Annotated in this window: 52 protein-coding genes (2 of these 52 cut by a window edge); 29 read left to right on the plus strand and 23 right to left on the minus strand. The window is 70.8% G+C overall.

The window, feature by feature from the left end:
- On the plus strand, positions 1–307 hold the final stretch of the coding sequence (locus RIC31_RS13865; RefSeq protein WP_350108387.1) for a class I SAM-dependent methyltransferase. The gene continues 998 nt to the left of window position 1, outside the view; 307 of the gene's 1,305 nt are visible here — the last part of the coding sequence; its start codon lies beyond the left edge, outside the window; it ends in the stop codon at positions 305–307.
- Positions 308–386: 79 nt separating this feature from the next.
- Here RIC31_RS13865 and hppD read toward each other — a convergent pair whose 3' ends face one another.
- A complete protein-coding gene (hppD, locus tag RIC31_RS13870; protein ID WP_350108390.1) occupies positions 387–1,478 on the minus strand; it encodes a 4-hydroxyphenylpyruvate dioxygenase in 1,092 nt (363 codons plus the stop codon).
- Between the two features lie 143 nt (positions 1,479–1,621).
- Between hppD and RIC31_RS13875 the strand changes: the two genes are divergently transcribed.
- The 3 genes from RIC31_RS13875 to RIC31_RS13885 all read left to right on the plus strand — a co-directional run bounded on the left by RIC31_RS13875 (position 1,622) and on the right by RIC31_RS13885 (position 5,051).
- On the plus strand, positions 1,622–2,137 hold the full coding sequence (locus tag RIC31_RS13875) for a MarR family winged helix-turn-helix transcriptional regulator (RefSeq protein WP_350108393.1): 516 nt from the start codon (positions 1,622–1,624) through the stop codon (positions 2,135–2,137).
- Between the two features lie 166 nt (positions 2,138–2,303).
- On the plus strand, positions 2,304–2,978 hold the full coding sequence (locus tag RIC31_RS13880; RefSeq protein WP_350108396.1) for a hypothetical protein: 675 nt from the start codon (positions 2,304–2,306) through the stop codon (positions 2,976–2,978).
- A 225-nt stretch (positions 2,979–3,203) separates the two neighbouring features.
- Positions 3,204–5,051 carry a diguanylate cyclase gene (locus RIC31_RS13885; RefSeq protein WP_350108399.1) on the plus strand — a complete coding sequence of 616 codons (1,848 nt, stop codon included), beginning with the start codon at positions 3,204–3,206 and terminating at the stop codon, positions 5,049–5,051.
- Between the two features lie 18 nt (positions 5,052–5,069).
- On the opposite strand, the gene RIC31_RS13890 is transcribed toward RIC31_RS13885, so the two are convergent.
- The 5 genes from RIC31_RS13890 to RIC31_RS13910 form a co-directional block, all read right to left on the minus strand.
- Positions 5,070–6,839 carry an ATP-binding protein gene (locus RIC31_RS13890; protein WP_350108402.1) on the minus strand — a complete coding sequence of 590 codons (1,770 nt, stop codon included), beginning with the start codon at positions 6,837–6,839 and terminating at the stop codon, positions 5,070–5,072.
- Positions 6,840–6,941: 102 nt separating this feature from the next.
- The gene (locus RIC31_RS13895) at positions 6,942–7,877 is read right to left on the minus strand and encodes a transglutaminase family protein (protein WP_350108405.1); all 936 of its coding nucleotides are present in this window, start codon (positions 7,875–7,877) and stop codon (positions 6,942–6,944) included.
- The gene (locus RIC31_RS13900) at positions 7,874–8,734 is read right to left on the minus strand and encodes a transglutaminase-like domain-containing protein (RefSeq protein ID WP_350108408.1); all 861 of its coding nucleotides are present in this window, start codon (positions 8,732–8,734) and stop codon (positions 7,874–7,876) included. The genes RIC31_RS13895 and RIC31_RS13900 overlap by 4 nt, the downstream gene beginning before the upstream one ends.
- A gap of 295 nt (positions 8,735–9,029) precedes the next feature.
- Complete coding sequence (locus RIC31_RS13905) at positions 9,030–9,410, minus strand: RidA family protein (protein WP_350108411.1); 381 nt, start codon at positions 9,408–9,410, stop codon at positions 9,030–9,032.
- Between the two features lie 23 nt (positions 9,411–9,433).
- On the minus strand, positions 9,434–10,069 hold the full coding sequence (locus tag RIC31_RS13910) for a VOC family protein (RefSeq protein WP_350108414.1): 636 nt from the start codon (positions 10,067–10,069) through the stop codon (positions 9,434–9,436).
- Positions 10,070–10,197: 128 nt separating this feature from the next.
- Between RIC31_RS13910 and RIC31_RS13915 the strand changes: the two genes are divergently transcribed.
- Positions 10,198–11,124 (plus strand): LysR family transcriptional regulator, encoded by a 927-nt coding sequence (locus tag RIC31_RS13915; RefSeq protein ID WP_350108417.1) that lies wholly within the window; start codon positions 10,198–10,200, stop codon positions 11,122–11,124.
- Between the two features lie 5 nt (positions 11,125–11,129).
- Positions 11,130–12,299: an AGE family epimerase/isomerase gene (locus tag RIC31_RS13920; protein ID WP_350108420.1), complete on the plus strand. Its 1,170-nt coding sequence runs from the start codon at positions 11,130–11,132 to the stop codon at positions 12,297–12,299.
- A gap of 4 nt (positions 12,300–12,303) precedes the next feature.
- Here RIC31_RS13920 and RIC31_RS13925 read toward each other — a convergent pair whose 3' ends face one another.
- The 3 genes from RIC31_RS13925 to RIC31_RS13935 all read right to left on the minus strand — a co-directional run bounded on the left by RIC31_RS13925 (position 12,304) and on the right by RIC31_RS13935 (position 17,046).
- The gene (locus RIC31_RS13925) at positions 12,304–12,723 is read right to left on the minus strand and encodes a response regulator (RefSeq protein WP_350108424.1); all 420 of its coding nucleotides are present in this window, start codon (positions 12,721–12,723) and stop codon (positions 12,304–12,306) included.
- A gap of 2 nt (positions 12,724–12,725) precedes the next feature.
- Positions 12,726–15,857 (minus strand): hybrid sensor histidine kinase/response regulator, encoded by a 3,132-nt coding sequence (locus RIC31_RS13930; protein WP_350108427.1) that lies wholly within the window; start codon positions 15,855–15,857, stop codon positions 12,726–12,728.
- 106 nt (positions 15,858–15,963) lie between these two features.
- Entirely contained in the window at positions 15,964–17,046 is a 1,083-nt protein-coding gene (locus RIC31_RS13935) for a methyl-accepting chemotaxis protein (RefSeq protein ID WP_350108430.1), read from the minus strand.
- Between the two features lie 333 nt (positions 17,047–17,379).
- On the opposite strand from RIC31_RS13935, the gene aroQ reads away from it, so the two are divergent.
- The 4 genes from aroQ to aat all read left to right on the plus strand — a co-directional run bounded on the left by aroQ (position 17,380) and on the right by aat (position 20,395).
- Complete coding sequence (gene aroQ, locus RIC31_RS13940) at positions 17,380–17,850, plus strand: type II 3-dehydroquinate dehydratase (protein WP_350108433.1); 471 nt, start codon at positions 17,380–17,382, stop codon at positions 17,848–17,850.
- Complete coding sequence (locus RIC31_RS13945; protein ID WP_350108436.1) at positions 17,847–18,287, plus strand: acetyl-CoA carboxylase biotin carboxyl carrier protein; 441 nt, start codon at positions 17,847–17,849, stop codon at positions 18,285–18,287. Before aroQ ends, RIC31_RS13945 begins: the two co-directional genes overlap by 4 nt.
- 45 nt (positions 18,288–18,332) lie before the next feature.
- Entirely contained in the window at positions 18,333–19,673 is a 1,341-nt protein-coding gene (gene accC / locus RIC31_RS13950; protein ID WP_350108438.1) for an acetyl-CoA carboxylase biotin carboxylase subunit, read from the plus strand.
- Between the two features lie 68 nt (positions 19,674–19,741).
- Entirely contained in the window at positions 19,742–20,395 is a 654-nt protein-coding gene (aat, locus tag RIC31_RS13955; RefSeq protein ID WP_350108441.1) for a leucyl/phenylalanyl-tRNA--protein transferase, read from the plus strand.
- Here aat and RIC31_RS13960 read toward each other — a convergent pair.
- The 3 genes from RIC31_RS13960 to RIC31_RS13970 all read right to left on the minus strand — a co-directional run bounded on the left by RIC31_RS13960 (position 20,323) and on the right by RIC31_RS13970 (position 21,696).
- The gene (locus tag RIC31_RS13960; protein WP_350108444.1) at positions 20,323–20,724 is read right to left on the minus strand and encodes a DUF2155 domain-containing protein; all 402 of its coding nucleotides are present in this window, start codon (positions 20,722–20,724) and stop codon (positions 20,323–20,325) included. The genes aat and RIC31_RS13960 overlap by 73 nt on opposite strands.
- A 128-nt stretch (positions 20,725–20,852) precedes the next feature.
- On the minus strand, positions 20,853–21,323 hold the full coding sequence (gene mlaD / locus RIC31_RS13965) for an outer membrane lipid asymmetry maintenance protein MlaD (protein WP_350108447.1): 471 nt from the start codon (positions 21,321–21,323) through the stop codon (positions 20,853–20,855).
- A gap of 16 nt (positions 21,324–21,339) precedes the next feature.
- Positions 21,340–21,696: an NADH:ubiquinone oxidoreductase subunit NDUFA12 gene (locus RIC31_RS13970; protein WP_350108450.1), complete on the minus strand. Its 357-nt coding sequence runs from the start codon at positions 21,694–21,696 to the stop codon at positions 21,340–21,342.
- Between the two features lie 127 nt (positions 21,697–21,823).
- Between RIC31_RS13970 and RIC31_RS13975 the strand changes: the two genes are divergently transcribed.
- From RIC31_RS13975 to RIC31_RS14000, 6 genes are all read left to right on the plus strand, one after another.
- Positions 21,824–22,756, plus strand: coding sequence for a DMT family transporter (locus RIC31_RS13975; RefSeq protein WP_350108453.1), 933 nt, complete (start codon positions 21,824–21,826; stop codon positions 22,754–22,756).
- Positions 22,757–23,235: 479 nt separating this feature from the next.
- Positions 23,236–26,988 (plus strand): vitamin B12-dependent ribonucleotide reductase, encoded by a 3,753-nt coding sequence (locus RIC31_RS13980; protein ID WP_350108456.1) that lies wholly within the window; start codon positions 23,236–23,238, stop codon positions 26,986–26,988.
- A 252-nt stretch (positions 26,989–27,240) separates the two neighbouring features.
- Positions 27,241–27,840 carry a hypothetical protein gene (locus tag RIC31_RS13985; protein WP_350108459.1) on the plus strand — a complete coding sequence of 200 codons (600 nt, stop codon included), beginning with the start codon at positions 27,241–27,243 and terminating at the stop codon, positions 27,838–27,840.
- A gap of 101 nt (positions 27,841–27,941) precedes the next feature.
- Complete coding sequence (gene hemF / locus RIC31_RS13990) at positions 27,942–28,790, plus strand: oxygen-dependent coproporphyrinogen oxidase (RefSeq protein ID WP_350108462.1); 849 nt, start codon at positions 27,942–27,944, stop codon at positions 28,788–28,790.
- A gap of 116 nt (positions 28,791–28,906) precedes the next feature.
- Positions 28,907–29,491: a protoglobin domain-containing protein gene (locus tag RIC31_RS13995; protein WP_350108467.1), complete on the plus strand. Its 585-nt coding sequence runs from the start codon at positions 28,907–28,909 to the stop codon at positions 29,489–29,491.
- A gap of 153 nt (positions 29,492–29,644) precedes the next feature.
- On the plus strand, positions 29,645–29,845 hold the full coding sequence (locus tag RIC31_RS14000) for a YjiS-like domain-containing protein (protein WP_350108471.1): 201 nt from the start codon (positions 29,645–29,647) through the stop codon (positions 29,843–29,845).
- 22 nt (positions 29,846–29,867) lie between these two features.
- Here the strand turns inward: RIC31_RS14000 and RIC31_RS14005 are convergent, their stop codons facing one another.
- Genes RIC31_RS14005 through RIC31_RS14020 form a run of 4 tightly spaced genes read right to left on the minus strand, consistent with a single transcriptional unit; the run spans position 29,868 to position 33,159 of the window.
- Positions 29,868–30,629, minus strand: a complete 762-nt coding sequence (locus tag RIC31_RS14005; RefSeq protein WP_350108474.1) for a fumarylacetoacetate hydrolase family protein — start codon at positions 30,627–30,629, stop codon at positions 29,868–29,870.
- Entirely contained in the window at positions 30,626–31,867 is a 1,242-nt protein-coding gene (locus RIC31_RS14010) for a CCA tRNA nucleotidyltransferase (RefSeq protein WP_350108476.1), read from the minus strand. Before RIC31_RS14010 ends, RIC31_RS14005 begins: the two co-directional genes overlap by 4 nt.
- A gap of 24 nt (positions 31,868–31,891) precedes the next feature.
- The gene (locus RIC31_RS14015) at positions 31,892–32,521 is read right to left on the minus strand and encodes a CoA pyrophosphatase (protein WP_350108480.1); all 630 of its coding nucleotides are present in this window, start codon (positions 32,519–32,521) and stop codon (positions 31,892–31,894) included.
- Positions 32,518–33,159, minus strand: a complete 642-nt coding sequence (locus RIC31_RS14020) for a DUF1285 domain-containing protein (protein WP_350108482.1) — start codon at positions 33,157–33,159, stop codon at positions 32,518–32,520. Before RIC31_RS14020 ends, RIC31_RS14015 begins: the two co-directional genes overlap by 4 nt.
- Positions 33,160–33,246: 87 nt before the next feature.
- Here RIC31_RS14020 and RIC31_RS14025 point away from each other — a divergent pair, with 87 nt between their 5' ends.
- The 4 genes from RIC31_RS14025 to RIC31_RS14040 are packed head-to-tail and all read left to right on the plus strand — an operon-like array spanning position 33,247 to position 39,984.
- Complete coding sequence (locus RIC31_RS14025; protein WP_350108485.1) at positions 33,247–34,257, plus strand: AAA family ATPase; 1,011 nt, start codon at positions 33,247–33,249, stop codon at positions 34,255–34,257.
- A gap of 15 nt (positions 34,258–34,272) precedes the next feature.
- Entirely contained in the window at positions 34,273–35,130 is an 858-nt protein-coding gene (locus tag RIC31_RS14030) for a DUF58 domain-containing protein (protein WP_350108488.1), read from the plus strand.
- Between the two features lie 10 nt (positions 35,131–35,140).
- Entirely contained in the window at positions 35,141–37,906 is a 2,766-nt protein-coding gene (locus RIC31_RS14035; RefSeq protein ID WP_350108491.1) for a DUF4159 domain-containing protein, read from the plus strand.
- Positions 37,903–39,984, plus strand: a complete 2,082-nt coding sequence (locus tag RIC31_RS14040) for a hypothetical protein (protein ID WP_350108494.1) — start codon at positions 37,903–37,905, stop codon at positions 39,982–39,984. The genes RIC31_RS14035 and RIC31_RS14040 overlap by 4 nt, the downstream gene beginning before the upstream one ends.
- A 4-nt stretch (positions 39,985–39,988) precedes the next feature.
- Here RIC31_RS14040 and RIC31_RS14045 read toward each other — a convergent pair whose 3' ends face one another.
- Entirely contained in the window at positions 39,989–40,918 is a 930-nt protein-coding gene (locus tag RIC31_RS14045; RefSeq protein WP_350108497.1) for a LysR family transcriptional regulator, read from the minus strand.
- A gap of 153 nt (positions 40,919–41,071) precedes the next feature.
- On the opposite strand from RIC31_RS14045, the gene wrbA reads away from it, so the two are divergent.
- Both wrbA and RIC31_RS14055 read left to right on the plus strand, forming a co-directional pair.
- Entirely contained in the window at positions 41,072–41,674 is a 603-nt protein-coding gene (gene wrbA, locus RIC31_RS14050; protein ID WP_350108500.1) for an NAD(P)H:quinone oxidoreductase, read from the plus strand.
- Positions 41,675–41,705: 31 nt separating this feature from the next.
- Positions 41,706–42,404, plus strand: coding sequence for a pirin family protein (locus RIC31_RS14055; RefSeq protein ID WP_350108503.1), 699 nt, complete (start codon positions 41,706–41,708; stop codon positions 42,402–42,404).
- 39 nt (positions 42,405–42,443) lie between these two features.
- On the opposite strand, the gene RIC31_RS14060 is transcribed toward RIC31_RS14055, so the two are convergent.
- Positions 42,444–42,806, minus strand: coding sequence for a PilZ domain-containing protein (locus tag RIC31_RS14060; RefSeq protein WP_350108506.1), 363 nt, complete (start codon positions 42,804–42,806; stop codon positions 42,444–42,446).
- Between the two features lie 155 nt (positions 42,807–42,961).
- Here RIC31_RS14060 and RIC31_RS14065 point away from each other — a divergent pair, with 155 nt between their 5' ends.
- A complete protein-coding gene (locus tag RIC31_RS14065; RefSeq protein ID WP_350108508.1) occupies positions 42,962–43,996 on the plus strand; it encodes a hypothetical protein in 1,035 nt (344 codons plus the stop codon).
- Between the two features lie 157 nt (positions 43,997–44,153).
- Here the strand turns inward: RIC31_RS14065 and hutH are convergent, their stop codons facing one another.
- From hutH to hutC, 3 genes are read right to left on the minus strand one after another with little or no spacing between them, the layout of a single operon-like run.
- Positions 44,154–45,683, minus strand: a complete 1,530-nt coding sequence (gene hutH / locus RIC31_RS14070) for a histidine ammonia-lyase (protein WP_502990126.1) — start codon at positions 45,681–45,683, stop codon at positions 44,154–44,156.
- Entirely contained in the window at positions 45,680–47,356 is a 1,677-nt protein-coding gene (hutU, locus tag RIC31_RS14075; RefSeq protein ID WP_350108514.1) for a urocanate hydratase, read from the minus strand. The genes hutH and hutU overlap by 4 nt, the downstream gene beginning before the upstream one ends.
- Complete coding sequence (hutC, locus tag RIC31_RS14080; RefSeq protein WP_350108517.1) at positions 47,353–48,087, minus strand: histidine utilization transcriptional repressor HutC; 735 nt, start codon at positions 48,085–48,087, stop codon at positions 47,353–47,355. Before hutC ends, hutU begins: the two co-directional genes overlap by 4 nt.
- 137 nt (positions 48,088–48,224) lie before the next feature.
- Here hutC and RIC31_RS14085 point away from each other — a divergent pair, with 137 nt between their 5' ends.
- Both RIC31_RS14085 and RIC31_RS14090 read left to right on the plus strand, forming a co-directional pair.
- A complete protein-coding gene (locus RIC31_RS14085) occupies positions 48,225–48,965 on the plus strand; it encodes an ABC transporter ATP-binding protein (RefSeq protein ID WP_350108520.1) in 741 nt (246 codons plus the stop codon).
- Between the two features lie 537 nt (positions 48,966–49,502).
- The gene (locus RIC31_RS14090; protein ID WP_350108522.1) at positions 49,503–50,417 is read left to right on the plus strand and encodes a DMT family transporter; all 915 of its coding nucleotides are present in this window, start codon (positions 49,503–49,505) and stop codon (positions 50,415–50,417) included.
- Here RIC31_RS14090 and RIC31_RS14095 read toward each other — a convergent pair.
- Together RIC31_RS14095 and RIC31_RS14100 are read right to left on the minus strand one after the other, a co-directional pair.
- Complete coding sequence (locus RIC31_RS14095) at positions 50,414–50,824, minus strand: hypothetical protein (protein WP_350108525.1); 411 nt, start codon at positions 50,822–50,824, stop codon at positions 50,414–50,416. The two genes, RIC31_RS14090 and RIC31_RS14095, sit on opposite strands and share 4 nt — an antisense overlap.
- Before the next feature lie 80 nt (positions 50,825–50,904).
- On the minus strand, positions 50,905–51,852 hold the full coding sequence (locus tag RIC31_RS14100; RefSeq protein WP_350108528.1) for a DMT family transporter: 948 nt from the start codon (positions 51,850–51,852) through the stop codon (positions 50,905–50,907).
- A 169-nt stretch (positions 51,853–52,021) separates the two neighbouring features.
- Between RIC31_RS14100 and pyk the strand changes: the two genes are divergently transcribed.
- The 4 genes from pyk to RIC31_RS14120 form a co-directional block, all read left to right on the plus strand.
- On the plus strand, positions 52,022–53,437 hold the full coding sequence (gene pyk / locus RIC31_RS14105; protein WP_350108531.1) for a pyruvate kinase: 1,416 nt from the start codon (positions 52,022–52,024) through the stop codon (positions 53,435–53,437).
- Between the two features lie 264 nt (positions 53,438–53,701).
- Entirely contained in the window at positions 53,702–54,532 is an 831-nt protein-coding gene (locus RIC31_RS14110) for an isocitrate lyase/PEP mutase family protein (protein ID WP_350108534.1), read from the plus strand.
- 108 nt (positions 54,533–54,640) lie between these two features.
- The gene (pncA, locus tag RIC31_RS14115; protein ID WP_350108537.1) at positions 54,641–55,264 is read left to right on the plus strand and encodes a bifunctional nicotinamidase/pyrazinamidase; all 624 of its coding nucleotides are present in this window, start codon (positions 54,641–54,643) and stop codon (positions 55,262–55,264) included.
- Positions 55,265–55,402: 138 nt separating this feature from the next.
- Positions 55,403–55,826: the 5' portion of a hypothetical protein gene (locus tag RIC31_RS14120; RefSeq protein ID WP_350108540.1), read on the plus strand. The gene runs 17 nt beyond the window's last position; only the first 424 of its 441 coding nucleotides appear in the window; its start codon is at positions 55,403–55,405; the stop codon falls past the right edge of the window.

The following is a 55,826-nucleotide window of genomic DNA, read 5'->3' on the forward strand; positions in this document are numbered from 1 at the left end:
GCGGGCCGACGAGCTGTTCGACAGGTTCTCGCGAGCCGTGAAGCCCGGCGGCCACCTGGTCGTCGCGGTGCCGTGCACGGCGGTCCGCGAGGGCGGCCGGGTGGGCGAGATGGGCGGCGACCACCTGATCGGCTACGACCGGACGATCCTCGCCGGGTTCTTCCGGCGGCACGGCTTCGAGGTGGTCGACTGCCAGGTCGACGACGGGGCCCTCCCGGCCGACCGGCTGGACCCCCTGCTGCATCTGCCGGACTGGTCGGGCCAACCCTTCGACGTGACCATCGTCGGGCGCCGGCACGCCGCCTGAGCGGCGCGGCCGCCGTCGGGACCGCCACCTTCGGGACCGCCACCCTCGGGACCGCCCCCGGACCGCCGAACCCGGCCGCTCAGCCCTTGAGCACGCCGCGCTTGATCTGGTCCTGCTCGATCGACTCGAACAGGGCGCGGAAGTTGCCCTCGCCGAAGCCCTCGTCGCCCTTGCGCTGGATCAGCTCGAAGAAGATCGGGCCGATCACGGTCTTGGTGAAGATCTGCAGCAGCCGGCCGCCGTCCGCGGTCGGCGCGCCGTCCATCAGGATGCCGCGCGCCTGCAGCGCCGCCACGTCCTCGCCATGGCCCGGCAGGCGGTCGTCCAGCATCTCGTAGTAGGTCGCCGGCGGCGGGTCCATGAAGCCCATGCCGAGGGCCTTCAGGCCGTCCACCGACGCCACGATGTCGGTGCTGCCGAGCGCGATGTGCTGGATGCCCTCGCCCTTGTACTGGTCCAGGTATTCCTGGATCTGGCTCTTGTCGTCGGAGGATTCGTTGATCGGGATGCGGATCTTGCCGCACGGGCTGGTCATCGCCTTCGACTTCAGGCCGGTCAGCTTGCCCTCGATGTCGAAGTAGCGGATCTCCTTGAAGTTGAAGAGCTTCTCGTAGAACTCCGCCCAGGTCTCCATGCGGCCGCGGTGCACGTTGTGGGTCAGGTGGTCGATATAGGTCAGGCCGACGCCCCGGGGCTGCGCCTCCTCGCCGTCGACCGGCACGAAGTCGACGTCGTAGATGGTGCGCTCGCCGTAGCGGTCGACCAGGTAGATCAGGCTGTCGCCGATGCCGTGGATCGCCGGGATGTTCAGTTCCATCGGCCCGACCTTGCCCTCGAACGGCCGGGCGCCCAGCGCGACCGCGCGCTTGAAGGCGGCAGCCGCGTCCCTGACCCGGAAGGCGATCGCGCAGCAGGACGGGCCGTGCACCCTGGCGAAGGCCTGGGCGAAGCTGTCGGGCTCGCCGTTGACCACGAAGTTCACGTCGCCCTGGCGGTAAAGGGTCACGTTCTTCGAACGGTGCCGGGCGACCGGCCGGAAGCCCATCGCGGTGAACAGCCGATCCAGATCGGCGATGTCCGGGGCGGTGTATTCCACGAACTCGAAGCCGTCGGTCGCCATCGGGTTCTCGGCCGTGCCCTGCGGCACCGGCGGGTAGGAGGCAAGAGCCATCGCATCACTCCCTGCGCGACGACGGCGACGCCGGCCGGAAAGCGCACCCAGAGGGCGCGGTCTCGCGCGGCCGGCGTCGCCGTGTTAGTTTCATCTGTAACGAATTTCGATAATAGTTTCATCTGAAACCATCTGCAAGGCCCATGGACGCCGCCACCCGACCCGATGCCCCGTCCCCGGAAGCCGCCGACGGCCTGGTGCTCGACCGCTTCCTGCCCTACCGGCTGGCGGTGCTGGCCAACACCGTGTCGCGGGCGATCGCCCGGCTGTATGCCGACCGCTTCGGCATCACCATCCCGGAATGGCGGGTGCTGGCGATCCTCGGCGATTCCGGGCCGGCGACCTCGACCGAGATCCGCGACCGCTCGGCGATGGACAAGGTCCAGGTCAGCCGGGCCATCCAACGGCTGCTCGCGGCCCGGCTGGTCAGCCGCCGCACCGACCCGGCGGACCGCCGGCGCGCCACCATCGCCATGAGCCCCGAGGGCGCGGCGGTCTACCGCGAGGTGGTGCCGCTGGCCCGGTCCCGCGAGGCGATCCTGCTGGACGGCTTCACCGCCGAGGAACGCCGGTTGCTCGACCGGCTGCTCGATCGCCTCGGCGAGCGAGCCGGGGCGCTGGCCGGCCCCGACGACGGGCGCGGCGGCGACGTGGACTGACGGCGGGCACCGGCCGCCACCCGCGTGAATTGACCTCGATCGATGCCCGAAACGTCGCGGTAGCAACCAATCGTCATCTGAGGCTACACTAATATGATCACTGAGTATTCGGTTCGCGCACGACCGTGTTGACAACGCCGCTGCGCCGATCGGCAAGGAGGGCACCATGAAGGCGATTCGGACCGGAGTTGCGGCACTGTTCGTCGCGTCGCTGCTGAGCACCACGATCGCGGCCGGCAATGCCTCGGCGCAGACGGCAACCCCCGCGCCCGCCGCGTCGAGCGGGCTGGACGGCTACTGGCTGCTGGCGGTCGGAACCGGCGTGGTCGCTGGCGTGATCGTCGCGACAGTCGTGACGGACGGCCTGATCCTGCCGGTCTACGCCTTGGCGACCGGCGCCGAGGGCGGCGGCATGGCCGCCGGCGGCATGTGGGCCGGTGAAGGCGCGGCCATGGCGGCCGGCGGCCGTCATGTCGCCGGAGCGGCGGCCGGCGAAGGCGCCGCGGCCATGGGTGGCGGCGGAATGGCGGCCGGCGAAGGCGGTGCGATGGCAGCCGCCGGCGGTCGCCAGGCGGCTACTGCGGCGGCCGGCGAGGGCGCTGCAATGGGCGGCGGCGCCGCAGCCGGTGAAGCCGGCGGTATGGCCGCAGGCGGCATGGGTGGCGGCGGAATGGCGGCCGGCGAGGGTGCCGCCATGGGCGGCGCAGCAGCAGCCGAGGGCGGCGCGATGGCCGGGCACAACGGCATGGGGTGGAGCGCCACCAACCTGTTCCGCCGCGGCATGCAGGGGCTCGGCGCGATTTCCGGCGGGATGATCGGCAGCAGCATGTATGGCGGCTGAGCCGCTCGGCGTCACCGGAACCGGCGACCGTCGACGCCCGGCCCTGGCCGGGACGAGGCGGTCGGACGGCCGCCACTAGGACTTTCCCGTAGGCGCGCGGCAACTCCAGAAGCGTTATGGTCCGGGACCGTGGTTGGGCGTGGGCGTTCCCGCGCACAACCGCCGCCGGTCATCGGCGCCAGTCGGCGAACGGCGACCCGCGCAAGCGATCTCCTGGGAGCGGCCATGAGCATCGTCCACACCGAGCTGTCCGAGTCCATCGACCGGCTGGTCGCCAATCCGGTGATCGCCAGGTTGTACCGGGAGTGGCAGGACCTCGCCGTCGGGGACGACCTGCCCGCCTTCGCGGCATTCGACCCGGAAGCCCGCCCGACGCTCGCCGGCCACCTGATGGTGATGGAGCCGGGGGACGGGGCATTCCGCTATGCCCACTACGGCTTCCGGATCGCGGCCGCCGCCGGCTTCGACATGACCGGCCGGCTGACCAGCGACTTCCGCAGCGAGGTCGGCGCGTTCTTCGAACGGAAATACCGCGAGGTCATCGAGAGCGGCCGCCCGCTCTACACCGTGCACCATGCCGAGCACGTCGCCGCCGTGGTGAGCTGGGAGCGGCTGATCATGCCGGTCCGCAGCCGGGCCGGCGACCGCGTAATCGTCTGCTACAACGTCCCGCTCGACCGCAAGGCCGAGATCCTGGACGGCCTGATGGACGCGAGCATGGACGGCATCGTCGTCCTGCAGCCGGTGCGCGGCGGCGATGGCGGCGTCGACGACTTCCGCTACCTGATCGTCAACCGGCGGGCCGGCAGCATCCTGAACCGCGAGCCGGATTCCCTGGTCGGCAATCTCGTCAGCACCGTCTACCCGCAGGCGACCGGCCGGCTGCCGGTGTACCGCGAGGTCATGGCGACCGGGGAACCCCGACAGTTCGAGCTCTCGGCGCAACTCGAAGGCGAAACCCGAACCTTCCGGCTGTCCACCGTCCGCGCCGGCGACAAGCTGGTGGTCACCTTGTCCGACATCACCGAGATGCGGCGGATGATGGACCAGCTGGAACGGCAGCAGACCGACCTGCTGTTCGCCAACGAGACGCTGCAGGAGCAGGCGGAAAACCTGGTCTCGCTGGTCGAGGACATCGAGGAGGCCCGCGGCCAGGCCCAGGCCGCCCAGCGCTTCGTCGCCGACCTGATGGAGGCGGTGCCGGTGCCGCTGTTCTACTGGAACCTGGACGGCACCTTGAACCGGGCCAACCGCCACTACGCCGCGGTCTACGGCCAAACCACCGAGACCATCGTCGGCAAGCGGCCCGAGGATATCCTGCCGCCGCATGTCGCCAAGTTCCTGCGCGAGCACAACGCCCGCCTGCTCAGCGGCAGCGAGACCAACCAGATGTACGAGGGCGATGTCGAAACCGCCGGCCGCGGGCGCCGCCGGTTCGTCGTGCACCGCGCCCTGATGCGCGATCCGGCGGATCGTCCCACCGGCATCGCCGGGGCCATGCTGGACCTGACCGACGAGTACGCGCTGCGGCGGGAACTGGAGCGCCTGGCCTCCACCGACCCGCTGACCGGCCTCTACAACCGGCGGGTCTTCATGGAGCGGCTCGAGCAGGCGCTCGCCCTGTTCCGGCGATACGGCCAGCCGGCCGCGGTCGCGCTGCTGGACGTCGACCACTTCAAGTCGGTCAACGATACCTACGGGCACGACTTCGGCGACAAGGTCCTGGTCGACCTCGCCCGCCTGCTGCGCGGCCAGGTACGCGACGACGTCGACGTGGTCGCCCGCTTCGGCGGCGAGGAGTTCGTGGTGCTGATGCCCGAGACCGACGAGCACGGCGGCTGCCTGCTGGCAGAACGGCTGCGTCAGGCCTTCGCCGATCTCGCGTTCGAGACGCCTGCCGGGCCCCGCAACTTCACCGCCAGCTTCGGGGTCGCCGCGGTGATCGCGGACGACGACGTGACCAGCCTGCTGCGGCGGACCGACGAGGCGCTATACCGCTCGAAGGACGCGGGTCGCAACCGCGTCACGCGGGCCGGATCGCCGCCGCCCGGACCGGCGACGGCGATCTGCTGATCCGCGACGCGGCCCGAATCAGCTGCCCGCCTTCGGGACCGACAGCGGTCCCCAGGCGATCGGCACGACGCGGTTCGCGCGCAAGTCCATGCGCTTCTGGGCTTCGTCGGCATGCTCGGCATGGGCCCGGGACCGCTCCGGGTCGCGTTTCGCGAGCAGCCGCCCGAACAGCCGCTGGCCCTCGATATAGGTCGCCAGGGTGCCGCCGGCCTTGGCGTTCGCCTCCATCGCCTTCACGCCGAGCCATGTCGCCACCCGCTCGTCGTCCGGTTCGACGAGCAGCGCCAGATCCATCAGCACCGCCGCCTGCTGCGCCTCGTTCGCCGCATCGCGCGACTGCGCCCAGACCGCATAGCGCGCCGCCAGTGCCTTGTTCGCGGCCTTGTCCCCGCGGACCCGGGCCAGCCCGATCTCGGCCGCCGCCGCCAGGCCGAAATCGTCGCGCCGGCGGGCCGTGGCCAGGGCGCGTTCGAAATGCCCGATCGCCGCGGCCGCGTCCCCGGTCGCCTCCGACACCCGTCCCAGGCCGATCTCGGCCCGGACACGCATGCGCCAGACCGCATCGCCCTCCGGCAGCACCCCGGCGAGGAAGCTGGACATCCGGTCCGGCGTATCCGACTCCGGCAGCAGTTCCAGGCCGCGCCGAAACGCCTGGGCCGCCGCCGCGAACCGCCCGCGGCCGCGATCGATCTCGCCCAGCTGCACGAACGGCGCGGCCACGCCACCGTCGAGCAGCCCGAAGCTGAGCTTCTTCGGATCCTTCGCCTTGGCGGCCTCGTTGTCGATTATGTCGGCCGCCCGGCGCGCCACCTGCCAGGCCGCATCGACATAGCCCAGCGCCCAGATCCGGTCCGCCAGCCTGGTGAGCTCGGCCGAGCGATTGAAGACCGGGTGCCCGGGATCGTCGACCAGCCCGGCCGCGCTCGCCAGCAGCCGGTCCGTGGCCTCCAGGTCGCCCTCGCGGGCCGCCGCCCTCGCCTGCGCCACCAGGATCGCCACACGGTAGCCGCCAAGCTGCTTCGGATTCGCCTCCGCCAGGGCCTTCGCCTCGGCGAGATACCGGTTGCCGGCCTCGCTGTTCCGGACGGCGAAACCGGCGTCGCTGAGCGTCATCGCGGTCTGCAGCCGCAGGGACAGGAACGCGCTGGTGTCCTTGCCGGCGGCACGGGCATGGGCTTCCTCCAGCACGGCGACCGCCCGCGGAGGATCGACGTACAGCAGGAGGCGGGCCAGCATCAGCCGGGTGTTCACGGCACCGTAGTCGGCTTCCGCGAGGTCGTATTTCGCGACCGCCCCCTGCAGCCTGCCGGTCGCCGAGCCGCTGTTGCCCTGCCGCAGGTCGAGTTTCGCGAGCATCACCAGGGCGGATGCCGCGGCGGCATGGCGCCGGCCGGTCTCGGCGATCAGCACGGCCTCGTTCAGCACGTCGCGGGCGCGATCCGGCCAGCCGCCGGAGATCAGCATGCCCGCCAGCCGCTCGCGAAGCTCCGCCTCCTTGTCGGCGTCGTTCCGGGCGCGGGCGGCCTCGATCGCCTTCTGCATGGCCGAGACGACGCCGTCGGGGTCCGCCTTGCTCAGGGCGTCGCGCGCCTGGTTGCCCCACACGAAGGTCTGGACGTCGAGCGGCGCCTCGCTGATGTGCTTGACCCGCTTGCCGCCGCTTGTGACGCCGTCCCGGGCCTGTTCGCCCAGCACATAGGTCTGGCTGGTCCGCTTGCCACCGCCGGTGACACAGCCAGCCAGCGCCGCCATCAGCAAGACGGACAGCAGTCCCCGCAGCCCCGCCATCGTCCCCGCCTCCCCGCCACCACCCGCTATGGATGCAGCATCGGAAAACCCGGCGGAGGGATCAAGGAAAAGCGGCCGGGTTCCCGGACCTCTCGCTGGCGGCTATGCCGGCTGCCCGACCGGATCGGCCCCCGCCGGATCGTGCTGGTCGCTCTCCACGACGCTGACCGCGACGTCCATGCGCTCGAACGCCGACGCCGACCCGACGTAGGTCCCCCACAGCGGCAGGACCTGCCGGGAATCCCAGGCGACCGCCACCCGGACGAGATTGCGGTTGCCGACTATGCTGTTGGTCGGGTCGAAGTCGATCCAGCCGGCGCCCGGCAGATACACCTGCAGCCAGGCATGGGTCGCACCGCCGCCGACCGTGTCGTCCGGATCGGTCTCCGGCACGAAGATGTAGCCGCTGACGAAGCGGGCTGCGAAGCCGAGCGAACGGACCGCCTCGATCATCAGCAGGGCGAAGTCGCGGCAGCTGCCGCGGCCGCGCTCGAGCGTCTCCGCCGGGGTCTGCACGCCCTTCTGCAGCCGCCGTTCGTAGTCGAACGCCTCCCTGATGGCGAAGGTCATGGCGTGCAGCAGCGGGAGGGTCTCGATCTCGCGCCGCGCGTCGACGAACCGTGCGGCCCAGGCGTCGACCGCCGGGGTGGCGTAGCGGCGCGTCAGCCCGCCGGCGAGGTCAGGCCGGTCGTCCTCGGAGTAGCTGAACGGGTAGTTCCGCGCCCGGTCGTCGAGCACATAGTCGGGCAACTTGGTTTCCCGATGCTCGATCGTCACGGTGCTGTCGAAGCGCAGTTCCGCGGTCGCCACGTCGAAGGTCGCGATGGCGACCGAGTTGTCGAACACGTCGTGCAGCCAGCGCAGACTGGCCGGGCGCGGCGAGATATCGAGTTCGGTCCGGATTAGCCGCAGATCGAGGCTCTCGCGCGGCCGGAACATCATGCGATGCTCGCCGAGGCCGACCGGTTCCCGGTAGCTGTATTCGGTGACGTGGCGAACGGTGAGCAGCCGTACCCCGGTTCGGTCGATGCGGTTCACTGCCGACTCCCACCGGCAGCGGCATGGCCGAGCCCGGCCGGGTCGTCCGGCTCGGCGATCTCCTCGGCGCAGACGGTGAACGTCGACAGGACGTTCGGCCCGAAGGTGTTGCTGATCGCCACATCGGCCGCATCGCGGCCTCGCGCCATCAGGACCCGGCCGATGCGAGGCGTGTTGTTGCGCGGGTCGAAGGTACACCAGCGCCCACCGACATAGACCTCCATCCAGGCCGCGAAATCCATCGGCCCGTATGGCGGCGGCGCCCCGATGTCGCTCAGATATCCGGTGCAGTAGCGCGCCGGGATGTTCATGCAACGGCAGAACGCGACCGCCAGATGCGCATAGTCGCGGCACACGCCCCGGCACTCGTCGTGAGCCTCGGCCGCCGTCCGGGTCGAGCGGGCGTGTTCGTAGTCGAACACGATGCGCCGATGGACATAGTCGCAGATCGCCTGGACCCGGGCGGCCCCCGGGGGCGACTGACCGAACAACTGCCACGCAACCTCGGACAGCCGGTCGGTCTCGCAGTAGCGGCTGCCGAGCAGGAAGACCAGGCACTCGTCCGGCAGGTCCTGCACCTCGTGCTGCTCGGCCACCCGGACGACCTCCTCGGGCTCGCCCGTATCGTAGATCACCGCGTCGGCCCGCAGCCGGAGCCGTCCGGCGGGCGCGACGATGCGGCTGCACCAGTTGCCGAACGCATCGCGGTACGCCTTGAGCGGGACGCGCGGATCCGTGACCAGGTGATCGGGCACCTCCACGTCGCTGACCCGCGTGAAGTGGACATTCAGCGTCAGCATCATCGGGGTCGGCTGCGGACAGTCGTAGACCAGGTCGTATCCGATGCGCAGTTTCATGATCGATCGCCTTCGCGCGTGGTCGCGCGGTTCGGACGCGCGGTCGTAGGGTCGGGGAACGCCGGCGGACCCCGGACCCCGCCGGAACGGAAACCGGGGCGCCGGCATGGCGCGTCGTGACAGGAATGAGAATGGGCGCGCAGGCTGCAACCGCGACCGGCTGGACTCGGCCTGTGTCCTTCTAGATAGGCATCATTGATTTGAAATTCAAAATATAAATTTCGAACAGCAAAATAGTAATGACTGCACAGATCCGTTTCGAGACCGAGTACACAACAATATCACAGTCGATTACTCAGACCGCCGCCAGCGCCTCGATCTCCAGCTTCCAGGCCGGGTCGAGCAAGTTCACCGCCACCACCGTCACCGCGACCTTGTGGTCGCCCAGCACCCGGTTGCGGATCGCGGCGTTGACGTCGCGGTCGCGCCGGTCGCCGAGGAAGCAGGTGACCTTGACCAGGTTCGCCCAGGTCATACCGGCGCCATCCAGCACGGCACCGATATTGGCCCAGGCCTGCTCGCACTGCGCCTGGAAGCCGTCGGCGGCCGCGCCGTCCGGAGCCAGCCCCATGGTGCCGGAGATCCAGAGCAGCCGGGAGAACCCGGCCAGCTCGACGCCGTGGGAATACGGGCCGGCCGGCGGGTAGACGGCGCTCGGGTTGTGATGGGTGATCATGATCGGTCCTCTCTCGAAGCGGCTCAGGTCAGGGTTCGCACGCCGCCGGGCGTGTCGATCAGGGCGCGGTAGCGGATCTCCGGCCCGGCCCGCAACTCGGGCCCGCGGTCGACCCCGAGATCCCGGTACAGCGCCGCGACCCGGTCCGGATCGGGATGCTCGAGCACGAATCCGCGCAGCCGGGCGCCCAGGTCGGGCATCCGCGCCGCCGGTGGTGGCCCGGTCCGTTCGATCACCGACGGCAGTGCGCCGTCGAGCGGCAGGCCGCCATCCGGCGGCACCGCGAACCGCGAGTGGTTGCCGCCGCGCGAGACCCACGTCGCGTCGCCCAGGAGGCTGCCGTGTCGGGCCAGCACCAGATCGATGTCGACGGTCCCCGCGACCCAGCCGCGCAGGCGGCGCCCTCGCTCCCAGTCCGACCGAACGGCGGCGGCGTCGCCGAGCCCGAACCAGCGCGGTCCGGCCGGCGCCGGGGCGTCGGGGTCGACGGCGACGACCTCCAGGTAGAGGGCGTCGCCGAGCCGCATGACGTGGTTGTGGGTCCCCATCTCGGGGTGGCTTCCGCCGGGTGGCGGCTCCAGGCCGAGGCAGGCCCGGACATGGGCGACCCCCTCCGCCAGGGTCGGCGCGATGACCGTCAAATGGTCCAGGCGCAGCATGTCGTCTCCCTCCGTCGATCGGGCGTCAACGTCGGACACCGCGTCCGTCCACGCAAACCAGTAGTTCTGCGATCGCCGGCCAGAATTTCTCTCCCGCGCCGGTCCGTGCGGCGCGCTATAACCGGGACATGACCTATCGACTGCCGCCGTTGAACGCGCTCCGTGCCTTCGAGGCAGCGGCCCGGCATCTGAGCTTCAAGTCGGCCGCCGGCGAACTGCGGGTGACGCCGGGCGCCGTCAGCCAGCAGGTCCGCTCGCTGGAGCGCCTGCTCGGCGTCGCGCTGTTCGAGCGGGTGCATCAGGGGCTGATGCTGACCGAGGCCGGGCAACGCTACCTCACGCCGCTGCGCCACGCCTTCGACGTGATCTCGATCGCCACCCAGTCGGTGGCGCCGCGCGAGGCCGGGACCCCGCTGGTGGTGGCCGCCCCGCCGGAGTTCGCGGTCAACTGGCTGCTGCCCGCACTCGACGGCTTCCAGGCGATGCACCCCTCCCTGACCCTGAAGATCGCCGAGGCCAGCGGCCCGGACGCGGTGCTGCGCGGGCGCGCGGCGGTGGCGATCCTGCCCGGGCTGTCCAGCCATCCGGAACTGACGGCCACTCATCTGGTCGACGACCTGCGGTTCCCGGCCGAGGCGCCGACGGCCGTCGCACCCGCACGCGCGCTTCCCGAAAGGCTGCGGGACGCCACCCTGCTGATCGCCGACGACGAAAGGCTGTGGCGGCAGGCCCTCGGCGGAGACGGGATGCCGGCATTCGACGCCCTGCGCCGCATCGCCTTCGCCCGCCGCGACCTGGCGGTGCGGGCCGCCGAGCTCGGCCGCGGCGTCGTGCTGGCGTCGTCGGTGGAGGACAGCACCACCCTCTCCGCCGGCCGGCTGATGCCGGTCGCGGGCGGCCCGTCGGTACAGGCGTCGCGCTGGTACGCGCTCTGCCCGCCCGGGCGGCTCGACTGTCCGGAGGAGCGCGCATTGCTGGACTGGCTGGTGCAGGCCGGTCAACTCGAGGTGTCGGCGGGAAGCCTTCCGGACGGCCGCTCCAGCAGCGCGGCGTGACGACGATGGGCCGAGCGAGCGACCGCCTGCCTGCCACGCCCCCGGCGCTGGCCGATTTCCGCGACCGGTTCACGCGAGGCACCCTGACGATCTTCGCCCGGCATGGCTGGGATCGTGAACGGGGCGGCCTGGTGGAACGGCTCACGCCCGACCTGGCCCCGGACCCGACGCCGTACCGGCGGTCGATGGTGCACGCGCGCCAGCTCTATGTGTACTCGACATGGGCCGAACGGCTCGACGATGCCGGATTCGCAGACCATGCCGACCGGATCCACCGCCATCTGGTCGAGCGCTTCGCCGACCGCGAGCAGGGCGGCTGGTTCGAGAAGACCGACCTCGACGGCCGGGTCGTCTCGGCCGACAAGGTTCTGTACAGCCACGCCTTCGTGCTGCTCGGCCTGACCGCCTACGGTTCTTGCCTCGGCCGGGACGTCGAGGCGGAGCTGGAGCGCACCCTGGCCTATGTGGAGAGCCGGTTCAGATGCGGTGACGGCCTGTACCGCACCGTTCTCGACCGCGCCGGGCGCGACATCAGCGACGGCGTCGACCAGAACCCGCTGATGCACCTGCTGGAGGCCGTGCTGCTGCTGTTCGAGCGGTCGGGCCGCCGCGACGCCCTGGCGATCGCCGACGCGGTCGTCGGGCGGGCCCAGCGGTCGTTCCTGCGCGACGGCCTGATCCTGGAGCATCTCGGGCACGACCTCGAGCCGCATCCCGTCAAGGGCCACGTCGCCGAGCCGGGCCACCAGGCGGAATGGGCCTGGCTGCTGAACTGGTACGGACGGCTCGCCGGGCGCGACGACCTCGACGGACCGTGCCGAGCGCTGTTCGGCAACGGCCTCCGGCTCGGCTGGGATCCCGGTACCGGCGGGCTGTTCGACCAGATCGACCGGACCGGCGGGCAGGCCATCGTTCCGAGCAAGCGGCTGTGGCCACTCGGCGAGACGATCAAGGCGGCCACCGTCCTGCCGGGCTGCGTCGAGGCGTTCGGGGAGACCCCGGAATCCCTGATCGCGCTGCTGTGCCGCCGCTACCTCCGGCCGGACGGCCGCTGGGCCGAGCGCCTGCACCGGGACATGACGGTCGCCGACGCGAGCCTGCCGGCCAGCACCTGCTATCACCTGTCGTTCGCGTTGACCGAGGCGCTGAGGGCCGGCGGCGACGCGGGACGGTGATCGGCTATCCGGCCCGGCGCTGCAGCAGCACGTGGTCGATGCGGTCCTTCAGGGTCTTCAGCGACACCGGCTTCGCCAGGTAGCCGTCGACCCGCAGTTCCTTGGCGGACACCACGGTTTCGCGCTGCTTGTCGGCGGTCAGGAAGATCACCGGCACCTGGGTCAGCGGGTCGCTGCCGAGGCCGCGCAGCTTGCGCAGGAAGGTGATGCCGTCCATCGGCTCCATATGGATGTCGCAGAGGATCAGATGCGGCCGCACCCGCATGATCTCGCGCAGGCCGTCGACCCCGTTCTCGGCCTCGTTGATCAGCCGGAACCCGATCTGCCGCAGCAGCCGGCAGATGATCGTGCGGATGTAGCTCTCGTCCTCCAGCACCAGGACGCGCAGGTTCTCGTACGGTTGCTCAGAGTTCGGGTCGAACATCGTCAGCTCCGGGCGTTTTGCTTTTCCGAATGGCGAAGAATGGCCGGCAGGGTTGCCTTGAACTCGTCCAGGGTGGGGGCCAGCACGTCGGCCATCAGCCCGGCCATCTCAGTGTCGCCGGCGTCCAGCATGTCCTGGATGTCCGACGCGATGCGGCCGAGCCGGGCGGCGCCGACCGACAGTGCCGCCCCCTTCAGCGCGTGCGCCGCGCCGCGTGCGGCCGGGAGGTTGCCGGCGGCCAGTGCCGTGCCGATCGTCTCGATCCGCGGCCCCCAGCTCTCGCTGGCCCCCACGATCAGGTCCGTGGCCTCCCGGTCGAGGCCGCCGAAGGTCTCGGTCAGCGGCGCCGGGTCGAAGATGTCGGGATCCCAGTCGGCGCCGACCATTGGCTCGGATGCCGGCTCCGGGCCGGTCGCGGCCGGTCGGCGCAGCGCCAGCGCCTGCGGCAGGTGGCCCGCCAGCATGGTGCCGAGCCGGCGGCTGTCGACCGGCTTGGTCAGGTAGCCGTCCATGCCGGCCTCCAGACAGGCCTCCTCGGTGCCGGCCAGGGCGTCGGCCGTCAGCGCGACGATCGGCAACCGCGATCCGGTACCGGCCTCGCGGCGGCGGATCGCGCGCGCCAGCTCGAAGCCGTCCATCTCCGGCATGTTGAAGTCGGTCAGCAGCAGGCCGTATCCGCCGCCATCCGCCGCCAGCATGTCCAGCGCGATCCGGCCGTTGTCCGCCAGCTCGCAGGCGAAGCCCATGCGCGCCAGCATCTGCCGGATCACCACCTGGTTGGTCTCGTTGTCCTCGGCGACCAGCACCAGGGCGTCGGCGGCCCGCGCCTCCTCCTCGTCCGGCGGCGCGAACGCCATGTCGGCGCGCTGGTCGACCTCGACCTCGTCCGGCGCCTCAAGGCCGAGTGCGACCGCGAGCGCCCGCCACAGCGTCGCGCGCGACAGCGGCAGGGTCAGCAGCACCGCGGCGGCCGCCCTGACCTCGGGTGCCAGGGCGGCGATCTCCGATCGCCGGCCGGCCATCGCCACGCTGCCGCCGCCCCGCTCCAGCGCACCCGCCGCCAGGCCCGGCACGTGGCAGCCGACGATCCAGAGGTCGGCGGACTCTGCCTCGGCCAGCGTCGCCGCCCTGCCGACCGACCCGACCGCGGCCGCCCGGAGGTTGCGCTCGGCGACGTCGGCGACGAAGTCCGGAAGCCCGACCAGCGCGACGGCGGCGGACCGGAACTCGGGCATGCCCTGGGGCGGCTCTTCGGCGTCCGGCTCCAGCGGCAGTTCGAACCAGAACACCGATCCGGCGCCCGATGCGCTTTCGACGCCGATCCGGCCGCCCATCAGCTCGCACAGCCGCTGGCAGATCGACAGGCCGAGCCCGGTACCGCCGTATTTGCGCGACGTCGAGCTGTCGGCCTGGACGAAGGCCTGGAACAGCTTGCCCTGCTGCTCGGGGGTCAGGCCGATCCCGGTGTCGCTGACCTCGAAACGCAGCACGGCGTCGTCGTCCCCGGCCGCCGTCACCCGGATGGCGATCCGGCCCCGCTCGGTGAACTTGACGGCGTTGCTGCCGAGATTGAGCAGGATCTGCCGGATGCGCGTCGGGTCGCCGATCCGACCGTCGACCAGGGCCGGGTCGATGTCGACGACCAGGTCGAGACCCCGGTCCTCGGCCCGCGACGCCAGCAGCTCGGCCGAGCCGTCCACCACCTCGGCCAGCGAGAACCCGACCCGCTCGATCTCCAGCTTGCCGGCCTCGATCTTCGAGAAATCGAGGATGTCGTTGATGATGGTGAGCAGGGCCGCCCCGGAGTCCGAGATGATCCGTGCCATGCGGCGCTGCTCGCCGTCGAGCCGGGTGAGCGACAGCAGCTCGGCCATCGACATGACACCGTTCATCGGCGTCCGGATCTCGTGACTCATGGTCGCGAGGAAGCTGGACTTGGCCTGGGTCGCCGCCTCGGCGATGTCGCGCGCCTCGATCAGCTCGGCCTCGGCCCGCTCGCGTGCCGCCGCCTCGACCCGCAGCTTGAGGGCGTAGAAGGCGACGGTGCCGAACACCACGATGGCAAGGAACGCCAGGGCGACGTTCCGGCGGACCGCCGTGACCGCACTGGCCAGGACCGCCTCCATGTCGCGCGCGAGGAAGATCTGCAACGGCATGGCGGTCGTCGGATCGAGCTGCGCCTTGGTCGCCAGGAACGACCCGCCCTCGGCCTCGAAGACCGCGACGTCGCCCGGATGCCTGACCGCCCGGAGCACCGTGCTCTCGAAGGTCTCCGGGCTGCGGTAGCGCGACAGGAAGGCGTCGGTGTCGCGGTCCATCTCCGCGGCGTGGTGTAGGAAGTCGGGATGGCCGAGGATCTTCTCGCCGAGATCGGTGGCGAACACCAAGTCGCCGATCTCGGCCAGCGCGTCCGCCGTCAGCACCAGGGTGCGGGAGAGCGACGCCAGCGACAGGTCGACCCCGAACACCGCCCACACCGCGCCGGACCGGTCGTAGAGCGGCTGGGCGTAGGTTACGCCGAGCTTGCCGCTGGACGAGAACACGTAGGCATCGGTCCAGGTCGGGCCGCCACCGTCGACCGCCGCCCGATACCAGGGGCGCTCGCGCGGGTCGTAGGGCTGACTGTGCACGCCGACCGGCGTCCAGCCCGCGGTTTCCGGGTCGAAACGCTGCCACTGCCCGATGCGGTCGACCGCCGGATCGGCAATGACCCGGCGGCGAATCACGGCAGCCGGGCGTTCTCCCTCGGCCCCGGGCGTCTCGCTCCCGGGCGTCTCGCTGCCGAAATCCAGGTCCTGGAGATGCAGGAAGCGGCCGTCGGGAAATCCCAGATAGGCCCCGTTCACCTGCTCGAACCGCCGGACCGGCCCGATCACCACGCTGAAGAAATGCTGGGCCATGTCGTCGGGATCGCGGCGCATGATGCCGGAGTCGAGCACCGCCTGGCTGAGCGTGAGGGCCGGCTGGAACACGTTGTCGAGGGAGCGGACGAACGCCTTGGAGGCGCGGCGCAGGTCGCCGGACGCCTCGTCGACCAGGGCGCTCTTCTGCTCCTGGTACACCACGAAGGAGACGCCGACACCGGCACCCAGGATCGCCAGCGCGGCGAGAACGGTGGAGAGCCAACGCTTCATCGGCCGGTGCTGAACCCGTCTAAGCCTGCGCAGCGCTCATCTTGCACTGATTGATTTTGTTCGAAAGCAATTTCCGCAAATCCCGGATATCCGCGGCCGTGGCAGCTCATGTCTGGACGAGCACGCCGTACCATCCGAGCCCGGCATAGGTCTCGTAGCCCGGCGTCCGGTGGAAGCCGACGGTGCCGCCGCCCGCCAGCCGGTAGGTCCCGGAGGCCCGGCCATCGGTCTTCAGGTCGAAGGTCTCGCCCGCCGCGAGGCCCGTGCCGGTGCCGGCGATCACCCGGTTGCGGGCGTCGACCAGCATGACCCGGGTGCGCGCCCGCTCGGCCTCGGACAGCCGCACGCCGCGCACGATGGCGTCGGCCTGCGGCCCCCAGTCGAAGTGGATCCCCAGGACACCGAGCGGCCGGCCGTCGAGCCTCGCGTCCTCGCGGATCGCGGCGGCGTAGGACGCCACCGGCCGGCCGGCGAGCTGCGCATTGCTCGCGATGTCGGCCACCGCGTAGTCGTCGCCGGTCGCGGTCCTCATCGCGTCGCGGAACCAGGGCTCCCCGGACACGTCGGTGCCCGCGACCCGGTAGCGGTCCGGCCGGCCGTTGGCCACCACACGCCCCCCTGCGTCACAGATCCACAGGTCGAGATAGACCGTGTAGGCCGACAGGATCACGCCCAGCCGGTGGCCCGCATGGGCCGCCGCCGCCTCCCCCGGCGCCTGCAGGCAGTCGACGACGGCACTGTCGGTCGCCCACCAGCGAACGTCGCAGGTCCGCTCGTACAGGTTCCGGTCGATCAGCTCGATGGCGTTCAGGGCAAGGTCGACCAGGCGCTGGCCCTTGAGATGGTCGACGACCTGGCGGCCGATGGTCTCCAGCAGGATGGTCTTCGAGGACAGCTCCGCCTCGAGCGCGTCGGCGAGCGCGGCGATCTCGCCCGACACCCCCTTGACCTCGTCGGCCACCACCGCGAAGCCGCGTCCGAGCTCCCCGACCCGGGCGCTCTCGATCAGCGCGTTGAGCGCGAGCATGCGCGTGCGGCCGGTGATCGACTGGATCGCCGCGATCTTCTCGCGGCTGATCCGCCCGACCTGCTCGCTCAACCGGACGATCTGCTCCGGATCGGTGGCATCGAGTTCACTGGCATTGCCGGAAACGCGATCTGCACCGGACGGTGCGGACAGGGCATTCATGGAGGATCTCGGCGTGATGGACGGAATACGATTCGCTTCGCGGTCCCGGTGAGGAGACCCGCCAAGCGAAGCGTGGGACCGACCGGACGTCGAGACACCGACCGCAATTCGCGCATGACTACAGCAAGCCGGATTTAACGAAAGGTTAATCGACCGGGCCGCCGCGGCGGCGAGACGTTCCATCGGCCGCGGCGAGCATCCCGCGCATCCGTCCGCGATTCGCGCCGGCCGGCCACGGTCGCGCCGCCGCGGCGGCCCGCTCCTGCGCCGCTGCGTTGCAGCCGGGTTTTCGCGTGGTATAACGCCGCCCGGCTATCACCGGGAGACAAGTCCGTGGCCGACCGCCCCGATATCCTGATCCTCAACGGTCCGAACCTGAACATGCTCGGGGTCCGCGAACCGACGATCTACGGCAGCACGACCCTCGCCCAGATCGAAGGCAACTGCGCCGCCGAGGCCGACCGTCTGGGACTCGAGGTCGACTTCCGACAGTCGAATTTCGAGGGCGAGCTGGTGTCGATCATCCAGCAGGCGCGCGACGAGCACGCCGGCATCGTCATCAATGCCGGCGCCTACACCCACACCTCGGTCGCGATCCACGACGCGCTGGCGCTGACCGATCTGCCGGTGATCGAGCTGCACCTCTCGAATACATTCAAGCGTGAGCCGTTCCGCCACCACTCCTACATCTCCGACGTGGCGGTCGGCGTGATCTGCGGTTTCGGCGCCCACGGCTACCTCCTCGCCCTGCAGGCGATGGCACGGCTGGTCGGCGTCGTCGACGAGGACGGGAGCAACGCGTGAGCACGGACTTCAACGACGACCTCGTGCGCCGGATGGCGGCCCTCCTCGAGGAGACCGGCCTCGGCGAGCTCGAATACGAGACCAAGGACCTGAAGATCAGGGTGGCCCGCCCGCCGGTCCATGTCTCGGCCATGGCCCCGGCGATCGCCGCACCGGCAGCCGCGTCGGCCCCGGCGGTGGCGGCGAAGGAGCCGGCGGAGTCCGGCGACCCGGTCCCGTCGCCGATGGTCGGCACCGCCTACCTGGCGGCCGAGCCGGGATCGGCGCCGTTCGTGCAGCCCGGCAGCAAGGTCACCAAGGGCTCCACGCTGCTGATCGTCGAGGCCATGAAGGTGATGAACCCGATCACCGCGCCGCGCGCCGGCATCGTGAAGTCGGTGCTGGTCGACAACGGCCAGCCGGTCGAATACGGCCAGACCCTGGTGGTGCTCGAGTGATCGGGGTCAGTCGCCACCAGGCCCTCACGGGAACGGGACGCGCCGGTGTTTGAGAAGGTCCTGATCGCCAACCGCGGCGAGATCGCGCTCCGCATCCATCGCGCCTGCCGCGAGATGGGGATCAAGACCGTGGCGGTACACTCCACCGCCGACGCCGACGCCATGCATGTCCGGCTGGCCGACGAGAGCGTGTGCATCGGCCCGCCGCCGGCGCGCGACAGCTACCTGAACATCCCGGCGATCGTGTCGGCCGCGGCGGTGACCGGGGCCGACGCCATCCACCCCGGGGTCGGCTTCCTGTCCGAGAACGCGGCCTTCGCCGAGATCGTCGAGGCCCACGGCATCGTGTTCATCGGCCCGACGCCGGAACACATCCAGGCGATGGGCGACAAGATCACCGCCAAGCGCACCATGATCGAGCTCGGCGTGCCCTGCGTGCCGGGCACCGAGGGCGCGGTGGCGACCCTGGAGCAGGCCCGCGCCGAGGCCGAGCGCATCGGCTTCCCGATCCTGGTCAAGGCCGCCGCCGGCGGCGGCGGGCGCGGCATGAAGGTCGCCGAGGGCCCGGAGAACCTGGAGGAGGCGTTCCTGATGGCGCGGCGCGAGGCGGCCGCGGCCTTCGGCAACGACGAAGTCTACATGGAGCGCTACCTGTCCAGGCCGCGCCACATCGAGATCCAGATCGCCGGCGATACCCACGGCTCGGTGGTGCATTTCGGCGAGCGCGACTGCTCGATCCAGCGCCGCCACCAGAAGGTCGTCGAGGAGGCGCCGTCGCCGGCCCTGAACGCCGCCGAGCGCGAGCGCATCGGGCGGCGCGCCGTCGACGCCATCGCCAAGATGGGCTATCGCGGCCTCGGCACCCTCGAGTTCCTGTACGAGAACGGCGAGTTCTTCTTCATCGAGATGAACACCCGCCTGCAGGTCGAGCACCCGATCACCGAGGCGATCACCGGCATCGACCTGGTCCGGCTGCAGATCCAGATCGCCTCGGGCGCGCCGCTCGGCCTGGCGCAGAAGGACATCAGCTTCACCGGCCACGCCATCGAGTGCCGGATCACCGCCGAGGACCCGGTGACCTTCCAGCCGCGGCCCGGCAAGGTCACCGACTACCACGTGCCCGGCGGCCTCGGGGTGCGGGTCGATTCCGCGCTGTACGCCGGCTATCCGGTGCCGCCGCACTACGACAGCCTGATCGCCAAGCTGGTGGTGCACGGCGCCAACCGGAACGAATGCCTGCTGCGCCTGCGCCGCAGCCTGGACGAGTTCGTGATCGAGGGCCTGCCGACCACGATTCCCCTGCACCAACGCCTGATGGCCAGCCCGGCCTTCCTGAACGGCGACTACCACATCCGCTGGCTGGAGCGCGATTTCCTGGATACCTGACGGCCGCGGGTTGCGCCGGCCGCGGCGCCTGCTAGCCTTTCCGGACGGCACCGCCCACATGGACGGCCATGTCCCAGCTGCAACCCGAACTGCTGCTCCAGGCCTACGCCGTCGGGGTGTTCCCGATGGCCGAGGGGCGTGACGACACGCGGCTGTTCTTCGTCGACCCGGACCGCCGCGGCATCATCCCGCTCGACAGCTTCCACGTCTCGCGCAGCCTGCGGAAGACCGTGCTGCAGCGGCGCTTCGAGGTGACCTGCGACCGGGACTTCGCCGGCACCCTGGAGGGCTGCGCCGAGGCGACGGCGAAGCGGCCCGACACCTGGATCAACGCCGAGATATTCCGGCTGTTCGTCACCCTGCACCAGCGCGGCCATGCGCATTCCATCGAGGTGCGCCGCGACGGCCGGCTGGTCGGCGGGCTGTACGGGCTGCGGCTGGGCGGGGCGTTCTTCGGGGAAAGCATGTTCAGCCGCGAGACCGACGCCTCGAAGGTCGCGCTCGTCCACCTGGTGGCCCGGCTCAAGGCCGGCGGCTTCACCCTGCTGGACAGCCAGTTCATCACCAGCCACCTGCAGCGCTTCGGGGCCGTCGAGATTCCCCGGGACGAGTACCGCGACCGCCTGCAGCAGGCGCTCGCGACCCCGACTCAGTTCGTTCCGGCGGCCGACGACTGGCCGGCGGTGTCGGCGCTCCTGCAGGACAGGACCCAGACGTCGTAGACCGGGTGCTCCAGGGCGTGCAGTCCCGGGCTCGATGCGAACATCCAGCCGCTGAACACGCGGCGCGGCTGCTCGTCGGGCGGCTGGTCATCGACGACCATGAAGGCGGCGCTCTCCGGCGGCAGGGTCGGCGGACGCTCCTGGCAGGTCTCGACGGTGACCAGCAGGGTGCCGAAGCCGACGGTCTCGCCGACCGGCGCGGTCACCGTGGAGATCCGGGCGGTCACCTTGTCGAGGCCCTGCAGGACCGCGATCGGCCGCGCGATCCAGTCCGGCTCGTCGGCCGCGCCGACCCGGCCGGCGCCGAGCGCGACGCTGCAGAGCGCCATACCCGCGACTGCAACCGCCGCTCGACGTTTCGTTCGTCGCTGCCCCACGTCCCGATCTCTCTCGAAGTGCGCCGTTCGCCCGCAGCCGGATCAGAGCCGGGAATTACGGCGGTTCGACGGCCGCGGCGTCACTGTTTCGACGCCCCGTCGCCGCCCGCGGAGCCGGTCGCGAAGATGAACCGGCTCAGCAGCTGGACCATGTCGACCGCGTCCTGGGTGTACTGGATCTTTTCGCCGGGCTTCAGCATGTTCGGGTCGCCGCCGGGCGCCAGGTCGACGTAGTTGCCGCCGAGCAGGCCCTCGCTGGAGATCGTCGCCGAGGTGTCGGCAGGCAACTGCACCGACGAATCGATGCTGAGGGTGACCCTCGCCAGATAGGTCTGCGGGTTGAGGTGCTGGTCGACGACCGTGCCGACCTTGATGCCGGCCATGCGCACGTCGTTGCCGACCTTGAGCCCGCCCACCGTCGTGAACTCGGCGTTGACCTCGTAGCCGCCGGAGCGGCCGAGGTCGGCGGTCGTATACGCGAACGCCAGGAACAGCCCGGCGACCCCGAGGACGACGGCCCCCAGCAATGTTTCGATCAGGTTCCGATGCATACCGTGGCGCGCCCGTTCAGGCCGGCGTCCAGGGCTCGTAGTCGCCCGTCGCACGCTCGCGTTTGCCGCCCTGCAGAACGTGGCCCGGCGGCCGGTAGGCGTAGGGCGTGCCGGTCAGGTTCGGCATGTGATCCTTCTGCCAGGCAAAGCGCGCCGCCTGGGCGTCCGGCAGTGCGTCGACCGAGTGGTGCAGCCAGGCGTGCCACTCCGGCGGGACCTTCGACGCCTCGGCCATGCCCTTGTAGAGCACCCAGCGCATCTCGTGGCCGTCGCGCTTGCGGCCGCCCTTGTGGACGAAATAGCGATTCCCGAAGGCATCCTCGCCCACGAGCTTGCCGTTCAGCCATGTAAAGAGGCGAACCCCGACGTCCATGCGTGTTCCTCGGCGACCGGTCCAGACGCGGCCGGACTATGTCATCGCCGGCCGCGAACGTCCAGTCCGAGGGGTGGACCGCCGACGCCGTTGCCCGCGCCGCGCCGGGCACGTAAGAGCTTACAGCATGACGACGAACGCCCCGCCGCCGCAATCGCCACGCCCGCCGGACGCGCCGGCCCCGGACCGGGTGCTGCCCGGTCTCGGATTCGTCGTCGTCACGGCCCTGTTCTTCGGCTCCGGGCCGACCCTCGCCCGTCTCGCCTTCGACGGCGGCACCGGGGTCCTGACCCTGCAGATCGCACGGTTCCTGGTGGCGGCGGTCGGGCTCTGGGCATGGCTGGCGGTCACCGGCCGGATCCGGCCGCTCCCGAGGGCGCAGCTGCCGCTGATCCTGGCCATGGTGCTGCTGTCGACCGGCGCCTCGTTCGGCTACATGACCAGCGTGCGGAGCATCCCGGTCCCGATGGCCAGCCTGACCTTCTTCACATTCCCGTTGATGGTCGGGCCGCTCGCCCATCTGCTCGGCGACGAGCGCCTGACCCTGCGCCGGGTGATCGCCCTCGGCGTCGGGTTCTCCGGCCTGGCGCTCGTGCTGGGGGGCGGCCTGGGCGACGCCGACCCGGTCGGCCTGGCGATGGCATTCGGCGGCGGCACCTGCGTCGCGGTGTCGTTCCAGGTCAGCCGCCGGCTCACCGTCGACATCGCGCCGACCCAGCTGACCGCCACCGTCGCCGTCGGCAGCGGCCTGCTGTGCGGCCTCCTCCTGACCGTGCACGGCGACATCCATCTGCCCGAAACCGCGCGCGGCTGGATCGGCGTGCTGGGCAACGCCGCCAGCTACGCGGTCGGCCTGACCTGCCTGTTCGCCTCGATCCGCCTGCTCGGGGCGGTGCGCACCGCGGTCGCCATCAACCTCGAGCCGGTGATCAGCGTGGCCCTCGCCACCGTGGTGCTGGGCGAGGTCCTCGGCGCGACCCAGATGCTGGGAGCGGTGGTGGTGCTGGGCGGGATCGCGCTGGCCCAGAGCGGCCGCCGGCCGCCGGCCCCGCGACCCTAGCCGGCGGAAACGGCCGCCCGCAGGGCCCGGGATTCCATGCCGGCGACGCTAGATCTGGCATCGATCGTTCTTCGGCCCACAAAATCTGTTGCACACCGACTCGGCTTCCCGCATCCTGTCCGCCGGTCGTTTTGTCGGAGAGCCGTGGCAACCGTCACGCGACACCGGCCGGTCCCGGGAGCCTACCGCCCGTCAAGGCGGACGCTTCGAATACGCGAAAGACCAACGAGATTCCTTTACTTCACGATTATTGATCGTGGGCGATGAACTATTTTGCCTTGAGATTTTTACCTGTGGATTTTCAGCAACAGCATTGAGTTCCCCGGCGGAAAATTTACCGCTTCTTCATTTTTCGGTCTTGCACGCCCCTCCCCATATTCAGTAGCCTGCTCGCCGTCATACACAAGATGTGGTTCCAACAGGAACCAGGGGCCGGCCCGCCCCACGGCACGGACAGGAAAGCCAGGGAGTCAGCAGCGATGAAGATCGAGCGTCGGTTCACCACGGAAGGCAAGGACGCCTACGACGGGATCGCCTTCCGGACCACGGCGAGCGAGATCAAGAACCCCAACGGATCGGTGGTGTTCCGCCGCGACGATGTGGAGGTTCCCGCCGGCTGGTCGCAGGTCGCCAGCGACATCCTGGCCCAGAAGTACTTCCGCAAGGCCGGCATCCCGGTCGCCCGCAAGAAGGTCGAGGAAAACGACGTCCCGTCCTGGCTGTGGCGCGAGGCCCCGGACGAGGCCGCCATGGCCAAGCTTCCGGCCGGCGAGCGCACCACCGGCGAGACCAGCGCCAAGCAGGTGTTCAACCGGCTGGCCGGCACCTGGACCTACTGGGGCTGGAAGGGCGGCTACTTCGACGCCGAGTCCGACGCCCGGGCTTACTACGACGAGATGTGCTTCATGCTGGCGAACCAGATGGCGGCGCCGAACTCGCCGCAGTGGTTCAACACCGGCCTGCACTGGGCCTACGGCATCGACGGCCCGGCCCAGGGCCACCACTACGTCGACTTCAAGACCGGCAAGCTGGTCCGCTCGAAGTCGGCCTACGAGCACCCGCAGCCGCATGCCTGCTTCATCCAGTCGGTCGCCGACGACCTGGTGAACGAGGGCGGCATCATGGACCTGTGGGTCCGCGAGGCCCGGCTGTTCAAGTACGGCTCCGGCACCGGCTCCAACTTCTCCAAGCTGCGCGGCGAGAACGAGCCGCTGGCCGGAGGCGGCAAGTCGTCCGGGCTGATGAGCTTCCTGAAGATCGGCGACCGGGCGGCCGGCGCCATCAAGTCCGGCGGCACCACCCGCCGGGCCGCCAAGATGGTGACCGTCGACATCGACCATCCGGACATCGAGGCCTACATCGACTGGAAGGTGCTGGAGGAGCAGAAGGTCGCCGCACTGGTCGCCGGCTCCAAGCTCGCCGCGAAGCACATGAAGGCGGTGATGACCGCCTGCGTCGGCGCCAAGGAGAGCCTGGGCGACGGTGCCTACGACCCGGCCGCCAACCCCGAGCTCAAGGCCGCCATCAAGGGCGCCAAGGGCGCGATGATCCCGCTCAACTATGTGCAGCGGGTGATCCAGTTCGCCCGCCAGGGTTTCACCGAGATCGAGTTCAAGACCTACGACACCGACTGGGACAGCGACGCCTACCTGACGGTGTCCGGCCAGAACTCCAACAACTCGGTCCGGGTCTCCGACGAGTTCCTGCGCACCGCCGAGGCCGACGGCGAGTGGACCCTGATCCGCCGCACCGACGGCAAGCCGGCAAAGACCGTCAGCGCCCGCGAGCTGTGGGACAAGGTCGCGCACGCCGCCTGGGCTTGCGCCGATCCGGGCGTGCAGTACGACACCACGATCAACGACTGGCACACCTGCCCGGCCGGGGGCCGCATCAACGCCTCCAACCCGTGCTCGGAGTACATGTTCCTCGACGACACCGCCTGCAACCTGGCGTCGATGAACCTGATGCAGTTCCAGCGCGCCGACGGCACCTTCGACGTGGCCGCCTACGAGCACGCTACGCGGCTGTGGACCGTCACCCTCGAGATCGCGGTGCTGATGGCGCAGTTCCCGTCGAAGGAGATCGCCAAGCTCTCCTACGACTACCGCACCCTCGGCCTCGGCTACGCCAACATCGGCGGCCTGCTGATGGCCATGGGCCTGTCCTACGACAGCCCCGAGGGCCGCGCCATGTGCGGCGCGCTGACCGCGGTCATGACCGGCGTCGCCTACGCTACCTCGGCCGAGATGGCCGGCGAGCTCGGCACCTTCCCGCGCTATGTCGAGAACGCCGACGCGATGCTGCGGGTGATCCGGAACCATCGCCGGGCCGCCCATGGCGAGACCGCCGGCTACGAGGCGCTGTCGATCCGGCCGGTGCCGCTGGATGCCGCCAACTGCCCCGACCGGGAGCTGGTCGCGGCGGCCGGCCGGGCCTGGGACCAGGCGCTGGCGCTCGGCGAACGGCACGGCTACCGCAACGCCCAGGCCACGGTGATCGCGCCGACCGGCACGATCGGCCTGGTGATGGACTGCGACACCACCGGCATCGAGCCCGACTTCGCGATCGTGAAGTTCAAGAAGCTGGCCGGCGGCGGCTACTTCAAGATCATCAACCGGGTGGTGCCGCAGGCGCTCCGAACCCTCGGCTACGGCGAGGCCCAGATCGAGGCGATCGTCCGCTACGCGGTCGGCCACGGCACCATGAAGGGCTCGCCGGCGATCGGCCACGAGGCGCTCGCCGCCAAGGGCTTCGGCCCGGCCGAGATCCAGAAGATCGAGGATGCGGCGGCGTCGGCCTTCGACATCAAGTTCGCGTTCAACAAGTGGACGCTGGGCGACGCGTTCTGCCGCGACACCCTCGGCCTGACCGACGCCCAGCTCAACGACGTCGGCTTCGACATGCTGGCGGCCCTGGGCTTCAGCAGGGCCGAGATCGAGGCGGCGAACACCTATGTCTGCGGGGCCATGACCCTGGAAGGCGCGCCGCAGCTCAAGGCCGAGCACCTGCCGGTGTTCGACTGCGCCAACCCGTGCGGCCGGATCGGCAAGCGCTACCTGTCGGCGGAATCGCACATCCGCATGATGGCGGCCGCCCAGCCGTTCATCTCGGGTGCGATCTCGAAGACCATCAACATGCCGAACAGCGCCTCGGTCGAAGACTGCCGGGCCGCCTACATGCTGTCCTGGCAGCTCGGCATCAAGGCCAACGCGCTGTACCGCGACGGCTCCAAGCTGAGCCAGCCGCTGTCGGCCTCGACCTTCGACTTCGAGGACGAGGAGGACGCCGAGGAGTTCGCCGCCCAGCCGACCGCGGTCAAGGCCCCGATCGTCGCCGAGCGGATCGTCGAGCGGGTGATCGAGAAGGTCGTCAACCAGGCCGAGCGCGAGCGCATGCCGCAGCGGCGCAAGGGCTACACCCAGAAGGCGGTGGTCGGCGGCCACAAGGTCTATCTCCGGACCGGCGAGTACCAGGACGGCCGGCTCGGCGAGATCTTCGTCGACATGCACAAGGAGGGCGCGGCCTTCCGGTCGCTGATGAACAACTTCGCGATCGCGGTCTCGATCGGCCTGCAGTACGGCGTGCCGCTGGAGGACTTCGTCAACGCCTTCACCTTCCAGCGCTTCGAGCCGTCCGGGATGGTGCAGGGCAACGACGCGATCAAGATGGCGACATCGGTGATCGACTACATCTTCCGCGAGCTGGCGATCTCCTACCTCGACCGCCACGACCTGGCGCATGTCCAGAAGGAGGACCTGGCGCCCGACACCGTCGGCGACGGTGCCGAGGAGCACAGCATCGCGGCCGCCAACGCCCTGCTGCAGAAGGTCGAGCAGGCCGCCAGCCGCGGCTTCGCCCGCTCCGACGTCCGCTCCAACCTGGTGGTGCTGCACGGCGGCTTCGCCCAGGCGACCGGGACCGACGGCCACGGGCATGCCCACGGCCCGAACGGCAAGGCGAACGGCGCCGGCGGCATGGCCGTGCAGGCAACCGCCTCGCATGCCCACGCGTCGGCCGGCGGCGGCGTGGCGGTCGCCGAGCGCACGACCGCGACCGTCAGCGTGTCGAGCGGAGTCATGAGCGAGGTCGACGCCAAGCTCGCCAAGATCCGCGAGGCCCGCATCAAGGGCTACGAGGGCGAGGCCTGCGGCGAATGCGCCAACTTCACGCTGGTGCGCAACGGCACCTGCCTGAAATGCGACACCTGCGGCGGCACCAGCGGCTGCAGCTGACGCCATTTCGCAGTCGGTCGAGAACTGCAACCAGGCCCGGTCACCCGACCGGGCCTGGTTTCGTTTGGGGCCGAGCATCCCTTATTTGCACAAGCAGACATACGGGAGCGATCCTTACCCACTTCGGAGACATTCATTCAATATTCTTAAAATGCTAGTCGATAGGGCAGAAGTGCCACTTGTTAGCGTTGGCGTACCTCTTAGGGATTTGTTAAATCTATGTTGCGACGCTGAGTCGCGGAGGAACGCCTAATGTTCGGTAGATCCGACAAGAACAACGAGAAGGCGGAAGCAGAGGCCCGGCGCGTCGAGGCCATGAAGGCGTCGATAGAAGGCGCGCTGACGCATCTGAAGTCCCATGCCGAAGCCGGCAACACGGACCGCTGCGAAGCGGCCGCCAAGCGGCTCGTCGAGTCCCTGAAGAACCCCAAGTTGCCGACCGACTACTCGCGGCAGGCACGCGGCGTGCTGGATTCGCTGCTGTTGCACGGCTTCATGAAGGCGACGGCGCTGGCCGCCAAGGGCGCGCTGGACGCCGCCAAGACCGACGACATCGAACTGCGCTCCAAGAAGATCAAGGAAGCCCGAGAGAAGCTCGCCGGAGCGATGAAGTACAAGGCCCCGGCCGAGTTCAAGGGCCAGTGCGAGCGGCTGCTGGAAGTCGCCATGCTGTCCGGCGGCGTCAAGCAGAAGGGGCCGACCAAGGCCAAGCCGCTCGACACGACGCCGAAGGTCGAGAACCGCGCCAAGATGTCGGGCGAGGCCCTCGCGGCCCAGGATCAGGCCAAGGCCGAACAGGCGAAGGCGGCGGCCGCGGCCGCGGCGGCGCCCAAGAGCCGGGTTCCCGGCTGACGGCCGCCCCCGGGCCGAGCCCACAATGCGGTTTGCGTTGCCGCCCGGCCTGGGGCATCACCGGTCCGTAGACTCCACGGAGCCGCGCCGGAGCGCCCGCCATGTATCTGTCGACCGACACCCAGCGTACCGAGGCACGGAACTGGTTCGAGGCGTTGCGCGACCGCATCTGCGCCGCCTTCGAGGCGCTCGAGGACGCCCATGACGGGCCCGGGAGCGAGCTTCCCGCCGGCCGCTTCGAACGCACGCCCTGGCAACGCGAGGGCGGCGGCGGCGGGGTGATGGCGACCATGCACGGCCGGGTGTTCGAGAAGGTCGGCGTCAACGTCTCGACCGTGCACGGCGAGTTCTCCGAGGAGTTCCGGGGATCGATCCCCGGGGCCGTCGATGACCCGCGCTTCTATGCCAGCGGCATTTCGCTGGTGGCGCACATGCGCTCCCCGAAGGTACCGGCGGTGCACATGAACACCCGTCATATCGCCACCACCAAGAGCTGGTTCGGCGGCGGCGCCGACCTGACGCCGATGGTGCCCGACGCCGCCGACACCCGCGACTTCCACGCCGCCCTGCAGGCCGCCTGCGACGTCCATGACGCCGCCTATTATCCGCGGTTCAAGGCCTGGTGCGACGAGTACTTCTTCCTGAAGCACCGCAACGAGCCGCGCGGCGTCGGCGGGATCTTCTACGACTACCTCGACACCGCCTTCGAGACCGACTTCGCCTTTACCCGCGACGTCGGGCAGGCGTTCCTCGATATCTACCCCCGGCTGGTCGAGCGGCACATGAACGAGCCGTGGAGCGAGGCGGAGCGGCGCCACCAGCTGGTACGGCGCGGCCGCTACGTCGAGTTCAACCTGCTGTACGACCGCGGCACGCTGTTCGGCCTCAAGACCGGCGGCAACGTCGAGGCGATCCTGATGAGCATGCCGCCGGAGGTGCACTGGCCATGACCGCGCCGGGCGGTGGCGCCGCTATAAGTTACATTTGAATCGAACTGTCTATTTTTGATAGAGTGACGGCGCTACCGAAGGCGAGTGGAACGCCCGGTATGCCCAGCAGGTGATCCATGACGCAACCCGGCTCGGACGGTTCGACCTACGAGCACGTCTTCCAGCACGCCGTCGAGCGGATCCTGGACACCATTCCCCGGCGCCTGATCCTCGACGGCATCGACGACGATACCCGGGCGGCCATGGCGCAGTTCGTGCCGATCTTCGAGGAAAACATCGGCGGCATAGTCGGGAGCTTCTATCGCCACGTCCTGCAGTTCCCCGAGACCCGCCATTTTCTCGAGAGCGTCAGCGTCGACTACCTGAAGAAGCGGCAGGTCGAGCATTGGCGCGGCCTGCTGTCCTGCAAGTTCGACGAAGCCTACATCAAGAGCGCGGTCGCCGTGGGCCTGAAGCACCACAAGATCGGGCTTCCGCTGTACCTGTATCTCTCCGGCTGCAACCGGATCCTGTGCGACCTCACATCGCTCTCGATCATGCATCACGCCGGCGCCATGGCCTCGTCGCAGACGGTATCGTCCATCATCAAGGTCGTGGCGCTCGACATGGACATCACGATCTCCTGCTATTTCGTCGCCGACCGGCTGCGGATGCCGTCCGACGAGGGCCGCGGCAGCCGGAAACTGGTTTCCCGCCCTTAACCCGCCCTGCGCGCACCGCATGACGGGCATGCGGCTTAATCGGTTTTCCTGGGCGTCCGACTTCGCCATCTAGCTTCGGTGCAAGGGACGCCGTGCGGCCCGGCAGAAACAGCAGAGTCAACGGGCGGTGCCGCCCATCCCGGAGCCAGACCAATGTCGATCATCGAAACCGTCGTCGAGACCCAGGGCCTGTCGCCCCGCCTGCGCGCCCTGGCCGGCCTGCCGCTCCGGGCCGTCCGCGGGTTCCTCGCCTGGCGCAACCGCCGCGAGGGCATCCGCCTCCTGCTCGAGCTGGACGACCGCCTGCTGCGCGACGCCGGCTACATCCGGTCCGAGATCGAGCGCCTGCGCTGACCGGCCGCGGCCGGGCCCGGCGCTACCGCCCGGCGATCTCGACCGCGACGCTGCCGATCCCGGCGATCGAGTTGGTCGCCGTGGTGCCGGCGACCGCCCGGTCGACGCTGGTCCACGAGCCGCTGATCACCACGTCGCCGGCCTTCAACCCGCGCGCCTTCACCGCCGGCCCCCAGAGGTCCAGGTGGTCGGCGAGCCAGACCAGCAGGCGGATCGCATCCTCGCCGGGATACTTCGTGCCCGGAACCGTCTTGACCAGGTCGCCCATCCGGAAGTCCACCGTCAGGTCCTCGACCTTCAGGCCGTCGGCCGACCGGCCGACCGCCGACACCACGGTCGCACCGTTCGCCTGGAAGTCGGCAAACGCCGCCATCGGCGGCACCGTCGGCCACTCGGCCAGCCGCGGATCGACGATCTCGATCGCCGCCGCCACGCCCTCGACCGCGGCCAGCACCTCGGCCGCCGTGTAGGGCGCGTCGCGCCCCGCCAGGTCGGCGCCCATGACGAAGGCGAGTTCCGCCTCCAGCCACAGCGGATGCGCCTGGGACACCTCGATGCGCGTCCGGTCCCGGTGGATGGTTCCGGCGGCCAGCGGTGCCGCCCCCGGCTCGCCGGTGCGGCCGTTCGCGCCGACCTTGAAGCCGGCGATCGCCAGGCCGAGCGCCCCGAAGGTCGCGATCTGCGCGGCATACGCCTCGGGCCGGTCCTGCGGGATCGCCGCCGGCGTGGCGGCGCGCGTGCCGGTGCGCCGGGCGGCCACCATGGCGTCGGTGAATCCGTTCATTGCTGCTGCCTCCCCTGATCGACCAGCGCCGCCAATCTGGCACGGCAGGCGGCCGCGTCGCCCGTGAAATCGTCCGCCACCCAGGCGTCCTCGACCGCGCGCAGGAACCGGCCGGTATCCGGCCCCGGCGGCACCCCGAGGGCAGCGACCTCGCGGCCGCCGATCGGGAACACCGGCGGCGTCCAGCCGACCGCGACCTCGCGGTCCGCCACCACGGTCTCCGCCGTCGCCCCGGCAGCCGCGGCCTGCAGGATCCGTGCGTCGAGATAGGCCGCGGCACCGGCCCGGTAGACCCGGGCGCGACGCTCGCGATCGCCGGTCGCCGGCGCGCCGTCGGCAACCAGTGCCCGGCGGATCCGGTCGCTCTCGGCGCGGGACAACCGCAGGCGGTCGGCGACCGGGTCGACGGACCGCGGTTCGGCGACCATCGCCGCCAGCCGGCGCACCGCGTCGGGCGCCAGCTCCAGGTCCCGCTCGATCCCGGCGACCGCTATCGCCGCCTCCACCCCGGCGCCGCCGGGCCACAGCCAGGCCGTCACGCCGGCCTCGGCCATCGCCGCCAGCGCCGCCTCGGCCTGGCGCGCGACCAGCAGGCGGGACAGCTCGCTCCACACCCGCTCGCCGGACAGTTCGGGGATCCGGTCGGCCAGGGCGGTGCACGCCGCCAGTCCGTCGGGGTCGAGCGGCTCCTCGCCGAACCGGGCCCAGAACCGGAAGAACCGCAGGATCCGCAGCACGTCCTCGCGGATCCGGGTCTCGGGATCGCCGACGAAGCGGATCCGGCCGGCCCGCGCATCGGCCAGGCCGCCGCCCATCGGGTCGTACACGCTGCCGTCGGGGTCGAGATAGAGCGCGTTCAGGGTCAGGTCGCGCCGCGCCGCGTCCTCGACCCAGTCGTCGGTGAAGGCCACAACCGCCCGCCGCCCGTCGGTCTCGACGTCGCGGCGCAGGGTGGTTACCTCCAGCCCGGTGTGGTCGGCGACCAGGGTCACGGTGCCGTGGTCGATTCCGGTCGGAATCGCCCGCAGCCCGGCGGCCCGGGCCAGTTCCATGACCCGCTCGGGCGGCGCCGGGGTACACACGTCGAGGTCGCCGATATCCAGGCCGAGCACGGCGTCGCGCACGCAGCCGCCGACGAAGCGCGCGGTCACGCCGCCGGCGGCGAGCGCGGCGAACACCGCGGTCGCGGCGGGGCCGATCATCCAGGGCTGGACCGGTATGCGGTCGACGGCTTGCATGCGGGACCCTCGGGCGGATTTCGATCAGCGCCGCAGGGCGCCCAGCATCACGTCGGCCAGGTTCACCAGCATGCCCGCGGTGGCACCCCAGATGTAGTAATTCTGGTACGGCAGCACCCAGAAGTGCCGCACGGTCTCCTGCCATTCCCGGCTGTGCCGCTCGTGGTTGCCGGTGTCGAGCACGAAGGACAGCGGCACCTCGAACACCTCGGCGACCTCGACCGGGTCGGGCGTCAGGGCGAACGGCGGGCGGATCAGCCCGACCACCGGCGTGACCTCGAACCCGGTCCGGGTGGTGTAGGTGTCGAGCCGGCCGATCACCTCGACCCGGTCGCGGCCCAGGCCGATCTCCTCCTCGGTCTCGCGCAGCGCCGTCTCGACGTCGTCGACGTCGTCCTCCTCGACCCGGCCGCCCGGGAAGCTGATCTGGCCGGTATGCACCGGCAGGGTGTCGGAGCGCCGGGTCAGCAGCACCGTCAGGCCGTCGTCGCGCCCGACGATCGGCACCAGCACGGCGGCGGACCGCAGCTTGTCGGGAGTCGACATGCCGGGGTTGAGGTCGTGGTCGCCGCGCTGCCGGGCGACCGGCAGGAACCCGCCGCCATCCAGCCGCGCCACGCTGTCGAACACCGACCGGAAGTCGTCCAGCGTCACGAGGCCGTTCCGTCGGCCGGCACCGCTCCCAGCGGGAAGAATCGGTCTTTGCTCCATACGCCCAATACCTCGCCTCCGTCGTCGGGCGACGCCCGTTCGACGGCGATTTCCACGAGCCGGTAGAAGGTGGCCCGGTTGATCAGCGCCTCCAGCCCGTCCCGAACCTCGATATAGGGCGACGGCTCGCCGGTTTCCGCATCGATCTCCACCCGGATCCGGTGATCCGGACCGGCGACCACGGTTTCGCCAAGATTGGTCCGGAAGATCAGGTCGACGCCGGTGGCGTCGGCCGGTGCGTCGGCCGGGATCCGGTCGACGTCGACCGCCACGAACGCGGCGTCGTCGACGACCACGGTGCCACGCTCGACCGGCGTCACCAGCCAATGGGAGCCGTCCGGCTCCCGGCGCAGGACCGAAGCGAAGAGTTTCACCAACGGCAGGCGGTTGATCGGTGTTCCCTTGTAGTACCAGGTGCCGTCCCGGCCGATCCGAATGTCGAAGTCGCCGGCGTTCTCCCCCGGCTGCGGCGGCTGTCCCTTCACGCGATCATGATCGCCGTTCCGCGGCCGCCCCTTGTCGCGGGCCGCGGCTGCGATACGCTCTAGTTCTGTACCGGGACGGACGGTCTTGTCGCCCATGAGACGTCACTGTTCTGCCATTCGGCGGTTACGTCCCGATCCGGGCCCAACTCGGCCGGGCGCAAACTCGGAGTGAGTATACCCGCCATGACCAACACCACCACCCTGGACACCGAGAACGGCCTGGCCTTCGTCAAGGAGGTCGAGCAGCTCGCGCGCAGCCTGACCCGCGTGCGCGACGGCGTCGGCAAGGTGATCTTCGGCCAGCAGGACGTGGTCGACCAGACCCTGGTGACCGTGCTGGCCGGCGGCCACGCCCTGCTGATCGGCGTGCCGGGCCTGGCCAAGACCCGGCTGGTGGAGACGCTGGGAATCGTCCTCGGGCTGGACGACCGGCGGATCCAGTGCACCCCCGACCTGATGCCCGCCGACATCCTCGGCTCCGAGGTGCTGGAGGAGAACGCCGAGGGCCGCCGCAGCTTCCGGTTCATCCAGGGCCCGGTGTTCGCGCAGCTGCTGATGGCCGACGAGATCAACCGGGCCAGCCCGCGCACCCAGTCGGCGCTGCTGCAGGCCATGCAGGAACACACCGTCTCGGTCGGCGGCCACACCCACCGGCTGCCGCTGCCGTTCCACGTGCTGGCGACCCAGAACCCGCTGGAGCAGGAGGGCACCTACCCGCTGCCGGAAGCCCAGCTCGACCGGTTCCTGCTGCAGGTCTCCGTCGGCTATCCCGACCTGGCGGCGGAGCGCACCATGCTGCTCGCCACCACCGGCAGCGAGGATGTCCGGCCGGAGCAGGCGCTGAGCGCCGAGGAACTGATCCGGGCCCAGAAGCTGCTGCGGCGGATCCCGGTCGGGGAGAGCGTCGTCGAGGCGATCCTGGCGATCGTGCGCAGCGGCCGGCCGGACGACAGCACCATCGACTCGGTGCGTCGCCACGTCGCCTGGGGCCCGGGGCCGCGGGCCAGCCAGGCACTGATGCTGGCGATCCGTGCCAGGGCCGTCCTGGACGGCCGGCTGGCGCCGTCGATCGACGACGTCCTGGCGCTCGCGCACCCGGTCCTGCGGCACCGCATGGCGCTCAATTTCGCCGCCAGGGCCGAAGGCGTTACACTGGATACCGTGATCGACCAACTCTGCGCCCCGCACCGGTAACAGCGCGAGAGCCGGATGCGCCAAAGGGCCCAGGACCTCGCCGCGAGCCTGCCACCGCTTCTGGTGGCGGCCCGGCGCGTCGCCGCGACCGTCGCACCCGGCGCCCACGGCCGGCGCCGGGCCGGGCCGGGCGAGGCATTCTGGCAGTTCCGTCCCTACCAGACCTTCGACGCCGCCCGGATGATCGACTGGCGGCGGTCGGCGCGCGGGTCGACCGTCTATGTCCGGGAACGCGAGTTCGAGACTGCGCAGACCGTCTATCTCTGGCGCGACGCCTCGCCGTCGATGCGCTGGCGCTCGGACCGCGGCCTGCCGGAGAAACGCGAGCATGCCGACCTGCTGACCCTGGCCCTGGCGATCCTGCTGATCGGCGCCGGCGAGCGGGTCGCCCTGCTCGGCGAATCGCTGCGGCCGCGCAGCGGCCAGCCGGCCATCGAGCCGATCGCCGAACTGCTGGCCACCACCCGAGACGGCGGCGGTTCCCTGCCGGTTTACGAACCGTTGCCGCGGCACGCCACGGTCGTGCTGATCGGCGACCTGCTGGACCCGCTGCACGAGCTGTCGGCGGTCGTGCAACGCTGGTCGGCCGAGGGGGTGGGCGGCCATATGCTGCAGGTCGTCGATCCGGCCGAAGAGGCGTTTCCGTATCGCGGGCGGGTCCGTTTCGAAGGCCTGGAGTCGGAAGCACCGCACCTGCTCGGCCGGGCCGAGCAGGTGTCCGCGGAATACCAGGACCGGCTGGCCGTGCATCGGGCGGGCCTGGCCGACCTGGCACGCCAGACCGGATGGACGTTCGCCGTGCATGGCACCGACCGATCGGCGGAGAGCGCGCTGCTGGCGCTGTTCGCGGTGATCGGCGACCGGTTCGCGTGAGGAGCGCCCGATGCTGACCCTCGGCCCGCTGGCCTTCGCCGTCCCCTGGGCTCTGGCCGCCCTGGTCGGGCTGCCGGTGCTGTGGTGGCTGCTGCGGGTGATTCCGCCGGCCCCGCGCCGGGTCGCGTTCCCGGCGATCCGCCTGCTCGCGGGCCTGCATCCGCGCGAGGACACGCCGCACCACACGCCCTGGTGGCTGCTGCTGCTGCGGCTGGCGATCGCCGCCCTGGTGATCCTGGCCGTGGCCCGCCCGCTGTTCCCGTCCGGCACCGCCGTGCCGGAGGGCGGCCCGATCGTGCTGGCGATCGACGACGGCTGGTCCACCGGCCGCGACTTCGAATCGCGGCGCCAGCGCGCGCTGCGGATACTCGACCAGGCCGAACGCGAGAACCGGCCGGTCGCGCTGCTGACCACCGCCGCCCGCCGGCCCGGCGAGGCCCGCGAGATCGAGCTCGCCGCCGCCGCGCGCGTCAAGGCCGCGGTCGGCGCCCTGGAACCGCGGCCGTGGCGGCTCGACGCGCCGGCCGCGACCGCGCTGCTCGACCGGCTGTCGCTGCCGGACGGCGGGGTAGCCATGTGGATCCGCAGCGAGGAGTCGGCACCGGGTACCGCCGAACTGACCGCCCGTCTGCAGCAGGTCGGGCGGCTGGTCGTCATCGACGCCTCCGACGGCGGGCCGGTCTGGCTCGACACCCCGGCGTCGGCGCCCGATTCCCTGACCGCGACGGTCCGGCGCCTGCCCGGCGGCGGCGAGACTCCGGTGGCGCTGAGGGCGGTCACCGAGGACGATCGGGTGCTGGCCCGGGTGGCCGGCGGCTTCGACGCCGGCGCCGATCAGGCGACCCTGTCGATCGTGCTGCCGACCGAGCTGCGCAACGAGGTCGCGCGTATCGAGGTCGAGGGCCAGTCGACGGCGGCCGCCAGCTTCCTGGTCGACGAGCGGTTCCGGCGGCGCCCGGTCGGCCTGCTGTCGGCCCGCGAGTTCGAGGGTGCGCAGCCGCTGCTCGACGAACTGTACTACCTGGACCGGGCGCTTGCCCCGTTCACCGAGATCCGGCGTGGCGACCTCGCGACCCTGCTCGACCGGGAGCTGGCGGTGCTGGTCATGGCCGACGTCGGCAGCCTGCCGTTCGGACAGCGCGAGGCCCTCGACGCGTGGATCGGCCGCGGCGGCGTCGCCGTGCGGTTCGCCGGGCCACGCCTGGCGGCCGCCGGCGTCGAGAAAGGCACGCTCGGCCCCGAGGACATGGTGCCGGTCCGGCTGCGGCGCGGCGACCGCACCCTCGGTGGCGCCCTGTCCTGGTCGCGCCCGGCCTCGCTGGCACCGTTCGCCGAGGACAGCCCGTTCCATGGCCTGGACGTTCCGCCGGACGTGACGGTGTCGCGCCAGGTTCTGGCCGAGCCGGCGATCGATCTCGGCGAGAAGACCTGGGCGCGGCTCGGCGACGGCACCCCGATCGTGACCGCCGAGCGCCGGGGCGACGGCTGGCTGGTCCTGGTGCACACGACCGCCAACGCCGACTGGAGCAATCTGCCGCTGAGCGGGCTGTTCGTGGAGATGCTGCGCCGGATGGTGGCGCTGAGCCAGGGCGTCGGCGGCACCTCCGAGCGGGCGATGCCGCCGCTCTCCATACTCGACGGCTTCGGCCGGCTCGGCCCGGTGCCGGCCGGCGCCGATGCGCTGCCGCCGACCGCGGCGCGCACCGCGCCGGTCCAGGTCGGGCCGCGACATCCGCCGGGCTTCTACGGCACCGATTCGTCGCGCGAGGCCCTCAATCTCGGCCCGGCCCTAACCGGCCTCGGCGGTCGTGCCGCCTTGCCGGCCGGGATCGAGGTCCAGGCCCTGGACGCCGGCCGCGACCTGGAGCTGCAGGGCTGGCTGCTCGCCGTCGCCCTGCTGCTGGCGCTGGCCGACACCATCGTCGCCCTGGCCCTGCGCGGACTGCTGCCGACCGCACGGGCCGCGACCGGCGCCATGCTGGCACTCGCCCTGTTGTCCGCGGCACCCGGGACCGCCCGGGCGCAGCAGCCGAGCGGGACACCGGCCGATCCGGAGCGGTTCGCGCTCGAGGCCTCGACCGAGACCCGGCTCGCCTATGTGCTGACCGGCGACAGCTGGGTCGACGGGATCAGCCGCGACGGCCTGACCGGCCTGACCGATACCCTGACCCGGCGCACCGCCGTCGAGCCCGCCGAGCCCTACGGCATCGACCTGGAGATCGACGAGCTGGCGTTCTTCCCGCTGCTGTACTGGCCGATCACCGACTCGCAGCCGCGGCTGTCGGAGCAGGCGGTCGCCCGGGTCAACGTCTACATGCGCAACGGCGGCGTGATCCTGTTCGACACCCGCGACCGCTACCAGATCGTCACCCCCGGCGCGCGCGGCGGTCCCGGCATGCAGCGGCTGATCGACATCAGCCGCGACCTGGAGATCCCGCCGTTGGCGCCGGTGTCGCCGGACCACGTGCTGACCCGGACCTTCTACCTGATGCACGAGTTCCCGGGCCGCTATGCCGGCGGCACGGTCTGGCTGGAGGACGGCGCCGGCAACCCGGGCAGCGAGGTCAGCCCGGCCCTGGTGGGAAGCCATGACTGGGCCGCCGCCTGGGCCCGCGACAACCTCGGCCGGTTCCGGTTCCCGGTGGTGCCGGGCGGCGAGATCCAGCGCGAGATGGCGTTCCGGTTCGGGGTGAACCTCGTGATGTACGCGCTGACCGGCAACTACAAGGCCGACCAGGTCCATGTGCCGTCGATCCTGGAAAGGCTCGGCCAATGATCCCCGACGCCATCGACATCGCCTTCGGGCCGCTGCTGCCGTGGCCGGCGATCGCGGTCCTGGCGGCGGCCGCCGCCCTGCTGGCCGGCCTGGTGCTGTGGCGCCGCGCCCGCGGCGGCTGGTGGCGGACCCTGGCGCTGGCCCTGCTGGTGCTGGCGCTCGCCAATCCGTCGATCGTCGCCGAGCGCCGGGAGCCGCGGTCGGACGTGGTGGTGGTCGCGGTCGACCGCAGCGCCAGCCAGGAGATCGGCGAGCGCCCGGCGCGCACCGAGGCGGCGCTCCAGGAACTGGACGCCAGGCTGGCGCGGATGCCCGACCTGGTCGTCGAACGCGTCGTGGTGTCCAGCCGCGGCCTGTCCGGCGCCGAGGAAGGCACCCGGCTGATGGCGGCGGTCCGCGAGGCGCTGGCCGACGTGCCCGAGCACCGTCTGGCCGGGATCATCGCCATCACCGACGGCCAGGTGCACGACGTCGAGGCGGCGATGGCGGCCGAGCAGCCGGCCGGCCCGTTCCACGTCCTGCTGACCGGCGAGCGCGGCGAGCAGGACCGCCGCCTGCGGATCGTGCGGGCGCCGAGCTTCGGCATGGTCGACAAGACCGTCACGGTGACCCTGGAGGTGATCGACCCGGCGGCGCCGACCGGATCCGCGACCACCGTCCTGATGGGAATCGACGGCGCCGAGGCGATCCCGCTGGCGGTCCCGGTCAACCAGGAGCATTCGGTCGAGGTGCCGATCAGGCACGGCGGCCAGACCATCCTCGAATTCGCGGCCGAGCCCGGCACCCGGGAACTGGTGCTGGACAACAACCGTGCGGTGATCGCGGTCAACGGCGTGCGCGACCGCCTGCGGGTGCTGCTGGTGTCGGGCGAGCCGCACGCCGGCGAGCGTACCTGGCGCGACATCCTGAAGTCCGACCCGTCGGTCGACCTGGTGCATTTCACCATCCTGCGGCCGCCGGAAAAGCAGGACGGCACGCCGATCCGCGAGCTGTCGCTGATCGCCTTCCCGATCCGCGAGCTGTTCGAGCTGAAGCTGGCGGACTTCGACCTGATCATCTTCGACCGCTACCGGCGGCGCGGCGTGCTGCCCCGCATGTACATGCAGAACATCGCCGAATACGTCCGCAACGGCGGCGCGCTGCTGGAGGCCTCGGGACCGACCTTCGCCAGCCGCCTCAGCCTGGCGCGCACGCCGATCGGCGACGTGCTGCCGGCGCAGCCGACCGGCGGCATCGTCGAGCAGGGCTTCCGGCCGCGGGTCACCGCGCTCGGCAACCGCCACCCGGTCACCGCCGAGCTGGCGGGCGCCGGGGCCGACGGCGGCGAGCCGACCTGGGGCCGCTGGTTCCGCCAGATCGAGGCGCGCGACGTGCGCGGCAACGTGGTGATGTCCGGCGACGCCGAACGGCCGCTGCTGGTGCTCGACCGGGTCGGCGAGGGCCGGGTCGCGCATCTGCTGTCGGATCACCTGTGGCTGTGGAGCCGCGGCTACGAGGGCGGCGGGCCGCAGGCCGAGCTGCTGCGGCGGACCGCGCACTGGCTGATGCGCGAGCCGGACCTGGAGGAGGACGTCCTGCGGGCGTTCGCGCGCGGCGACCAGCTGGAGATCGACCGGCGCACCCTGGAGGGCGACCTGCCGCCGGTGCGGATCGAGCTGCCGGACGGCAGCAGCCGCGAGGTCGCGTTGGAGGAACTGGGTCCGGGACACGGGACCGCCACCCTGCAGGTCGACCGCCCCGGCCTGTACCGGCTGAGCGACGGCGTGCGCACCGCCCTGGTCGCGGTCGGCGCCCTCAACCCGGTCGAGCTGTCCGACGTCGCCGCCACCGAGGACCGGCTGCGGCCGCTGAGCCAGGCGACCGGCGGCGGCCTGCAGTGGATCGGCGAGGACGGCGTGCCGGCGCTGCGCCGGGTGTCGGCCGACCGCGCCGCCGCCGGGCGCGGCTGGTTCGGGCTCAGGGCCAACGGCGACTACGTGGTGACCGGCGTTCTGACGATCCCGGCCCTGCCGGCGGCGCTGGCCCTGCTGCTGCTGCTCGGCGGCCTGCTGATGACCTGGCGCCGCGAGGGCGACTGACCGGTCAGCGGCCGGGTTCGTCCCGATCGGGCTCGTCCCAGTACGGCCGGTCGGTGAAGGTCTCGACCGCGAAGTCGATGAAGGCGCGGACCTTGGCGGCCAGCGGCCGGCCCGGCGGATACACAGCGTACAGCGCCACCGCCCGCGGCTCGTGGTCCGGCAGCACCTGGACCAGGGTCCCGTCCTGCAGATAGGGGCACAGGATGAAGGTCGGCATGTGCACGATGCCGAGGCTGGCCGCCGCCATCCGCGACAGCGAGTCGCCGTTGTTGGCGATCATCCGGGGGTGGTAGCGGTGCTGGTAGACCCCGTCGGCGCCGTCCAGGGTCCATACGGTTCCGCCGGTGCTGAGGCTGTAGCCGAGGCAGGAATGATCCTGCAGGTCGCCTGGTGTCGCGGGGGTTCCCCGACGCTCCAGATAGGCCGGCGACGCCGCCAGGATGCGCCGGACCGGCGCCAGCCGGCGGGCGATCAGCGGCGAGTCGGCGAGTTCGGCGATCCGCAGCGCGACGTCGTAGCCCTCCTCCACCATGTCGACGATGCGGTCGTTCAGGACCAGTTCCACCGACAGGCCGGGATACCGTTCCATCAGGGCCGGCAGATGCTGCGCCAGATGCAGCTGGCCGAACGACACCCCGGTGGTGATCCTCAGCAGGCCGGACGGGTCGGTCTGCATGGAACCGGCCTCCTGCTCGGCCGCCTCGGCCTCGGCGATGATGCGCTGGCAGCGTTCGTACAGGCGGGCGCCAGCCTCGGTCAGGGCCAGCCGGCGGGTGCTGCGGTTCAGCAGCCGGGTGCCCAGCCTGTCCTCGAGGCGGGCGACCTGCTTGGACACCGCCGACTTCGACAGCCCGAGCCGGATCGCCGCCTTCGAGAAGCTGCCCTCGTCCACGACCCGGGCGAAGCTGGCCATGGCGGACAGGTTGTCGAGCATGATTGTTTCCCACAAGAAACTATATGTCCAAATAATCGGCCTTCTGGCGACTGAAGGCAACGATTAGATGAGCCTCAGTCCATTCGATCCAGACGGCAACCCCGACCCGAACCGGGTCAGGCCGATCCGGACGCAACAGAACGAGGCGCGACCATGAGCAAGATTCTTGTGCTGTACTACTCGACCTGGGGTCATGTGGAGACCATGGCCCGGGCGGTCGAGAAGGGTGCGGCCGGCGTGCCGGGTACCGAGGTGACGGTGAAGCGGGTGCCGGAGCTGATGCCGGAGGAGGTCACGACCCGGATGAAGGCCAAGGTCGATCAGGCGGCGCCGATCGCCGATCCGCTGGAGCTGGCCGACTACGACGCGGTCATCTTCGGGACCCCGACCCGGTTCGGGAACATGGCGGCGCAGATGCGCAACTTCCTGGACCAGACCGGCGCGCTGTGGGCCAAGGGCGCCCTGGTCGGCAAGGTCGGCAGCGTGTTCGCCTCGACCGGCACCGGCGGCGGCAACGAGACCACCATCACCTCGTTCCACCACACCCTGATGCATCACGGCATGGTCGTGGTCGGCCTGCCCTATGCCGCGCCGCAGCTCGCCGACATCAGCGAGGTCAAGGGTGGCTCGCCCTATGGCGCCGCCACCATCGCCGGCGGCGACGGCAGCCGTCAGCCCTCCGAGAAGGAACTGGCACTCGCCGAGTTCCAGGGCGCGCATGTCGCCCGCATCGCCACCAAGCTGGCCGCCGCCTGAGACGCGCGGCCGGCGGTCAAGGAGACCGACTATGATCGACGTTCGTCCATTCGACAGCCTCGGGCGGTTCAACATCGACTGGCTGGCCGCCCGTCATCACTTCAGCTTCGGCCACTACAACGACCCGCAGCGCATGGGCTTCGGCGCCCTGCGGGTGTGGAACGACGACACCATCAGGCCGGGCACCGGCTTCGACCCGCACCCGCACCGCGACATGGAGATCATCACCTATGTCCGGAAGGGCGCGATCACCCACCGCGACCGGCTCGGCAACGAGGGCCGTACCGAGGCCGGCGACGTGCAGGTGATGTCGGCCGGCACCGGGATCGTGCACGCCGAGTACAACCTCGAGGACGACGACACGCAGATCTTCCAGATCTGGATCCTGCCGTCCGGCAACGGCTTCGAGCCGCGCTGGGAGGCCCGCAGCTTCCCGAAGGGCGACCGGGCCGGTGAGCTGGTGGTGCTGGCGTCGGGCCGCGAAGGTGACGAGGATGCGCTGCGGATCAACCAGGACGCCGCGGTGATCGGCGCCACCGTCAAGGCCGGGCAGAGCGTCACCCACCGCCTGGCCAAGGGCCGCAAGGCCTATCTGGTGGCGGCGACCGGGTCGATCACGGTGAACGGCCAGGCCGCCAACGCCCGCGACGGCGTGGCGATCGCCGACGAGGACTACATCGAGGTCCACGCCACCGAGGATGCCGAGATCGTGCTGGTCGACGTGCCCTGACCGCCGGGGCTTCGGCCGGGAATCGCGGAGCGGCGGCGCTTACCGGTCGCCGCTTTCGCCTTCCCGCCCGTCGGCCTCCTGCGCCATGCGCAGCCACGAGGACACCACGATGCCGGCGTCCTCGGAATCGAACTTCACGCGGGTTCCGCCGTCATCCAGGCCGACCACATGGCCCGGCAGCGACAGGCCCGACGCGGCGTGCCGCACCGTGACTGTCTCTCCGACCGCGGCCGACACCCCGGGCATCAGCCGGATTCCGCCGGCCGACACGTTGTCGAGAACGCATTCGACGGTCCCGCCGGCCACGTCGACCTCGACCTGCGCCGACACCGGATAGCGCGGGTACCGCCGCCGCTCGGCGTCGCGTTGAGAATTCGAGAAGATCCGCTTGAGCCAGCGCACACCGCGCTCCCTATCACCGGCATTCGGCGATCACTTTAGGCGTTTCGCCGACACGACGCGAGCCGTCCGGCTTTTCGGCCGGCGCCGTGTCTGATAATGAAGGGCGATGAAGATCGGTCCGATACCGCTCCGTCGGCGGTCGTAGGGGGGAGTCGATGTCGGCGGAAGCGATGGAGTCCGAGTTCTACTCGGACGACGAGAAGGATGCTCTGCACATCCTTCCATTGGCGATCATCCCGCTCAAGACACCGGGCCTGCGGCGGCCGCGTCTGATCAAGAACGCGCGCTTCGAGACCGTGGTCGAGCTGTTCCGCGACGCCCGCTCGGGCTCCGGCCAGATCGACATTGCCGGGCTGTCGGACTTCTTCGACGCGTCCGACGCCACCTTCATCGAGGACCGGGTGATCATCGAGGCGCTGGCGGAGGCGCCCAGCTTCGACGTGTACTCGCTGCGTCTCACCCTGCGCTCGCACAACCTCAAGGTCGACGAGGCCGAGCATCTGCGGCTGTCCGGGAAGATGCAGGAGAAGCTGACCGGCTACATGCGGGTGTTCACCCGCCCGCTGGTCGCCAAGGTGTTCGGCGACGACACCCGCGACATCTCCTCGGCCGCCCAGATCATCGACATGTTCCGCGAGGTCGACCGCGAGGAGGCGCTGCGCCGGATCAAGGCGATCTCCGACGCGCTCGGCCTCGACATCGAGCAGATCCCGGGCTTCCTCGAGGACTACGGCGACATCTTCCTGTCGCTCAGTTACTTCAAGCGCTACCTCGACCAGCTCCGACCGGATTTCGAGGTGTTCAAGGCCTGGATGCAGGAGGGCATCGTCCAGTCGCATCTGCGGCACAATCGCGACGCCATGCGGGCCTGCGAGGTCGTGACCTCCAACGTCGACGAGGCCATTCGCTTCGTGCTGTCGCGGTTCCAGGCGTTCGACGAGACCAGCAAGGAGTTCTGGAAGGACCTGTCGCGCGAGCGCTACGGCGTGCTGCGGCAGCTGATCCAGAGCCACCACCACACGGTCGGCGGCATCCTGTGCGGACTGTCGGTCAAGCTCGAGCGCTGGCACACCGACTTCCCGACTGCCACCGGCAGCCCGAACAAGCGGGTCGACTTCCTGCTGGCCGAGATGGTGCCGGGGCTCGAGAAGATCCGGGCCCTGGAGAAGTCGGCGCCGCGGCTGGGGTAGACAGCCAATTCGAGATGCCGAGGCGGTGTGTGGGTCCCGGAGCCGGCGGCTCGCGCCGCCCCTCCGGGATGACGGAGGAGAATTGATCGTCGTCCCGGAGGGGACGCGTCAGCGTCCGGCTCCGGGACCCACGGGAAGACGGGCCTGACGGGCGATGTCAGCCTCCCTCCACCGTCACCCCGGCGATCCGGTCGAACGCCCCCGCCCCGATGCGCGCCGCCACCGCCTCGATGTCGCGGCCGACCTGGCGGTCGTGCTCGAAGAACTCGGCGACGTTGCGCACCTCGGCCACCGCCTCGGCCAGCGCCGGCGACGTCGCCAGCGGCCGGCGCAGGTCGACGCCCTGGGCGGCGCAGAGCAGCTCGACCGCCACGATCCGCCGCAGGTTGGCGGCCATCGCCAGCAGCCGCCGCGCCCCGTGGGTCGCCATCGAGACGTGGTCCTCCTGGTTGGCCGAGGTCGGCAGGCTGTCGATGCTGGCCGGCGACGCCAGCAGCTTGGTCTCGGACTGCAGGGCGGCGGCCGTCACCTGGGCGATCATGAAGCCGGAGTTGATGCCCGGCTCGGCCACCAGGAACGGCGGCAGGGTCGAGATGTTGACGTCCATCAGCATCGCCGTGCGGCGCTCCGACAGCGCGCCGATCTCGGACGCCGCGATGGCGATCTGGTCGGCCGCGAACGCCACCGGCTCGGCATGGAAGTTGCCCCCCGACATCACCTCGCCGGTGTCGCTGAACACCAGCGGGTTGTCGGACACCGCGTTGGCCTCGGCCGCCAGCCGCCCGGCGGCGAACCGCAGGTGGTCCAGCACCGCACCCATGACCTGCGGCTGGCAGCGCAGCGAATACGGGTCCTGCACCCGGTCGCACTCCAGGTGCGAGTTCCGGATCGCCGAGCCGTGCAGCAGCCGGCGGTACACCGCCGCGGTCTCGGCCTGGCCGGGATGGGCGCGCAGCGCGTGGATGCGGGCGTCGAACGGGGTGTCCGAGCCCATGGCGGCGTCGACCGTCATCGCGCCCGCCACCAGGGCGGCGTTGAACACCCGCTCGATCTCGAACAGCCCGGCCAGCGCCAGCGCGGTCGACACCTGGGTACCGTTCAGCAGCGCCAGCCCCTCCTTGGGCGCCAGTTCGACCGCCGTCAGCCCGGCCGCCTGCAGGGCCGCCTCGCCGTGCAGCGGCCGGCCGTCCTGCACCGCGTCGCCCTCGCCGATCAGCACCGCCGACATGTGGGCGAGCGGCGCCAGGTCGCCGGAGGCGCCGACCGAGCCCTGGCCGGGGATCACCGGCAGCACGCCCCTGTTGGCCAGGGTCAGCAGCGCGTCGATCACCTCGCCGCGGATGCCGGAATGGCCGCGCCCCAGGCCGTTGGCCTTCAGCGCCAGGATCAGGAACACGATGTCGCCGGCCAGCGGGTCGCCGACCCCGGCGCAGTGCGAGCGCACCAACGCCTTCTGCAGGTCGGCCAGCCGGTCGGCCGGGATGGTCTTCTGCGCCAGCTTCCCGAAGCCGGTGTTGACCCCGTAGACCACCTTGCCCGAGGCGATCACCCGGGCGACGGTCGCTGCGGAATCGGCGATCGCCTCGCGCGCCGCCGGGTCCAGGGCGAGGGTCGGCCGCTCGCGGTACAGCCGCCGCAGGTCGCCGAGCGCCAGCTCGCCGGGGGTTATCGTCAGGCCAGCCATCACGCACCTCCCAGGAACGGCAGGTCGAGCTGATGCTCGCGCGCGCACTCGACCGCGATGTCGTAGCCGGCGTCGGCGTGGCGCATGACGCCGGTCGCGGGATCGTTCCACAGCACCCGCTCCAGCCGCCTGGCCGCCGCGTCGGTGCCGTCGCACACGATCACCATGCCGGCGTGCTGCGAGTAGCCGATGCCGACGCCGCCGCCGTGGTGGATCGACACCCAGGTGGCGCCCGAGGCGCAGTTCAGCAGGGCGTTCAGCAACGGCCAGTCGGCGACCGCGTCGGAACCGTCCCGCATCGCCTCGGTCTCGCGGTTCGGACTGGCCACCGAGCCGGAGTCCAGGTGGTCGCGGCCGATCACCACCGGGCCGATCTCGCCCTTGGCGACCATCTCGTTGAAGGCGAGGCCCAGGCGGTCGCGCTGGCCGAGGCCGACCCAGCAGATCCGGCTCGGCAGGCCCTGGAAGCTGATGCGCTCGCGCGCCATGTCGAGCCAGTTGTGCAGGTGCGGATCGTCCGGGATCAGCTCCTTCACCTTGGCGTCGGTGCGGTAGATGTCCTCGGGGTCGCCGGACAGCGCCGCCCAGCGGAACGGCCCGACGCCGCGGCAGAACAGCGGCCGGATGTAGGCCGGCACGAAGCCCGGGAAGTCGAAGGCGTCGGCGACGCCCTCGTCGAGCGCGACCTGCCGCAGGTTGTTGCCGTAGTCGAGGGTCGGGATGCCCTGGTGCCAGAAGTCGAGCATCGCCCTGACGTGCACCGCCATCGACTTCTTGGCCGCCTTGGCGATCGCGTCGGGATCGGTCTCGCGCGCCCGCTCGGCCTGGTCGAGGGTCCAGCCGGCCGGCAGGTAGCCGTTGATCGGGTCGTGGGCGCTGGTCTGGTCGGTCACCACGTCCGGCTTCACGCCGCGGCGCACCAGCTCCGGGTAGACCTCGGCGGCGTTGCCCAGCAGGCCGACCGACACCGCCTCGCCCCTGGCGCAGGCGTCGTTCACGATGGCCAGCGCCTCGTCCAGGCTGTCGGCCTTGCGGTCCAGGTAGCGGGTCTCCAGCCGCCGCTCGATCCGGCTCGGCTGGCACTCGACCGCGATCATCGAGGCGCCGGCCATGGTGGCGGCCAGCGGCTGGGCGCCGCCCATGCCGCCGAGGCCGGCGGTCAGGATCCACCTGCCCTTCAGGCTGCCGCCGAAATGCCGGCGCCCGACCTCGACGAAGGTCTCGTAGGTGCCCTGCACGATGCCCTGGCTGCCGATGTAGATCCAGGACCCGGCGGTCATCTGGCCGTACATCATCAGGCCCTTGCGGTCGAGCTCGTGGAAATGCTCCCAGGTCGCCCACTTGCCGACCAGGTTGGAGTTGGCGATCAGCACCCGTGGCGCGTCCGGGTGGGTGCGGAACACGCCGACCGGCTTGCCGGACTGCACCAGCAGGGTCTGGTCGTCCTCCAGGCGCTTCAGGGCCGCCACGATGCGGTCGTAGCTCGACCAGTCGCGGGCCGCCCGGCCGATGCCGCCGTAGACCACCAGGCCCTCCGGCTTCTCCGCGACCTCCGGGTCCAGGTTGTTCATCAGCATCCGCATCGCCGCCTCGGTCTGCCAGCTCCTGGCGGTGATCTCGGGGCCGCGCGCGGCGCGGATCCTGCGGGCGTTGTCGAGACGGTTGTCGGCGGTCATGGGCGGTCCTCCTTGACGGGCGCCACGTCGAAGGCGGCGCCGAGACGGTAGCGGTCGGCCGGGTGCCACAGCCAGGCACGCGAGACGACGCGGTTCGAGAGAGCGGTGCGGCGGTGCAGCAGCAGGCAGGGCGCGCCGATCCGCATGCCGAGCGCGCAGCGGATCCGGTCCGGCGGCATCGCCGCCTCCACCACATGCTCGACATGCGGGGTCGGCGCCACCCGCGTCAGGTATTCGTTCGGGGTGATGCGGGCGAAGTCCTGGGCCAGGTAGTCGGGCGCTGCCGCCGGGTTCACGTAGCGGTCCTCGAACTGGACGGCGTGGCCGCCCTCGAAATGCACGATCGCCGAATGGAACGCCCGGTCGCCGACCGCCACCCCGAGGGCCGCGGCGACGGTCGCGCCGGCGGAGACCGCCGCGAGTTCCCGGACTTCCGCCCGGTACTCATGCCCGCGCGCACGGATCTCGTCGGCGATGTTGCGCAGCTCCATCAGTTCGGACTGCGGGCGCGCGTCGGCCACGAAGGTCCCGAGCCCCTGGACCCGCCGCAGCACGCCCTCGGCGGCGAGCTCGCGCAGCGCCCGGTTGGCGGTCATGCGGCTGACCCCCAGCTCGGCGACCAGCTCGTTCTCCGACGGCGTCCGGTCGTCCGGCCGGAGTTCGCCCGAACCGATGCGATCGACCAGCCAGTCCTTGACGGCCTGATAGCGGGGAACGGCGGCTTCGCTCACGGAACGGACAACTCCCGGCATCTGAAGTCCGGACATCATGCTTGTATATACAAGATTCCTGCAACCGGATTCTTCACGCCCGGCTTTCGCGGGTCCGGCGGCGATGGCATAACCGCCGCTCCCAGCGAGGAAGAGCCATGGCCATCATCGCGCTGCGCGGGATCACCCGCCGATTTGCCAGCACCGAGGCGCTCGCGCCGGTTGACCTGACGGTCGAGGACGGCCGGTTCGTGGCGCTGGTCGGACCGTCCGGCTGCGGCAAGTCGACCCTGCTGCGGCTGGTCGCCGGGCTCGACCGTCCGACCGCCGGCACGGTGTCCGTCGACGGCCGCCCGGTCGACCGTCCCGGCCCGGAGCGCGGCGTGGTGTTCCAGCAGCCGGCGCTGTTCCCCTGGCTCGACGTCGCCGCCAACATCCGCTTCGGCCTGGACGAGGCCGGCATGCCGCGGGCCGAGGCCGACCGCCGGGTCGCGGACTGGATCGACGCCGTCGGCCTGCAGGGGTTCGAGCGCGCCCTGCCCGCCCAGTTGTCCGGCGGCATGGCGCAGCGTGCGGCCCTGGCCCGGGCGCTGGCGCCGGCCCCCGGCACCCTGCTGCTGGACGAGCCGTTCGGCGCGCTCGACCGGATCACCCGCAACGAGATGCAGGATCTGCTGGTGCGGGTCCGGCAGGCGACGCCGGCGACCGTGCTGCTGGTCACCCACGATGTCGAGGAGGCGGTCTACCTGGCCGACCGGGTGATCGTGCTGTCGCCGCGGCCCGGCCGGATCGTCGCCGACCTGACGGTCGAGCTGCCGGCCCGCAGGATCCGCACCGATCCCGGCTTCGTCGCCACCCGTGTCCGGGTCGAGGACGCACTCGGCGCGGCCATGGCGTGAGGGCGACTTTGGCCAATTGCCGTCGCCCGTCGCTCCGTGGGTTCCGGAGCCGGGCGCTCGCGCGCCCCCTCCGGAATGACGAGAGTGGGGGTGCGCCGCCCTTCCATTGTCATCCCGGAGGGTCCCGGATCTGGTCCGGGACGGCTCCGGGACCCACCGAGCGACGGGCGGCGCAGCGGATCGAAGCGATCCCGCGACCACCCGAATTCTCTCCTGTCCCGGTAGCGCCGGGAGAGCAGGAAATTCCCCGGCGAAGCCGGTGACGCCCGGTCGCCGCCTGCGAACAATTGGCCAAAGCCGAGCTGAGCTCGACTTTGCGCAACCTGCGGCGACACCACCGCCGGTGTGCGGGCACTGCGGACGCCCCCCATTGACGTCATCCCGGATCGGGCCGCCGACGGCGGCACGGAGCCGGGACCCACGAAACGGCGGACGGTGACGCGGGTACCGCGATCCGCCGCGATCGGATAGAGAGGGGATGAAAAAGACCCGAACCCACCGCTCGCCGGCGCGTCCGATGCCGGCCGGGGAGGCACCGTGAACACGTCGACATCCGGGACCGCGTCGAGCGGGCTGCTCGGCAACGCCTATGTCCTGCTGATCTTCACAACGCTCAGCTGGGGCGGCAACGCGATCGCCGGCCGGATCGCGGTAGGCGAGATCTCGCCGCTGCTGCTGACCACCATGCGCTGGGTCGGCGTGGCGATCCTGATCGCGCTGTTCGCGCGGCGGGCGGTGGCCGAGGCCTGGCCGGTGCTGCGGTCGCGGCTCGGCTTCCTGGCCGCCCTCGGCGCCCTCGGCTTCACCGCCTTCAACGCGCTGTTCTACCTGGCGGCGCAGTCCACCGTGGCGATCAACATCGGCATCATCCAGGGCGCCATCCCGGTGTTCGTGATGATCGGCGCCTACATCGTGTTCCGCACCCCGGTGACGGTCGTGCAGGTGGCGGGCGTCGCGGTCACCATGGTCGGCGTCGCCCTGGTCGCCTCGCATGGCGACCTGTCGATGCTGGCGACCCTGGCCTTCGCCGACGGCGACCTGCTGATGATCCTCGCCTGCGCCCTGTATGCCGGCTACACGGTGGCGCTGCGCCGGCGACCGGCGGTGTCGGGGCTGGCGATGTTCTCGGTGCTGGCGATCGCCGCCCTGGTCAGTTCCCTGCCGCTGCCGGTGATCGAGGCGGTCTCCGGGACGCTGATCTGGCCGAGCGCGGTGGGCTGGGCGGTGCTGGCCTATGTCGTGGTATTCCCGTCCTTCGTGGCGCAGATCTGCTTCCTGCGGGCGGTCGACCTGATCGGGCCGGCCCGCGCCGGGCTGTTCGTCAACCTGGTGCCGATCTTCGCCGCCGGCCTCGGTGTGGTGGTGCTCGGCGAGCAGTTCCAGGTCCATCACGGACTCGCCCTCGGCTTCGTGCTGGGCGGCATCTGGCTGGCGGAGCGGCGGCGCGCCTAGGGAGCGGCCACCCAGCGGCGCGCTTCCTCGATGTCGTCGAAGCTGCGGCGTTCCAGGTCGTCCGGGCGCTCGCCCGACGACTGCCAGAGCCGCAGGATCAGGTGGTTGGCATCGCCCCGGAACACGGCCGCGATCCGGAACGGCCCAGCCGCCCCTGGGCTTGCGACCGACGCCGGGACGTGGCTCGCCCCCTCCTCGTCATAGGCGCGGACCCGGGTCATGTCCTCGATACGGTAGGCACTGAGGTCGGCGCGACGCAGGTCCCAGAGCAGGCCGCGCTTGCCGGCCCGGATCTCGCGCCACGAGATGTCGTCCAGGATCGCCACGATGGCGTCCGCCACCAGCCGGCCGGCAAACTCGATCTCGACATGGGTCGACCGCCGGTCGACGGCGTAGCGATACTCCATGGCCGCATTCTCGCCGAGCCGCAGCGAACCGTCCGTCGACGGTGTTGCACGCGGCCGACCCGGTCAAGCCCGGCGTCGCGTCAGGCCCTGGCCCGGCCGCGAGCCAGCGCCTGGCGGATCTCGTCGTAGAAGATCTCGCCCAGCACGAAGCCGGTGACGGCGACGATCGCCAGGATCTGGGTGACCGTGATGTGGCTGCCGAGAATGAAGTAGGCCAGCAGGGCGGCGATCACCGGTTTCAGGAAGAACAGGTAGTTGCCGCGCGCCGGGTCCGGCACGTGACCGAGGCCCCAGAGCCACAGGATGAAGCCGATGCAGGTGTTCCAGATGCCGAGGGTGACGAGCGCCCAGGCCTGGCCCGGCGGCCGGTCGAACAGGGTCAGCGGGTCGACCCAGATCCCCCAGGCCACCCCGCAGACGACCCACAGGAACGGCGCCCCGAGCGCGAAGGTGTAGGTGGTCATGCGGATCGCGCCGTAGGTTTTGATGTAGGGCCGCACCAGCACCAGGTAGAAGGCGCCGATGAACGCGCAGCCGAGCGCCAGGAGGATGCCGGGCAGGGTGTCGATCTCGCCCTCCACCTTGTGCAGCACGCCGTCGGTCAGCAGGAACAGGCAGCCCAGGAAGGCGCCGATGCCGGATACGATCTTCGGCGCCGTGACCGGCGTGCCCTCGACTATCCGGGCGACGAACACCACGAAGATCGGCATGGTCGTGACCAGGGTCGCGACCTGCACCACCGAGGCATAGTCCAGCGCCCAGTGGAACAGGAACTGGCCGAGCGTCATGCCGAAGATCGACAGGCCGATCACCGGCACCGGATCCTGGCGCAGCGGCGTGATCAGGTCGCGGCTGCCGCGCTGCGACAGCGCCACCAGCACCAGCGCGAGCCCGCCGAGGGTGAAGCGCCAGACCGAGACCTCGGCCCCGGCGAGGCCGGTCAGCTTCACCACGAACTCGCTGGAGGCATGGCCGCAGACCCCGGCGAAGGCCGCGAGATAGGCCAGCCAGACCATGGTCCGACTCATGCCGGCATCCGTGGCGCTCCCGGAACTGCTCACGATCTTCCTCCCATATTCCGTTGCCTAGCAGACTATCCCGTAGCGGCGGTTCCGCAAGACCGGGCCGACGGTTTCCCGTCGAGCGTCATCAGATCGTCGCTTACGTCGCCGGCACTTCGCGTTTAGGATCAGCACCATGAGGCGATACCGCTGTACCAAGATCGTGGCCACCCTCGGCCCGGCAAGCTCCACGGAAGAGAGCATCCGCGCGCTGTTCGAGGCAGGCGTGGACGTCTTCCGCTTCAACTTCAGCCACGGCACCCATGCCGACCATCAGGCGCGCTTCGACATCGTGCGCGGCCTGGAGGCCGAAACCGGCCGGCCGATCTCGGTAATGGCCGACCTGCAGGGGCCGAAGCTTAGGGTCGGGACCTTTCCGGGCGGGCCGATCCGCCTGGAGACCGGTGCCCGCTTCCGGCTGGAACTGAAGCAGGCCCCCGGCACGGCGGAGCGGGCGACCCTGCCGCATCCCGAGATCTTCGCGGCCATAGGGCCCGGCACCGACCTGTTGCTGGACGACGGCAAGGTGCGGCTGCGGGTCGTCAAGTGCGGCAAGGACTTCGCCGATACCGAGGTGATCACCGGCGGGCCGCTGTCGGACCGCAAGGGCGTGAACGTGCCGAACGCGGTGCTGCCGCTCTCGGCGCTGACCGACAAGGACCGCAAGGACCTGCGCTTCGCCCTCGACATGGGGGCCGACTGGATCGCACTGAGCTTCGTGCAGCGTCCCGAGGACGTGGCCGAGGCGCGGCGGCTGATCGCAGGGCGGGCGGCGGTGCTGGTCAAGCTCGAGAAGCCGGCCGGGATCGACCAGCTCGACGCGATCGTCGAGATTTCCGACGCCGTGATGGTGGCGCGCGGCGACCTCGGCGTCGAGTTGCCGCCGGAGCGGGTGCCGCCGCTGCAGAAGCGGATCGTGAGAACCTGCCGGGCCATGGGCAAGCCGGTGATCGTCGCCACCCAGATGCTGGATTCCATGGTCGCCGCACCTGCCCCGACCCGTGCCGAGGCGTCCGACGTGGCGACCGCGGTGTACGATTCGGCCGACGCCGTCATGCTGTCGGCCGAGACCGCCTCGGGGGAGTACCCGATCGAAGCCGTGGTGATGATGAACAAGATCATCACCAACGTCGAAAGCGACTCCTACTACCTGGCGCATGTGCACGCCGAGCACCCGACGCCCGAGGGCACGGTGTCGGACGCCATCACCCTGGCGGCCCGCGAGGTCGCCGAGAGCATCAAGGCGCGCTGCATCATCACCTACACCACCTCCGGGTCGACCACCCTGCGCGCCTCGCGCGAGCGCCCGACGGTGCCGATCCTGTGCATCACCTCCAGCCTCGCGACCGCCCGCCGGCTGGCCATGGCGTGGGGCGTCCACGCGGTCCACATGGCCGAGGAGCAGCGGTTCTCCGCCGTGGTCCAGCGCGCCACCGAGATCGCCAAGCGCGACGAGTTCGGCGACAGCGGCGACAAGGTGGTGATCACCGCCGGAGTCCCGATGGGCACCCCGGGATCGACCAACGTGCTGCGCGTCGAGCGGATTCCGTAAGCGTCCTGCGACCGGTCACTCCGTGGGTTCCGGATCGGTCCCGCCGGTGGCGGTCCCGTCCGGAATGACGACTGAGTAAAAGTCGGGCCCCGCATTTCTGTCGTCATTCCGGACGGGCGCGCAACGGCGTGACCGATCCGGAACCCACGGCGCGACGTGACCCACCGGCTGGCCCCATGGGTTTCGCAGCCAGTGGCTCTACGCCCGGCCGCCCCGCCTCCGCATCCTGCGCGCCAATCAACGAGGCCTTGTGGAGAACCCGCCATGTCCCAGTCCGTCGCCGCCAGGCGCGCCGCGTTCCGTAAACTTCACGAGAGCGGCTGCTTCGTCATTCCCAACCCCTGGGACGTCGGCTCGGCGGTCATGCTGCAGCAGCTCGGCTTCAAGGCGCTGGCGTCGACCAGCGCCGGCATGGCCTGGATGCTCGGCCGGCCCGACAACGGGGTGACCCGCGACGACGTGCTGGCCCATCTGCGCGATCTGGTCGCCGCCGTCGACCTGCCGGTCAACGCCGACTACGAGAACGCCTTCGCCGACGATCCGGACGGGGTCGCCGCCAGCATCGCGGCGGCGTGCGACACCGGGATCGCCGGGGTCTCGATCGAGGACTCGACCGGCAGGCCGGACGCCCCGCTCTACGACTTCGACCTCGCGGTGGCCCGGGTCGCGGCGGCCCGCGCCGCAATCGACCGGACCGGCGGCGACGTGCTGCTGACCGCGCGCTCCGAGGGTTTCCTGGTCGGCCGGCCGGACCTGGACGAGACCGTCCGCCGCCTGAAGGCGTTCTCGGCGGCCGGCGCCGACTGCCTGTATGCCCCCGGCATCGGCGAGGACGCGCAGATCGCCGCGGTCGTGCAGGCGGTGGCGCCGAAGCCGGTGAACATCCTGACCATGGGCCGGCCGGTGGCCGAGCTGGCCGCGCTCGGCGCACGCCGGATCAGCGTCGGCGGCGCCCTCGCCCGTGCCGCCTATGGCGGGTTCCTGCGCGCCGCCCGCGAGATCGCCGGCGACGGCACCTTCGCCGCCCTGAAGGAGGGCGCGCCGGGCCGCGAACTCAACGGCTTCTTCGCCGACCGCAGGGACCGGCGCGGCTGACCGAATGCCCGCCGGCCGGGAAGTAGTCGTTTTCCCGGTTGAATTGTCGCCGCCGATGACGACCATGACCCTTCCGCCCGCAGTCCGCCCGCGTTGCTGGAGTCGTCCATGGCCGCCCGAGACACCGAGATCCTGATCGTCGTCGACGTGCAGAACGACTTCTGCCCGGGCGGCGCGCTGGCGGTCCCGGAAGGCGACGCGGTGGTGCCCGTCGTCAACCGGCTGGCCGGCCGCTTCGCGCACCGGATCCTGACCCAGGACTGGCATCCGGCCGGCCACTCGTCCTTCGCCACCTCGCACGACGGCAGGGCACCGTTCGAGACCGCCGAGATGCCCTACGGCACCCAGGTGCTGTGGCCCGACCACTGTGTGCAGGGCTCGGCCGGGGCGGCGTTCCACCCGGACCTGCAGGTCGACGGGGCCGACCTGATCATCCGCAAGGGCTTCCGGTCGGCGATCGACTCCTATTCGGCGTTCTTCGAGAACGACAGGAAGACCCCGACCGGGCTGGCCGGCTACCTGCGCGACCGCGGCTTCGACACGGTCGTGATGGCCGGGCTGGCGACCGATTTCTGCGTCGCCTACTCCGCCCTCGACGCCCGCCGGCTCGGCTTCGCCACCACCGTGGTCGTCGACGCCTGCCGGGGCATCGACCTGAACGGCTCGCTGGACGCAGCGCTGAAGGAGATGGCGGCGGCCGGGGTGGCGCTCTCGCAAGCCGCGACACTGTAGCGCGGTTCACACGGGACGAGGGCATCCCCACCTATGGCGGGAACGAGGGTGGCCGCGCGCGGTTGTCGCGACGGTGCCGTACCGCCATGCCGGGCCCGGCAATCCAGGTGGACGCTCGCCCTCGAGAGGAGTCCCGACATGCCCTGCGTGTTCCTGCTGTTCAATACCCAACACTCCCGCCTGCTCGAGGCCGCGCAGGAGTTGGCCTACGCCGCCGCGGCGGAGAACGACGACTGGACCGATCAGTTGTACAGGTTCCGGCGATCCCTGGTTCACCACGATCGGATGGAGCGCGAGGTTCTGCGCGAGCTCGGCGCCCGGACCGCTCCCGACGAACTGAGCGCGGCGTTCGACCAGGTCATGGCGAGCCGGAACGGCGCGACCGCGGAAGCGGTCGCCGCCGCCGCGCGCAAGATCGGCCGGATCATCGAGGATCATGCGCTCGCCCAGGAGACCGGCCTGTTCCCGACCCTCACCGAACGCCACCCCCTGACCCTGCGCCACCAGTTGGGCACCCGTTACTTCCTCAGCGGCAAGAACCGCTGGCAGGACGAGGGCGCGT

The organism is Thalassobaculum sp., assembly GCF_040219615.1.
Taxonomy (GTDB): Bacteria; Pseudomonadota; Alphaproteobacteria; order Thalassobaculales; family Thalassobaculaceae; genus Thalassobaculum_A.

Excerpts from the sequence above, each read along its gene's own strand:
- hppD (WP_350108390.1), bottom strand. The coding sequence starts at position 1,478 with ATGGCTCTTGCCTCCTACCCGCCGGTGCCGCAGGGCACGGCCGAGAAC.
- RIC31_RS13875 (WP_350108393.1), top strand. The coding sequence starts at position 1,622 with ATGGACGCCGCCACCCGACCCGATGCCCCGTCCCCGGAAGCCGCCGAC.
- RIC31_RS13880 (WP_350108396.1), top strand. The coding sequence starts at position 2,304 with ATGAAGGCGATTCGGACCGGAGTTGCGGCACTGTTCGTCGCGTCGCTG.
- RIC31_RS13885 (WP_350108399.1), top strand. The coding sequence starts at position 3,204 with ATGAGCATCGTCCACACCGAGCTGTCCGAGTCCATCGACCGGCTGGTC.
- RIC31_RS13890 (WP_350108402.1), bottom strand. The coding sequence starts at position 6,839 with ATGGCGGGGCTGCGGGGACTGCTGTCCGTCTTGCTGATGGCGGCGCTG.
- RIC31_RS13900 (WP_350108408.1), bottom strand. The coding sequence starts at position 8,734 with ATGAAACTGCGCATCGGATACGACCTGGTCTACGACTGTCCGCAGCCG.
- RIC31_RS13905 (WP_350108411.1), bottom strand. The coding sequence starts at position 9,410 with ATGATCACCCATCACAACCCGAGCGCCGTCTACCCGCCGGCCGGCCCG.
- RIC31_RS13910 (WP_350108414.1), bottom strand. The coding sequence starts at position 10,069 with ATGCTGCGCCTGGACCATTTGACGGTCATCGCGCCGACCCTGGCGGAG.
- RIC31_RS13915 (WP_350108417.1), top strand. The coding sequence starts at position 10,198 with ATGACCTATCGACTGCCGCCGTTGAACGCGCTCCGTGCCTTCGAGGCA.
- RIC31_RS13920 (WP_350108420.1), top strand. The coding sequence starts at position 11,130 with ATGGGCCGAGCGAGCGACCGCCTGCCTGCCACGCCCCCGGCGCTGGCC.
- RIC31_RS13925 (WP_350108424.1), bottom strand. The coding sequence starts at position 12,723 with ATGTTCGACCCGAACTCTGAGCAACCGTACGAGAACCTGCGCGTCCTG.
- RIC31_RS13930 (WP_350108427.1), bottom strand. The coding sequence starts at position 15,857 with ATGAAGCGTTGGCTCTCCACCGTTCTCGCCGCGCTGGCGATCCTGGGT.
- RIC31_RS13935 (WP_350108430.1), bottom strand. The coding sequence starts at position 17,046 with ATGAATGCCCTGTCCGCACCGTCCGGTGCAGATCGCGTTTCCGGCAAT.
- aat (WP_350108441.1), top strand. The coding sequence starts at position 19,742 with ATGTCCCAGCTGCAACCCGAACTGCTGCTCCAGGCCTACGCCGTCGGG.
- RIC31_RS13960 (WP_350108444.1), bottom strand. The coding sequence starts at position 20,724 with ATGGCGCTCTGCAGCGTCGCGCTCGGCGCCGGCCGGGTCGGCGCGGCC.
- mlaD (WP_350108447.1), bottom strand. The coding sequence starts at position 21,323 with ATGCATCGGAACCTGATCGAAACATTGCTGGGGGCCGTCGTCCTCGGG.
- RIC31_RS13970 (WP_350108450.1), bottom strand. The coding sequence starts at position 21,696 with ATGGACGTCGGGGTTCGCCTCTTTACATGGCTGAACGGCAAGCTCGTG.
- RIC31_RS13975 (WP_350108453.1), top strand. The coding sequence starts at position 21,824 with ATGACGACGAACGCCCCGCCGCCGCAATCGCCACGCCCGCCGGACGCG.
- RIC31_RS13980 (WP_350108456.1), top strand. The coding sequence starts at position 23,236 with ATGAAGATCGAGCGTCGGTTCACCACGGAAGGCAAGGACGCCTACGAC.
- RIC31_RS13985 (WP_350108459.1), top strand. The coding sequence starts at position 27,241 with ATGTTCGGTAGATCCGACAAGAACAACGAGAAGGCGGAAGCAGAGGCC.
- hemF (WP_350108462.1), top strand. The coding sequence starts at position 27,942 with ATGTATCTGTCGACCGACACCCAGCGTACCGAGGCACGGAACTGGTTC.
- RIC31_RS13995 (WP_350108467.1), top strand. The coding sequence starts at position 28,907 with ATGACGCAACCCGGCTCGGACGGTTCGACCTACGAGCACGTCTTCCAG.
- RIC31_RS14000 (WP_350108471.1), top strand. The coding sequence starts at position 29,645 with ATGTCGATCATCGAAACCGTCGTCGAGACCCAGGGCCTGTCGCCCCGC.
- RIC31_RS14005 (WP_350108474.1), bottom strand. The coding sequence starts at position 30,629 with ATGAACGGATTCACCGACGCCATGGTGGCCGCCCGGCGCACCGGCACG.
- RIC31_RS14010 (WP_350108476.1), bottom strand. The coding sequence starts at position 31,867 with ATGCAAGCCGTCGACCGCATACCGGTCCAGCCCTGGATGATCGGCCCC.
- RIC31_RS14020 (WP_350108482.1), bottom strand. The coding sequence starts at position 33,159 with ATGGGCGACAAGACCGTCCGTCCCGGTACAGAACTAGAGCGTATCGCA.
- RIC31_RS14025 (WP_350108485.1), top strand. The coding sequence starts at position 33,247 with ATGACCAACACCACCACCCTGGACACCGAGAACGGCCTGGCCTTCGTC.
- RIC31_RS14030 (WP_350108488.1), top strand. The coding sequence starts at position 34,273 with ATGCGCCAAAGGGCCCAGGACCTCGCCGCGAGCCTGCCACCGCTTCTG.
- RIC31_RS14035 (WP_350108491.1), top strand. The coding sequence starts at position 35,141 with ATGCTGACCCTCGGCCCGCTGGCCTTCGCCGTCCCCTGGGCTCTGGCC.
- RIC31_RS14040 (WP_350108494.1), top strand. The coding sequence starts at position 37,903 with ATGATCCCCGACGCCATCGACATCGCCTTCGGGCCGCTGCTGCCGTGG.
- RIC31_RS14045 (WP_350108497.1), bottom strand. The coding sequence starts at position 40,918 with ATGCTCGACAACCTGTCCGCCATGGCCAGCTTCGCCCGGGTCGTGGAC.
- wrbA (WP_350108500.1), top strand. The coding sequence starts at position 41,072 with ATGAGCAAGATTCTTGTGCTGTACTACTCGACCTGGGGTCATGTGGAG.
- RIC31_RS14055 (WP_350108503.1), top strand. The coding sequence starts at position 41,706 with ATGATCGACGTTCGTCCATTCGACAGCCTCGGGCGGTTCAACATCGAC.
- RIC31_RS14065 (WP_350108508.1), top strand. The coding sequence starts at position 42,962 with ATGTCGGCGGAAGCGATGGAGTCCGAGTTCTACTCGGACGACGAGAAG.
- hutU (WP_350108514.1), bottom strand. The coding sequence starts at position 47,356 with ATGACCGCCGACAACCGTCTCGACAACGCCCGCAGGATCCGCGCCGCG.
- RIC31_RS14085 (WP_350108520.1), top strand. The coding sequence starts at position 48,225 with ATGGCCATCATCGCGCTGCGCGGGATCACCCGCCGATTTGCCAGCACC.
- RIC31_RS14095 (WP_350108525.1), bottom strand. The coding sequence starts at position 50,824 with ATGGAGTATCGCTACGCCGTCGACCGGCGGTCGACCCATGTCGAGATC.
- RIC31_RS14100 (WP_350108528.1), bottom strand. The coding sequence starts at position 51,852 with ATGAGTCGGACCATGGTCTGGCTGGCCTATCTCGCGGCCTTCGCCGGG.
- pyk (WP_350108531.1), top strand. The coding sequence starts at position 52,022 with ATGAGGCGATACCGCTGTACCAAGATCGTGGCCACCCTCGGCCCGGCA.
- RIC31_RS14110 (WP_350108534.1), top strand. The coding sequence starts at position 53,702 with ATGTCCCAGTCCGTCGCCGCCAGGCGCGCCGCGTTCCGTAAACTTCAC.
- pncA (WP_350108537.1), top strand. The coding sequence starts at position 54,641 with ATGGCCGCCCGAGACACCGAGATCCTGATCGTCGTCGACGTGCAGAAC.